Here is a 57,671-nt window from a genome sequence, read left to right on the forward strand (position 1 = left end):
ATGAAGAATATGGAATGAGGATAGATTTATAATTAATCTTTAAATTGAATAATAGTTGTACTGGTTGGTACATTGTTAAATGAAAATATAATTAAATGTGAATTGTGAGAAGGGTGCGGATTGTGAACTTGATGACGTTCCCGACAGAATTATCAAAGCCCATCACATAGACCATCTTTCCCCGTGCACGGAGCCTTCTGATCAGGGGGATAAAATCAGTATCGCCAGATCCAATAATAAAAAGGCCGATATGTGGAAGCAGGATCATATCCTCCAGGACATCAAGCGCCATATCCATATCAGCCCCGTTCTTTCCACGGGCACTCGTCTGGGGGAGATGCCGCATCTCAAACCCGTACTTGACGAGCTTCTTCACATCTGCCGCACACTCACCCACCGACCAGTCCGCATAGGCTTTTCGGATGCAGATATCCCCAAGTGATGCTGCATAATCGATGATCGGGCCGAGGGAGAGTGGGGAGTCCAGTGCAGGGTATGACTGGCCGGCTGAGAGTGCGAGGTTCTCGTAGTCGAGGTATATGGCGCAGAAGAGATCCCCCTGTTCGGCGATATGTTCCTTTTCCATAGTATCAAACCCAATTATTGCAAATTCGCTTCAGGACACTCTCACGGGAGAGGAGAAAAAGGAGTATGATGGGACTCCCGGAGTCGCCAGGAGAGGGCGGGAGGCAAAGCCTTTCTCTCTCATCATGGCTCCTCATCCATCTGGATCATCCGGACAAAAGAGACCGATTCACGCATCTCATTATTGGAGAAGAGAGGGAAATCCGATTCGATTGTGAGATCCCCAATCTCCTGTACCATCACAACCTGCCAGGTGAGGTTCCGTGGCAGGAGGATCTCCCGCTCGCCTTCATTGATATAGAGGAGATGATCTCCCGGAGATCGGCTCAGCAGGAGAACATTACTATACCCGTCATCCCCTCTGCTCCCGTAGGTGACAAGCGGGATGGTGACATCATAGGAAGTAGATGCAAATGCCGCCTCTTCATACACCCCGGTTGCGAGTATGGCCTCTGCAAAGCCGGGGGAGATGCCACGATAAAGGATGATCTCTTCATCGGAAATGGATTCTGAAATTGCCAGGTCAAGATGCTCTGTGATAAACACAAAGAATATCTGCTGCTCCTCAGGATATGCCGACTGTTCAGCTTCTGTTGACCGGAGATATCTCCGGAAGAGATTCGTATTATCATAGAAGTCAGGCGAGAGCCACCAGGCAATCGATGCGGTGGTGGCGGTTGTGAAGTTCCGATCAGTATATGGTAGGCTTGCAAGATTGGCAGGCCGGACCAGGGTGATCGTCGCCTCGGAGATATATTCAGGGGGAACCGGATAGCTGCTCGCGGGAACGGAGGGGGAATCGGCAACCGGCGCAGATGCAACACATCCGGCAGCAGAAGCAATAAGGAGAAGAACGAGGACAAGAGAGAGTACCTTCATAGCTGAAGATACATTGCGGATACTATAAAAGGGATAGTGAAGGGAGCTTACCTGATCTCATTTCCCTTCAGCCAGATACCGCGTTCCCGTACAACCATCCCGACGACGGCGGAACCGGGAACCATCTCCAGGATTGTTTCAACGCTCTCTTCAGGGACAATTACAGCATAGCCCATCCCCATATTGAAAGTCCGGTATAGTTCTTCCTGAGTAACATTGCCCTTCTCTGCAAGCCAGGAGAAGATTTCAGGAACCGGCATCGGCTCCTCGATGACAAACCCATATGGTCCGACCCTGAGGAAGTTCAGGAGACCGCCACCTGTCACATGGCACATTCCATGCACCTCGCAGGCAGAACAGATGGAGAGCACTTCTGCATAGATCCGGGTCGGTGTGAGGAATGCTTCACCGACAGTCCTGCCATCAGAGAGGACAGCATTATAGCCGCCATTCTCAAGTGCGATCTTCCGTGCAAGTGAGAAACCATTCGAATGGACGCCGCTTGACGGCAGACCGATGATCAGATCACCGGGAGCAACCGCTGATCCGGTGATCACCTTCTCCCTTTTCTGGACGCCAAGGCAGGTACCTGCAAGGTCAAGGCCATTTACAAGACCTTTGAGGGTTGCAGTCTCGCCCCCGACAATATTCATATTGGCCTGCCGGGCACCCTCATTCAGGCCCGAACCGATCTCTTTCATCTTCGAAGGATCAAGGGAATCGGTTGCGATATAATCGACAAATGCCACGGGTTCGAGGTTCATTACATAGAGATCGTTCACATTCATCGCGATACAGTCAATCCCGACCGTCGACCAGTCGGAGAGGGCGTCGGCAACCAGCATCTTGGTGCCGACCCCATCGGTTGCGAGGGCAAGGAGATAGGGGCCAAAATCTATGAGGCCTGCGAAATGGCCGAGATCCCCGGCCATACCGAACTCCCCCTTCCTCCGGAACGTGAGCGCCCCGATCAACGCCTTTACTGATTCTGCTTCGAGATCGATATCGACCCCTGCGTCACGGTATGTTGCATTACTCATTGCACGCCTCCGATAAGCGGTATTCGTCATGGAGCACCTGTACGGCACGCTGGCCCTCCCCCTCCTTGACTACAAACGATACATTCACTTCAGACGAACCCTGGGTGATCATCATCACATTGACCCCGGCTTTACCAAGGGCAGAGAAGATCCTCCCGCTCGTGCCAGGTGTGCCCGCCATCCCTGCACCGACGACAGCGATGACGACGATATCCTTGTCAAAGGTGATCTCACGTACATATCCCCGTTTCTGGATCTCAGTGAGTCCTTCAATCGCATTCATCAGATGATCCTCATCGATCACAAGGGTGATATTCGCCTCAGACGAACCCTGGGAGATGAGCATCACATTCACCTCGCGCTCTGCAAGCGCTGAGAAGATCGCTTTGGCAACACCAGGGCGCCCTGCCATCTGAGCACCACCAATGGTAAGGAGCGCCACCTTCCTGATAATTGAGATTGCCTTGACAACGCGTTTCTCACGATGCGCCGTCTGGACAACGGCTGTTCCGGCGGCAGACTCATTGAAGGTATTTTTCACCCGGACCATTATATCGCTCATCATCGCCGGTTCGATAGATTTCGGGTGGAGCACCTTCGCACCAAAGTATGATAGCTCCATCATCTCAAGGAATGAGATTGAGGGGATCACGCGTGCTTCCGGAATCATCCTCGGATCGGTCGTCATCACGCCGTCAACATCGGTCCAGATCCATATCTCATCCGCATTGACTCCTGCCCCGATGATTGATCCGGTATAGTCTGACCCGCTCCTCCCGAGTGTGGTCACATACCCCTGATCGCTACATCCCATGTATCCCATGATCACCGGAACCGAATCAGCAAGAAGAGGGGCAACCCGGCTCTTGATCCGGGTATAGCTCTCTGGAAGTGCAACCGCGCCCCCGTGGCAGGAGTTTGTAATGATACCCGCCTCGCACCCGTCCAGTACCGTTGATGAGATACCCGCCTGGTTCAAAGCTGCTGAAACAACAGGAGCTGAGAGCCGCTCACCAAACGAGACGATATAATCCCGAGATCTCGGCGTCAGTTCCCGAAGTGTGTGGAGGGCAGTTAAGATATGCTTCAGTTTCTCAAGCCGATCATCGATATACACCCCGACCTCCTCAAGCGAATCCGGGGCAACCGCCTCGAGTGCTTTTATATGCCTTGATCTGAGCGCATGGATCAACTGCTCGATCGGAGGGTTTTCAGATGAGGTGACGACCTCCTCTGCAGTGGCGATGAGCTGATCTGTTACACCGGTCATCGCCGATACAACGACAGCAAGTTCATCTCCCCTCTCCCGGTGGGCTTTCAGGATATCGACCACGCGGGCGATAGCCTTCTCATCACCGACCGATGTGCCGCCAAATTTCATAACAAGCCTCATTTCTGGCTCACCAAACCCCACGATGTATTTTAAGTTATTACACGGCAGATCATTATAATACGATGGGTGTGATTACGACGGAAGATTGCCACGTTCTTGTGATCGGAAGCGGCGGTGCCGGGATCAGGGCGGCACTTGAGGCAGCGCAGTATGGAGAGACGATCCTGATCGGAAAGACGATTGCCGGCAAGGGCGGATGCACCGTGATGGCGGAAGGCGGCTATAACGCGGTGCTGAGGGAAGCTGACACAATTGTAGGCCATCTCGAAGACACGCTCAAAGGAGGCGCCTACTTAAATGACAGAGCCCTTGCAGATGTGCTCGTGAATGAAGCACCGGACAGGATGGCCGATCTCGTCAGGATGGGTGCCGTCTTCGATGCAGAAGAGAGCTGCATGATTGCCCAGCGTCCCTTTGGCGGCCAGCGGTTTCCCCGCACCTGTTATGCAGGGGACAGAACAGGCCATGAGATCGTGATGACGCTCCTTGAGCGGCTCCGCGCATCTGAGGTGATCATCAGAAACGAGATCACCGCACTTGAACTTGCAACAGACGGAAACCGTGTCTGCGGTGCGATCACCTCGACACGGGAGGGTGAGATCGGGGCAATCACCGCCGATGCAGTTGTGCTCGCAACCGGCGGTGCCGGGCAGATCTATGATATCACCACGAACTCTACTGCCGGAACCGGAGACGGGTATGCCCTTGGGTACCGGGCGGGTGCTGAACTTATTGATATGGAGATGGTGCAGTTCCACCCGACTGGCGCAGTACATCCTTATGATGCACGGGGGAGGCTGATCACCGAGGCTGTCCGGGGTGAAGGGGGCATCCTGAAGAATCTGCATGGCGAGCGGTTCATGTCCAGATACGATCCAGAGAGGATGGAGCTCTCAACAAGGGATGTGGTGGCACGCTCGATTGCAACCGAGGTGCTCGAAGGGAGAGGAACAGAAAGAGGAGGCGTCTGGCTTGATGTCACCCATCTTGCGCCGGAAGAGATCGAGACACGCCTCCCCTCGATGCTTGAACAGTACCTTGCCTTCGGCGTTGATATCCGGAAGGAGCCGATGGAAGTCGCCCCCACAGCACACCATATGATGGGCGGCCTCAGGATCACACCCAACTGCGAGACAAGCGTTTTGGGACTCTTTGCCTGCGGAGAGGTGGCCGGCGGCGTCCATGGCGCAAACCGGCTCGGCGGCAATGCCCTTGCCGAGACGCAGGTCTTTGGGCGGCGGGCAGGAGAGACAGCAGGCAGATCAAAAGAACAGAAGAATCGGATCGATCCGGAACAGTTTGACTCTGTTGAAGAAAAGATCGCCGCATTCGGAGCAGGTGAGATGAAGCCATCTGATTGTGTTGCAAGGATGAAACGGGCGATGTGGGATGGTGCCGGGATCTACCGGACTGCCGCTGCCCTCACCGCCACTCGCGAGGCGATCCTGGAACTGGCAGCCTCGCCACTCGCTGCATCATCGGGGCGTGAGATCCTCGATGCCTGGACAGCACAGAATATGCTCCTTGTTGCCGGAATGATCCTGGATGGCGCACTGATGCGGCAGGAGTCGCGGGGTGCGCATGTCAGGACTGATTGCGCTGTCCGGTGGGGAGTTGAAGACTCACCCTATGGCCATACCCGGATCTCGCCATCATACCGCGGAATAGAACTGGCTGGGAGGATAGCATGAAAGAGATGACATTCACCATCCAGCGGTTTGATCCCTCAAAGGATGAAAAACCGCACCAGGAAACCTATACCGTCTCTGTAAACGAGGGGGCACGGGTGCTTGATGCACTCGATGAAGTCAGGCGGAGGCATGACCCCTCACTCATGTACCGCTCATGCTGCCGTGCCGGGCAGTGCGGCTCCTGTGCAGTGCGGGTGAACGGAAGCCCTGCTCTGGCCTGTATGCAGGAGGCGACAGACGGAATGGTCGTGCTCCCACTTGAACTCCCGGTGATCCGGGATCTTGCAACCGATATCGCACCGGTTCTGGAGCGGCTGGCAACGATCCTCCCCTCAGACTCACCGGGAGGGCTCTCAAAAGAGGAGGTGGAGCTGATCAAGCCACTCCGTGAATGTATCGAGTGCCTCAGCTGTGTCTCGGTATGCCCTGCTCTGAAGGTGGTTGATTTCGCAGGCCCGACTGCGATGCGGCAGGAGATGCGGTGCGCACTTGACCCCCGTGATTCAAAAGATCGGATTACTGAGGCAATCGAACGGGGTCTTTTTGCCTGCACCACCTGCCACCGGTGTGTCGAAGTCTGCCCGAAGAAAATAAAAATTCCCGGAAAAGCGATCGAGAAGCTCCGTGAACGGGCAAACCGTGCCGGACTCACCCTGCCCCGCCACCAGGCGGTTGCAGAGCTCGTTGAACGGACAGGCAGGAGCGTCGAGCGGACAGAGGCCACCTTCCTTGAACAGGTGCCTGAGGTGATCGAGCCGGACGGACCGGTGAAGATGACGATCGGATTCTTTGTCGGCTGCATGTTCAACGGCCGTGTGCCGCAGCCTGCACTTGATGCAATGGAGGTCATGAAGAGAAACGGCATCCGGGTGATCATCCCGCATGAACAGGTCTGTTGCGGATCTCCATTGATCAGGACCGGGCAGACAACAATTCTGCCGGACCTGAAGAGGAAGAATATTGAGGCATTCACATCACGCGGGATCGATATTGTCATGACAATGTGTGCCGGATGCGGGGCGACCCTGAAGAACGATTATGAGACGCCCTTTACCGTGATGGATATCACCGAGGTGATGATGAAAGCCGGAATCGAGCCCCCGGCAAAACTACCAATCTCGGCGACCTATCACGATCCCTGCCACCTGCTCCGGGGACAGGGGATCTCTGATCCACCACGCCACTTCCTCTCGATGGTGGTTGAGAAGTATATCCCGATGCCTACCCAGTGCTGTGGGGCAGGGGGAGGAGTGCGATCCGGCCAGCCCGAAGAGGCAGCAGCCCTCGGAAAACTCCGGGGAGAGGCGATTGCTGCGACTGGTGCGGATATTGTCGTTACCATCTGTCCCTTCTGCGAATTCCATATCCAGGAGCAGACCAACAAGCCGGTAAAGAATCTTGCGACGCTTCTGCTGGAAGGGTACCGGAAGAAGGATCTGGAGAGATCCGGGGATTGATTCCCTGGCTTTCATCACTCCATTTTCGAGGAATCAGGATATCTGAAGAGGAAAATTAATTATCCAGAAGCCGGAAAGCCAGACATTCAAGATCCAGAAGATCATAGCAGATAATCTGCTCATCTGCTTCTGGCCTGCGTGAAAATGTTCGTGCAACTATGCAATAATACTCCCGTCGCCTCTCATTCTGCCAGGATACCCTGCCTGCCTTTTTAATAAGCTCTGCATAGAGCTTCTTTCCATCAACATTGTCCTGCCATTTGCATTCACAGAAGAGGATTGAAGGAGGATCATCGCTGAGAGAGACGATATCTATCTCTTCTCCCCTGTACCACCAGCTGCCAATCCGGGTATAGACAAAAGGAAGGAGATGATGTTCATTGAAGAAGTCAAAGAGATCCATCACCATCGCCTCAAAATGCCTGCCTACATACCTTGAGAAACGTGGTCTGACGAACTGATCCACGATCAGGCGTGTGTTACCACGCTCAAGTGATTCAATATTGGGATGAACAAATGAGAACCAGAAGTCGAAGAGATTATCTGAGAGGAAATAGAGTCCACGCCTGCTCTTATTCCCCTCTGTAACCGGAATACGGCGATATACCAGGTGGAGATCTATCAATATCGAGAGATACTTATTGACAATACTCTTTGATAAGCCACAATCATTGCATATCAGCCCGATTGTGTGATTTCCCTGTGCTATTGAGAAGAGTATGGAGAAATAATAGCGGGGTTCGACCAGTTCTGATCTGAGAACAAAGTCAACATCCCGAAAGAGGAATGCATCCTCCCGCAGTACTTTCTCCTCGATATTGTGAAAGATATCCAGATTCGTATCAGCACTCATAATATACGCAGGAGTTCCGCCAAATACCGAATAGAGCTCAACTGCTTTCTGCATATCCTTCAGGTACTCAAGGATATGGATGAAGCGGAGGGGCTGAAGGAGGATCTGACCGGTCCTCCTCCCAAAGAGAGGACTTGCATGATCCATCGTTGACTCTTCCATCATCGAAATACTGGAGCCGGAGAGTATGAGAAATATCTGACTATCCTTCAGGTGCGTATCCCAGTAATCCTGAAGAATGGAGGGGAGGGATGGATCCTCCTTGACAAGATAAGGGAACTCATCGATGGAAAGAACAAAACGCTCGTCGGTACGCTTGAGAAGGTATTCAAAAAAACTATCCCAATCGGCAAAGGAGGTTTTTTTCAGGAAATTATCATTATAATAATCCCCAAGTTTTAATGAAAAATGCCGGAGCTGGAGGGTCCTGGACTCCTCACGTGCAAGGAGCCGTATGCCTTTCTCTCTGGCAATGAACCTATCGATAAGTTCACTCTTTCCAACCCTCCGGCGTCCATATATAACCAGCAGTTCGGCTTTCCTCCCCAGGTAACGGCTCTCAAGCATTGAGGTTTCCCGGTGCCGATCTAGGAATACACTCATAAGTAATATACTATAGAGTGTACTATTTACTATTTATGGTGGGATCACAAACACCGAAACCTCTCCATTCTAACACCCCAAACATCCGGTTTCAGAAAAGAGGGAGCAAGATTAAGCAGAATTAGAAGAACATAGAGATTTATATAGCTTCAGTCCCAATCGCCATATCAGAGTGAAAGAACCACATTAGAGAGGATTGTGAAGTGTATGGTGTCATCAAAAGAGCAGATCGAGGATTTAAAGGCTGAGCTGAAGGAGAGGAACAAAGAGCTTGCATTCATGTACAGCATCTCAGATTCCGTTGACAGCCATGGGGAGAACCTTGAGACTCTTCTTCAGGAGATCATCAAGCCCCTGCCAAAGGCAGTCAGATTTCCAGAGATTGCCGCTGCCGAACTGAATGTTGCCGGAGATACATACAAGACGTCAGATATACCCGTTACCGAATGGAGTATCTCAGGCAATATCGTCATCAACAAAAAAGTTGCCGGAAAACTGACAGTATTCTATATGGAGAATAGAGACGTGTTTGTGCGTCAGATCTTCACTCATGAAGAGGAGGGGATGATCAGGGCTTTCTCTGAGCGGCTTGGCAAGATCATCGAGAGGATATGGTCAGAACAGGCATTACTTGAGAAGACCCGCGAGATAACAAAGCTCTCAACACCCATCACCAAAATATGGGATGAGATACTCATCCTCCCGCTGATCGGCACCCTCGATTCCGAGAGGACATTATTCATGATGGAGGAGCTCCTCAATAAGATCAGGGACACAGGCTCTCGGTATATCATTATGGATGCCACCGGAGTCGGTACAATCGATTCGGCGGTTGCCGCAAATATACTGAAGACTTCACGGGCTGTGAAGATGCTCGGCTCCCGGATGATCTTCACCGGGATAAAACCTGAGGTTGCAATGACGATGGTCCATCTCGGCATTGATCTTGGAGAGATCATCACAAGGGCAACCCTCCAGGAGGGTGTTGAGTTTGCACTCAATGAAAAGGGCCTTGAGATTGTCAGAATAGAGCAGACTTCCACATAGAGGGAGAGCTAATCCAATGGACAGAATACCGATCCTCAAACTGAAGAGCTGCCTTCTCATCTCGATACAGACAGATCTTCATGATCTGATAATAACCGCACTTCAGGAGGATATTTTAACCGAGATCTCAAGGACCGGTGCACGGGGAGTTCTGATTGACATATCGGCTCTGGATATTGTCGATTCATTTATGGCAAGGACATTACGCGATTGCAGCGTTATGGCAACGCTCCTTGGGGCAAAAGTGGTCATCACCGGTATCCGGCCCGCTGTTGCGATCACGCTTGTCGATCTCGGACTTGACCTCTCCGGGATTATAACCGCCTGTGATATTGATAGCGGGTTTGATCTTCTCGAGAGCACGCCCGGAGTCTTCAACTCCGGTCGGATTCTGAAAAGGTACTGATCATGCTGGCTCAATCGGTAAAGATACAGGACGAAAGCGACATTCTCACATCGAGACGGCTGGTGAGAGAGATCGCTACCAAAATCGGGTTTGGGATAGTGGATCAGACGAAACTGGCAACTGCCACATCCGAACTTTCACGAAACATCTACAGGTATGCAGATAATGGCATAGTGTATATTGAGCAGATTACACAGCCGCCCGGCATCAAAGTACTTTTTGAGGACAATGGTCCTGGAATAGCCGATCCAGAGGAGGCGATGAAGGAGGGGTTTTCCACAACACCAGGCAGCCTCGGACTTGGCCTCTCAGGGGCAAAACGACTTGTAGATGATATGACGATCGAATCTGAAGTCGGAAAAGGAACAAAAATTGAGATATTCAAATATCTGCCATGAATCCCGAATATAAAACCAGGGCTGTTCTTCTTGACCCGCACAAATCCATGGCTGTCAGTGAGATCCATGAGCTTGCAGCCATGAGCGGTTTTCCCAAAAAGGCGCTTGGTGAGATCGACCTCATCGTCTCAGAGCTTGCATCAAACCACATCAAGCATAACACCGTGCAGGGAAGAATACGCTACAGGGTGGACGATGGTGGGGACGGGAGATATATAGAGATCATCTCTGAAGATAATGGGCCCGGCATCCCGGATTGTGATATCGCCTTTGAAGACGGGTTCACAACAGCCGCAAAGAGTATGGGGGTTGGGCTTGGCTCCATCAGGAGAGTTTCTGATGAGTTTGATATCAGTTCAAGCCTCTCAGGCACTCGCATACGCGTAAAGAAATATGCTGAGAAGAGGATACCAATTCATGGAAACGGTCTCCGGATTAGTGTCCTCACCCGACCTCACCCGTTTGAGAGCGTCTGCGGTGATGGATACTATGTCGAGAGATTCAGGGATGGTGCACTCATTGCAGTCATAGACGGCCTTGGCCATGGAGTTCACGCCCGCGAGGCAGCATCATGTGCTGAGCGGTACCTGAGGAACAATGCCCGCCATGCCAGGATAAATGATCTGCTTGCCGGTCTTGGCAGTGTCCTCAGGAAGACACGGGGTGCAGTGGCAGGGATTATCAGGATCGATGAGGAACAGGGGAAGATATACTATAGCGGTATTGGCGATACTTCGGTCCGCCTCTACCAGGGAGAGTCCTACAACAGTTTTCATTCCATACCCGGCATCCTTGGAGTAAATTACACACAGGTTCAGATTCAGTCAGGAGACTGGATACGGGGGAGGAGCATGGCCATTCTTCATTCAGATGGGATCAGCTCCAGGTTCAGTCTTGATTATGCCATGGCAGGTGAGACGCCACAGCTGATTGCACACTATATAATGGACAAATACTGGCGGGAGATTGATGATGGAACCGTGATAGTTGTTAAATAGAGAGGGGAACAAGACATCGAAAACAGAGAATGATCAATTAGGCAGTGAAGGTGAAGGAGTTGAGTGATACACCGGCTATCGAGAGCATCCAGGAAAAGCTGGATAAGAAGACAAAGGAAGTTCAGGAACTTTCAATTGAACTTGAAAAGACAAATGAAGGGCTTATTGCACTCTATACCGAGCTTGATGATGCCAACAGAAAGCTCGAGGAGAGTAACAGGAAGCTCCAGGAAGAGGAGAAGAAACTGCTCGCCTACCTGTTTGAAACTGTCAATAAGACCAAAAATCCGGTCCTGAATATCTACCGGAACCTTGCTCTCCTTGAAGAGATGGCAGTGATGGAGGACTGCAGTCCGGAGGATGTGAAGGCGATTATTGACGTGATCAAAGCCAATGCCAGAATGATCAGTGATAATATCACCGAGCTGAATAAAGTCGCACTCGATGGATCAGACAAGGTTCTTGGTCACTACAGGGATTTTCTGACCGAATAGCACTTTTTGAGGAGGAGAAAGTGTTTCCAATAGATACCGGGTTCTGCCATGCCGCCTATCAATGAGATACTATCTGATGCTGACATTGTGATTGCACTTGCAACATCCTCTGCGATGCGAAAGGATGTCATACACCGGATAGGAGAACTGCACTCTGCCGGATATAGCGGGATCATCATTTCAATCAATGAACCAAGCTCCATTATGAAGAAAAGCCTGGAAAAACAATCAATTAATAGTCAGAACCTCTTCTTTATCGACTGTATCACCGGAATGGCGACAGGGCAGAAGAAGGATGAGAGCGCTACCATCTATGTAGCCAGCCCGGGACAGCTGACAAACATCGGAATCGCGCTCACAAAAGCGATGACCTCGATGAAAGATCGTGAGCGACTCTACCTTCTGGTGGACTCAGTCAATACCATGTTCGTCTATAATGAGCCGGATCAGATCATCCGTTTCCTGCATATGCTCATCAACAAAGTACGGCTGAATTCAGCAAAAGGATTATTATTCTCTGTTAAAAATGCAATCGACCCCATAATTTCAACCCAGATTGAGACATTTGCTGATATGGTCATTCATCAGGGAGAGGAGGGAGCATAAAGGGATGATGATACACCGGCATGTTGTATATCACAACCAAACCATCCTCCCGGGTAATGAGATTTAAAGTACTGAAAATATACAGGTAGAGTAGTCCACACTGCAACCGGGAAATCCGAATGGGAGAAGCCGGTGGGAGCATTAAATGAGGAAAGAAAGCACCATCTCCAATGAGTTTTATGCGTTCTCCGATGCGATGCCGGGCGGCATCTGTGTCATTGACCATGAGAAAAGGATTCTTGTCTGGAACAGGACGCTTGCCGGGTGGAGCGGTTCTTCTGCAGAAGAGATGATCAATAGAAACCTTCTGGAGGCTTTTCCTCACCTCGCCTCGCCAGCATACCGGATCCGGATCGAACAGGTACTCGAGGGCGGACCACCCGCCATCTTTTCATCCCAGCTCCATAGATTCTTTCTTCCCTTTACAACAAATGACGGTACACCCCGCATCCAGCAGACCTCTGTTATCGGACATCCGGGAAGGGAAGGAGAACCACTTCATGCGATGATCATCATCGAGGATGTCACCGAACTGGATCGTGAGATCCATTCAGCCCGCAAATTGAGAGATCTGGCTCTCAGAGAGGTGCAGGAACGAAAAAAAGTGGAGAAGGAGCTCAGGAAGAGCGAAAAGAGCTATCATGCCATATATGATCAGTCTCCGATTGGAATTGAGATCTATACAGCAGAGGGAAGACTGGCTCATGTGAACTTCGCCTGCCTGAAACTCTTTGGGATCGAGACGGCTGAGGAGGTTCTGAATTTTTCTCTCTTTGATGACCCGAATGTCGGAGATGAAGAGAAAAAAAGGCTGCGTGCGGGAGAATCCGTCCGGTACCAGGTTCTTTTTGATTTTGAGAGAGTCAAAGCCCACAACCTCTATAGAACCAGTCGGAGTGGGACAATCTGGCTTGATGTGCTGATCACTCCGTTGCAGGATCCTGAAGAGGGAACGATGGGTTACCTTGTCCAGATCATGGATATCAGCGAGCGAAAGGATGCTGAAGAAGCACTTGAACGGAGCAGAAACCGGTACCGCTCTCTGGTTGCAAATGTTCCCAGTGTTCTTTTCCGATGCCTGCCTGATGAAGGCTGGACGATGATCTACATGAATACCCGGATCGAGGAGATCAGCGGGTATCCATACACCGACTTCATCAGAAATTCCATCCGGACATATGAAAGTATCATCCATCCCGATGACAGGAGATATGTCCACGATTCAATTACCAGATCGCTATCTGCCGGAGAACAATGGGATATCCAGTATCGAATTATCCACAGGGATGGGGGCATACGATGGGTGCAGGAGCGGGGGCGCTTATTTTCTCCAGATAGCATGACCAGGTATCTTGATGGATTTATTTTTGACATAACCAGCCGCAAAAAGGCAGAGGAGGCACTTGTAATTGTGAATAAAAAGCTCCAGCTCCTTTCAGGGATCACCCGCCACGACATCCTCAACCAGATTATGATCTTAAATGGGTTCCTCTCCTTTGCTGAAAAAGAGGCAGAAGGCAATCAAGAGCTGCTTCTCAGGCTGGAGAAGATCCACAGGGCTTCAGATATGATCCAGCGCCAGATCGAGTTTACCAGGATGTATGATAATCTGGGCACTAAAAAACCGGCCTGGATGAATGTCAGGGAGATGATCGAGGGAGTTCTGGCAGATCAGATCCCGATCCGTCAGAATTGTGGCAGATACCAGGTGCTTGCCGATCCGATGATCGAGAAGGTCTTTTCAAACCTGATGGAGAATACCATCCGCTATGCAAAGGGGGCAACCGGGATAACAATGCAGTGTGAGGAGCATGATGATATGCTGGTGATCACCTGGGAAGATGACGGACCAGGCATACCAGATGAACAGAAGGAGAAGATCTTTCAACGGGGTTTTGGCAGAAATACTGGATTAGGGCTCTTCTTCTCACGCGAGATCCTCTCAATAACCGGCATCTCCATCACTGAGACCGGAATCTATGGCGAGGGGGCGAGGTTTGAGATCAGGGTGCCGGGGGGAGTATGGCGGAGATTTGTAGAGGAAACAAAATGACGAACCTGCCACTGAACATCCTTTATGTTGATGGTGATTTTGGATTCTGTGAGTCCGGACGATCCTTCTTTGAGGGGAGAGAAGAGATCAACCTCACCACAGTTCAAAATGCAGAAGTGGCGCTTCAGATCCTTGCCAAACAGCGATTTGAAGGAATTATCTCGGAATACCGGCTGCCGGGAATGGATGGGATCTCTTTTTTACAACAGCTCAGAGAGGGAGGAGAGAGAACTCCTTTCATCTTCTTCACCGCAGAAGGCGGGGAGGAGCTTCTGATCGATGCACTGAATGGTGGAGCGGCTCTCTTCATCCGGAAAGGAAAGAATCCGGAATCCGGGTTTGCTGCACTCTCGATTGCGATCTTGTCTGTTCTCACCCGGAGAGAGGAACAGGAAGAGCAGAAAGGGAAGAGAACAGTTCAATCCTCTGCCCCCGGCTCCACGATCCCCGCTGCATTCTTCCAGTGCCTTCCTGATGAAAGCCGCAGCTTATGTGCCATAACACCGGGCATTTATTCATTATCCGGCTATCAGGCAGGCGATCTGATCAGCGAACTGCATCCGGGATACAACGGCCTTATTCATCATGAAGACCGGGCAGCGGTTTTTGATACTGTTCAGAACGCTGTGTCTTCCGGTGAGCCCTGGATCTGCAGCTATCGGATTCTCCACAGGGACGGGAGCATTCGGTGGGTGCAGGAGAGGGGTGGAGCCGCCATTGGGGATGATGGCATAATCAGCTGTCTTGAAGGATGCATCATCGATCGAACAGAGGAGAAGAGGGCAGAAGAGGCGGTTCATTCGGCAAAGAGGAAACTCCAGAGCCTCTTAAGTACCACCCGCCATGACATCCTGAACGAGATCATGGCACTCGAAGGATACCTCGATTTCGCTGAAAAGTTGAGTGTCGATCCAAAACAGTCAGGATACTTACATGAAGTGAAGAGGAGGGCAGCTGCCATTGAGAGGCAGATCGAGCTGACGCGGGCATTTGACAGGCTTGGAATTGAACCACCCACCTGGCAGGAACTATCTGCAATCATTAACGGGATCAATAGTCACCGCCTCCCCATCGTCCAGAAATGCGACAGGTACCGGGTGCTTGCCGATCCACTGATCAGAAACGTCTTCTCTCACCTGATGGAGAATACCATCCGGTATGCAGGAGAAGGGAGCATCATCACTATCACATGCAAGGAAGAGGATGATCATCTCGTGATCACATGGGAGGATGATGGGCCGGGCATCCCTGATGATCAAAAGGAGAAGATTTTCAGGAGGAAGATCGGGAAGGAGAACTCCTTTGGTCTGCACATCTGCCGGGAGATCCTGGCAATCAACGGGAGTACCATCACAGAAACCGGGACATTCCAGAAGGGGGCACGTTTTGAAATTCATCTGCCCCACGGGACATACCAGAAGAGCACGGGGAGAAAAGAGCCGGATTAATCAGAGAGCTGATCATGCCGGCTCATGAACTTACGAACCGGCTCGGATTCAAGAACCCCCTGATCAAGGAGGGTGATAATCCGATCAATTGCCTTCACCTGCATGATGATCTTCTCCGCAGACTCCCCTCCTTCGAGGTCTGCGAGTGCCATAATAATTGCAAGCGGGTTTCTGATCTGGTCATTCAGAATCGAGAATTTCACCATATTATCCTCGATCTGGGTATAAGCCTTCTTCCATGCCTCCTCAGCCTCTTTTCTCTGCGTAATATCCTGGAACGCTCCATGCACCCCGATGATCCTGCCGTATTCGTTCGTTGTTGCTTCCCCGGTGGCACGCACCCATCTCCGCTCTCCACCTGCGGTGATGATCTCCATCTCCTCATCATAGGGAGTCCCGTCACGGGCACAATCACCAAAGACACGGGTGATCTTCTCCCTCCATTCAGGGGCATAGAAGCTGATCCCCTCATCTACAGAAGGAGAATAACCCGGCTCCATCCCGTGAATCCGCGCCACCTCGTCAGACCAGATCACCCGGTTTTCATCGAGATTGACACTCCACCCACCAAAATGTGTCATACGACCCGCCGTACTGAGTAATGCCTCGCTCTTCCTGAGCTCCTCCTCGGCCAGTTTTCGGGCGGTGATATCAATCGATGTTGCAAGGATACGTTCCACACCGCTGATGACCACTGAGATCAACCGGACATACTCCCAGAAGAGATCACCGGTTACTGTACGATTGAGCCATTCAAATTCCTGCGGGCCCTCAGATACCGTCTTCCGGATAGAGTTCAGCGCCTCTTTGAATGAATATGGTGATTCCAACCAGAAATCATGAGCTTTCAGCTCTTCAACCGAAGAGAATCCATAACTGGAACAAGCTTTTCTATTCGCATCGATGATCTCGCCGGTATCCCTGTCATGGATAATGATAGAAACGGGGGACTCCATAAAGAGGGTTCTGAATCGCTTTTCACTCTCCCGCAGGGCCATTTCCGCCTCTTTGAGTACGGTGATATTGACAACGAGCCCGACCACCTTCAGGGGAGCACCTCCCTCACCCCGCTCTGTCACGGAGCCGATATCGCGGAACCAGAGATAGGCACCTGCACTGTGTTTGATCCGATACTCAACCTCATACCTCTGTTTTCGTCCCTCCATGTGATCCCTCATCGCCTGCATCGCCTTCTCGTGATCGTCAGGGTGGAGGAGTGCTGTGAAGTCGGTATAATGAGAGAACTGATCAGGAGAATAGCCGAGCATCTCTGCCTTCTGTGGGCTGATGGCGATATTTCCGGTCATACAGTCCATCTCCCACCAGGCGATCCCGCCTGTTTCCATAGCAAGCTCGAGCCGCTCCTGGTTCAGTTCAAGCTCAAGCCGGGCAGTCTTCTCCTCTGTGATGTCACGGCAGCCTCCATAGACACGGCTCCTGCCGGTTTCATCACGGATACACCGGGTTTCAGCAGACAGCCACCGGATTTTACCATCCTTTCTGATGATCCTGAGATCACATTCCGAAGACTCGCCCACCGGGAGGAGAAGGACATTCTCTTCAAAGATCTGCCAGTCATCAGGATGGATCATGAAGCCCCAGCACCCCTCTGCAATCACCTCGTCAATTCCATACCCGGTGATCTGCCATGTCGCACCTGCCATCCAGTCTATCTGGTACATGCCGCCATCTTCCTTTTGGCATGAATAGGCGAAATCCGTGATGATGGTGGAGATGAAGCGATAGCGCTCCTCACTCTCCTTAAGAGAAGCTTCTGTACGTTGACGGAAGATCAGCTCCCCCATCAGATTCCCAAGTGTCGCCAGTGCAGAAACGTCATCGTCCTGGTACTCATCCTCTTTATTGGCAACCGCAAGTACAGCAACGATCCGGGAGCCGTGCTGAATAGGAACACCCAGGTACCGGGTGATCGGGACATGCCCTTCCGGCAATCCATGTTTTGCAGGATGAGGGGTAGCATAGTCATTGATGATAGTAGGAGTCCGTGTCCTGACACACTCACCAAAGACACCCGAAGATTCGATCGGGAACCGGATCGTTTTGTCTCCAACAGTGCACTCCTTCATCGCATCATCTGACCATGCATGGACAGTCATCACCGACTCATCATCATTCATGAGTCCGATGAAGGCATACTGGCTTTTGGTCATCAGAAGACTGGCATCAAGGGCATAGTCCATCAGTTCCTGCTCTGTAGAACCGGCTATCCTGTGGAGGTCAAGGAGCGCCTCGGTCCGCCTGATATGGAGCAGAATCCTATCTTCTGCCTGCTTCTGTTCAAATGCAGTTCCGAACAGTTCGGAGGTGATACTCAGAAGATGAAAATCTTCATCAGTCCAGTCTCTCGTTTCTCCAACATTGTCAAACCCGATAAAACCGGCTAAACCGGATCGAATGAGAAGAGGCAGGACGATCAATGACGTTACTCCCTGCGGCTCCAAAATCTGCCTTTCAGCTGCCGCTTCAGGAGGGAGATCATCAAGTGACTGGATTCTGATGCTCTCACCATTTCTCAGGCGCTCCATCCACCAGGGGAAGAGATTGGTCGGATTCTTCTGGAGCGTCTCAATCGTCGGGGGAACACCATCAGCACACCATTCATGCGTATTGCTCATCTCTTCTCCAGAAGGAGCAATCAGAAAAACATATGAGCGGGATGCTCCACAGTATTCACCGATATCACCGAGTGCTTTGTTGATTGCGATATCGATATCAGACTCAGTCACAAAACGCGAGGAAATACCGGAGATCACACTCTCAAATGCCAGACGGTGTTGAATCTCCCTTTCCGCCTCCACCCTGCCCGTCACATCCCAGACTGTTGAGATCCACAGATCTTTCCCCGGAACCGGAATATTTCTCGCACTAATATAGGTCGTCTTCTCCCCTTCCCGGGTAATCGGGATATCCTCCCAGTGCATCCGTTCCGGGTCACCACTTAAAACATCTGCAAGAACCCGCTCTCTCAGCTCACTCCTAAATACCGGATCTTCATAGACGACATCCCAGAAGGCATCCGGGCTTTTAAGGGACTCTGCCGTTGTCCGGTAGATCCGAAAGAAGTTCTCATTGAAGTACTCAAAGTTTACTTCGGGATCAACCGAATTCACAGCAACTCCAATCGGGAGATTGTCAAGTACCGTTCTGATGTACTCTTCGCTCTCCCTGAGCTGCTGCTGGGTTGCAACCAGCTCATCAAGCTGGGATCGGAGCTCCTCTTCGGCGGTTGCGAGTTCTTCATTCCTCTGGCGGAGCTCTTCCTCTGCAATTTTCCGGTCTGTGATGTCAAGATGAATGCCAAACATCATCAGCGGACGGCCATCATCAGCCCGGGAGATAACACGCCCCCGATCCTGGATCCAGATCCATCCGCCATCCTTATGCCTCATCCGCATCTCGCATTCATAGTAGGGGAGATCGCCTGCAAAGTGCTTCTGGAGGAGTGTTCCTGCAGACTCCAGATCACCGGGTTCTGCCAGATCCTGCCAGGTTGCGATACTGACTGGAGAGAGCTCATCAAGCGTATACCCAAGCATTCTCGCCCATTCTTCATTGAAGACTGTCTCACCGGTCTCGACATTCCATTCCCAGGTACCGGCCTGTGTTCCCTCAATGATATTCAGCAGACGGCTCCGTTCTTCTGCAAGCTCCAGATTATTCTTTTCAAGGAGTGCGTTGTTCCTGATCCGCTCGATATAACGGCCGATCTGCTCTGCAATGATCCTGAGCATGGCCGATTCTTCTGTAAGGGGAGAATATTCATCATCAAAGCAGACGGTGATTGTACCACCAGCCTGCTGGTGAATTGGGATCTCACGGACAAGAGAGCAGTTTGTCAATACAAAGCCGGGGTCCTTATAGATGGAATCATTGATTGTGATCCGGACATGAGTCTTCTCAGGGAGCTGGAAACCCTCCGGGATTATCTCAAGGATTTTTCGGAGTACCTCTGTTTCCGAGAGGTTGAAGTGCTCCATTGCAGCTGATATCCGATACAGGCAGGAGAGCTCCTTGATCCGCTCACGGAGCGCGTCCTCTGCCTCCTTCCGATCCGTGATATCCCTGATGAGTGCGATTACCTCATCTGTTGCATATGGAGAGATACGTGCCTCAAAATACCGGTATCCTGCCGGAACAGAGAGAGCGTATTCGATCGTCTGCAAATCCCCCGTTTCAAGGGTAAGAGCGATTGCTGAAACAATCCTCCCACCGATCTCTTCAGACGTCACCTCGGCGACCGTCTTTCCAATCACTTCATCTCTTGGGAGCACAAGCCGGTCATCGTCAGGTGTCAGGATGTCAAGATACCGGCCCTCGGCAGTGCACCGGATCAGTATATCAGGCACAGCGGCAAGGATTAGCTTCTGGAGGTGTTCGCTTCTTTCCAGTGCCTCTTCGCGGTTTTTGCGTCCAGTAATATCCCGGATCGTCTCGATCGCACCAGTATACTCACCTTTTCGGTTATACAGTGGAGAGACCCGTGTCCAGAGTGTACGCCCCTCTCCTCTCGGACGTGCATACCGTGTCTCCGCTTCGATTGCACCCGGCATCTCCTTCAGGAGATCATACCGGGATCTCAACTCAAGGTCGTCTTTGAAGGCGAGATCGATCAGCATCGACCGCCGCTCACCATAGAACGGGATCGCATATGCATACTCGCCCTGCCCGATCATCTCCTCTGCAGAGACACCGGTCATCTCCTCGATCGCATGGTTCCAGGCGATCACCACCCCATTTTCATCTATCGCAAAGGTGGCATCCGGCAGGAAGTTGATGATATCAGAGAGACGGTGCTCGCTCTCAAGGAGATCATCATGCTCTTTCGCCTTTTCAGCCTCAGCGTTCCGGAGTTCGGTCACATCCTCGCCTGAACTGAGGCTTCCGGCAACGTTGCCATCTTCATTTCTGAGAAGGACATTATGCCAGGCGATGATCCGCTCAACACCCGAGCTTGTGATCACCGGATTATCAAAATACTCAAGATCAGGGGCCTCTCCCCTGATAATCATGGAGTGGACATTCCGCACCTCATCACGCATCCGATCAGGAATGGCAGTTGCAAACCAGTTCCTGCCGATCAGGTCTTCTTCAGGGATACCAAGAACCTCCGCCGTCTTCTGGTTTGCCAGCAGTATCGTTCCCTGTGGATCGAGGGCGACCATCATTACCCCGGCAATATCAAGGTACGTCTCGGCGACCTGCCTCTCGTGCTCAAGAGAAGTAAGGAGACGGCGGTTTATCTGGAGATTGTGAATCCATTGATCAAGAAAGTGGGATTTGCGATCGATATCTCCAAATCTATGCGGTTCGATCGAATACGCATTATGGAATACCTCTCCTCCGATGATCATAAAGGGGTGTGTCAGGATGACGTCAACAAGAGCATCGGGGGGGAATCTACGGCGATCGTACTGGCATATCCCGATGCAGCTGTTCTCAGGTAAGAAGGTATTAAGAAGGTTCTCGTACTCAATCAACCGATCTGTACCGGGGAGATCTCGGAGTGCCCAGGTCATCTCCCCGGTTACCCTGAGTGCAGAGTATCCTTCTGCTAATGCGGCATCGGTTAACGCGGATAATAACCGGATCATCGCTTCGGGATCGAAGGTTCCCCCTTTCAGGTAGCTCTCCTGAGCGTCCAGGATCTCAAGCTGTCCGCTTTCAAGATAGGGTTTGGGATCAAGCCCGTCATCCCTGAGGTATCTAAGGATCTGCTCATTTGTCCTCTCATCCACAATATAGATGACCTTTTGGTTTGTTGTGAGACCGTGCCTTAGATATGCAGTGATGACCTTTCGGTGCTCCTCATCAGAAGTATAGATCAAACAAAGATGATCTCCGGGCTTGATATCGGTCACCCGCCGGATTGCCGGGATCAATGAAACATGATGATCGATCGATGGAGATCCATCCCGATCACCCTTTCTTGCCTTTGCATGAATCCGTGGCTCCCAGCTTCTCTCATCCACCGGTATCAGTCCAGATGAATGATACACTCTCCGGGTTACATAAAGATATGGGTGAATACTCCTGAGAGTTAGGTTTCAGAGTATTCAGACGATTGGAGATCAGGTTCAGAGAGCTGATCGTGTTTTCTCATGAATGCCCGGATCGACTCTGACTCAAGCACCCCAAGATCAAGGAGGGTGATGATCCGGTTGATCTCTTTGACCTGTTCAAGAATCTTTTCCGCATTCTCTCCAGGCTCCAGATCGACAAGACCTGTTATCACCGACAGTGGATTTCGAACCTGATCATTTAAGATCGATAAGCGGTACATATTCTCCTCAATCTGCCCATATGCCTCTTTTTGGAGCTCTTCTGTTAGTTTCCGCTCGGTTATATCCGTCATGACAATGAGGATGGAGCAGGAATCCCCATACTGCATCGCTGATCCCTGGACAAGCACCGTCATCAACCTGCCCTTCTTATTCCGAATCCTCATTTCATAAGGATGAACTTTCCTTCCCTCACTCCGTTCAGTAAGCATTTGCTGTGCGAGACTGCGACACTCCTCCGGAACAAATGAGATGATAGACATGCCAATCATCTCATCCAGAGAGTATCCAAGGGCATCTGTAATTGAAGGATTACAGTACTGTATCCGGCCATCCCGATCATAGAGGATGACATAGTCCGGAAGATGCTCTATCAGCGTCCGGTTAAAAATCTCGCTTGCTCTCAGTGCATCCTCTGCATCCTTCTGTTCAGTGATATCCCGGCCAACTGACTGCCACTCAATGATCGTACCGTCAGAATCGAAGATTGCCCGGTCACTCCACCGCTGCCAGCGGATCGAACCATCAGGCATGATGATCCGCTGGTTAATCATGATCGCGGGATTCTCCTGCGTAAGAGAGGCAAAAGCCAAACCCACCATCTCACGGTCATCGGGATGTATCAGTGGTTTAAACCGTTTTCCGAGGATCTGATCACGAACAAGGCCGAAGTACCGGCAGTATGCCTCATTCACAAAGACGGTTGTTCCATCCGGGAGGAAACGGCAGATGAACTCGGTCTGATCTTCAACTACGTTCCTGTACCGATCTTCGCTCTCGCGCAGTTGTTGCCCGGTTTTTTCCCTGAATTGAGAGAGCGCAGTTATGACTCCCGCAACAATCGAGAAGAAGATCACCCGGATCATCGCTTCCTGGAGGAGGAGCGGATCGGGAGTAAATGAAGCAATGAGGGCTAGATAGGATATTGCAAGGAATATAGAGAAAAACAATCCCCGCCAGCCATAGTAGATACAGGCGATGATGATCGGAATATAATAGAGATTCTGGACGATGATGAAGACGCCGGATGCAAAAGCGAGGTAGCTGATGAGCGCGCAGAGAGATGAACTCACCAGAAGGGAGGGAAGCACCCATCCCGGAGTATCAGTCACACGAACCTCCTCTGGACAAAACGACCAGTTGGCTGAGCGATCTCCACGATGGCAGCTTCCATGCAGAAGAAGAACGTACCAGAGCCATCATACAACCCACCGGAAAGTATGAGGTATTAACAATACACCAATATATATCAACCGGGTATACATCACAGACTATTCAGCATCCTTCCCCTGGCTTTTACGGATATGCTTCCTGAGATGCTCTTCTGTCTCCCGATCTGCCGTTCGATCAATTGCATAGACAACCACTTCATCAGTACCCGATGCAGCAGCATATGCCTCAAAATAACGTTCATTACCATCGATGGTGAGGACATAGGTGAATGTGGCCACCTCGCCGCGACAGGCACCGGCAATTGCCACCATCGTCGCTTCAGCAATCTGTGGAGAGAAGAGATCCCGGACATTCTTCCCAACCGCAACCTCAGGAGGAAAGAGCAGCTCCCCGGTTTCGGGTGCATGAAGCTCTTTGAATCTCCCATCCAAATCAAGAATAAAGACATACCCCGGAACCGCCCTGATTAAGGCCCGGTACCTTTGTCCTTCAAACTCAGGTGCTGCCTTCCCTTGTGCCTCAAAGAGGAGGATAGTACCTTCGACCCCGCCAGCCACCTGCCGGAAGAGCCACCTGACTGTATGGACGATACCATCAGGACGTATCAACGTACAGCTGATATCCTTTGGCGTTCCGAGAAATGCAGACTCGATGGCACTCCTGCATCGATTTAGATCCGTGTCTGCAATGTATTCCATCAGGAGAATGCCTTTGAGATCTTCCCCGCTCTCTGCCACCATGCGGGAAAAGAGTGTCCCGGCCCGGAGTATCACGCCATTGCCATCGAGGTACACCGTATCGGCTTTGACCTCGCCAGACACCCGGTTGTCTTCACCTGATCCCATACTATGGATACCAACGCATCATACTAAATAATCATCGGTGATCAAAACCCATCAGCTCTGTTTCATCAGATAATCATGGGCTTCAAGCGCTGCTTTTGCACCCTCTCCTGCCGCAATAATAATCTGTTTTCCTTTGATTGAGGTGACATCGCCGGCTGCATAGACCCCCTCCATGCTGGTATGGCAGTCAGAATCGACGATGATTTCACCGAGCTCATTCATCTCAAGGAATCCATTCAGGAACCCGGTATTTGGGATGAGCCCAATCTCAATGAAGATACCCTCAACCATGATACGCTCCTCTTCACCAGTTGATCTGTTCCCAATTGTGATCGAGCGGACAAATTTATCTCCCCCGATCCGGGTAACCTCATAGCCCGTGTGAATCGTCAGGTTCGACAGCCCATCCAGCTGAGCTGTAAACACTTCATCCGCTCTGATACTGCTCCGGACGATAAGATGAACCTCTGATGCAATCTTTGCGATCTCAAGAGCAGTCTGGACAGCCGAATTCCCGCCACCAACGATCGCAACCGCTTTTCCCCTATAAAGCGGACCATCACAGGTGGAGCAGATTGAGAGCCCCTTACCCAGATATTTACTCTCCCCTTCAACACCAAGCATCCGGGAATGTTTCCCTGAAGCGATAATGATGCTTTGTGCATTGTATTCGATTCCTGATTCGGTGGAAAGGACAAATATTCCATCTTCACGTTTGTGAAGGGCGGAGATCCTGTCAAGTTCCAGGTCAATACTCTGGGATCTGACCTGCTCCTCGAACTTCGCCATCAGATCGCTGCCGGTGATCATCAGGTACCCCATATAGTTCTCTATCGCCCAGCTCTCATTCGACTGCCCCCCGATATTCTCCGAGACAACGAGGGCCTTCAACATCTTACGTGCCGCATAGACAGCAGCTGTCAGACCGGCAGGTCCGGCACCGATGATGATCAGGTCATAGAGACCGCCGCCTTCCTCTGCTCCGAAGATCTCATTGAAGGCAGCGGTATCAAAGCCAACGATCACCTCGCCATCGATGACCGTGACTGGAACCCCACGCTGGCCTGAGATCCGGATCATCTCCTTTGCCTCTTCGATATTCTCCGGGTTCCCAACATCGATGGAGGTAAACCCAATCCCTTTTTTGCCCAGGTATGCCTTTACCATGGCACAGTACGGACAGCGTTCCGTCGAATAGACGATGATCTCGCTCATGGATTCCGATAGACGCGGATACCACATTATTCTTTGCTATGAATCAGCCTCACTGAGAGGTGCAGGCACCCCTCCAAGTTCCAGAACAGCAATCTGGTATCCGCCGATTATAAGAGAGAGGAGGAGCGGACCAAGTATGAACCCGACGATTCCCATCACCGCCATTCCGCCGAAGAACCCGATGAAGATGACAACAGGGTGGATCTCCACCCTTTTTCCCATCATCACCGGCCTGAGATAGAGATCTGTGAGGGCTCCAAGAAGAGGATACCCGATGATGATTATCAGAAGCACCGCCCGGAAATCCCCAATCGAAAGGGCATAGAGAGCAAGGAATGCCAGGACGACCACCGGCCCGAGGAACGGTATCAGGGCAAACAGTGCACAGAGAACCGAATAGAAGAGAACATGATCATACCCGAGTATCCAGAAGAATGGTATTGCAAGGAAGAATGTAAGAATGGCAATTGAAAAGTGGACGATATAGATTGAATAGAGAGTATCATACACCCGCTTCCAGATCACCATCACATTCTTTCGTGATCTATCAGGGATCATGGCATGGAAATCTGATTTTAAAAATGGACCAGAATAGATGAAGATTGAGAGAGAGAGGATAAAGAGCATGAGCTGGACTGCCAGCGTCGGAATTGTGGAGATATACATAAAGAGAGCATTTTTTACCGATAGGAGGAGGTTATCAATCATCTCCTCAAGGCCAAGAGCCGATAATGGGGCGGGAAGATCGGATATCGCCTCTGGCTTCAGCCCATCCAGGATGCTTGATACAATGGAGATCAGGTAATCCATGTTCTGGTACAGCACATTGAAAGTGATAACCACGGCAAGGAAACCAACCGTTACAACTGCAAGCGTTATGAGAAAGGCCGAAAGAGCCGGTGATATCCGCAGAGAGAGCTGTTCCTGAAACGGAATCAGGACAACAGCCAGGGAGAGTGCAAGGACGATCACCTTCATGAGCGGGAAAAATGCAATAAATGTAATGAGTGCGATCAGGGCAACAATCCCAAGAGCGACGCGATCAGCCGACTTCCACCTCAATGTCATAACACATGAAGATGATCAGAAATTATAAGAAACTTGCCAAAAAAAGGGGAATTTCACTCCACTACCTGGAAACTGCCTGCCGGAACACCGCAGATCGGGCATTTCTCAGGGGGCGTGGTGATGAAAACATTGCCACAAACCGGACAGATCTTGACATCATCCGCCTTGAGATCTGAACCATTTGTGACTGCTTCAAGTGCATCCTTATATAAGCCTGCATGCACCTCTTCTGCCTTCATCGCATGTGTGAAGGTGATCTCTGCATCTTTCCTCCCCTCAGCCTGTGCCCGCTCGACAAAATCAGGGTACATCGTTGTAAATTCATGGGTTTCACCCTCAATGCCACCTTTCAGGTTCTCGGCGGTCGACTGGATCATGCCTGCTATCCTGAGGAGCCTGCGTGCATGTATCTCTTCTGCCTTTGATGCTGCCCGGAAGAGCTTTGCCACATTTGAAAACCCTTCTTCCTGCGCTTTTTCAGCAAAAATTGCGTACTTCCGGTTCGCCTGCGACTCACCTGCGAATGCTTCCATAATATCCTGTTCGGTTGCCATACCAGTTCAATGGCAGTTAAACAGGAAAAATGTTTTGGATCAAGCGAACGACATCCTTAACAGAAAACATCCCAAAAATGAATAGCATGAAAGTACAGCCGGAGGTACGCCTGATACGTGAAACCCCGGAGATCGATCGCCCACGGGAACGGATCAGAGCCAGGGGGGCATCTTCCCTCTCCGATCCCGAGCTTGTTGCTGCCATTATCGGGAGGGGTATCAAGGACCATGACGTCACAGCCATTTCCAAAGATATCTGCCGGTGCATCGGAGAGAAAGGGCTCTCGGTTTCATGTGAGGATCTGGTGCAGATACAGGGTATAGGCGAGGCGAAAGCCTGCCAGATACTGGCAGCATTCGAACTGGCACGGCGTGTGCAGAATAAATCATGCCGCCCGAAGATCACAAGCCCGGAAGACGCACTCCCCTATGCCGAGGAGATACGGGTGGAGCGGCAGGAGCATGTGATCTGCATCACATTGAACGGGGCGCACGAGCTAATTAAAAGAAGAACAATTACAAAAGGGATCTTAAACCAGAGCCAGATACATCCCCGTGAGGTATACGCAGATGCAATCAGCGACCGTGCCGCTTCAATCATCATCATGCATAACCACCCCTCAGGGAACGTCACACCCAGCTCTGATGATATCGCTGTGACAAAGAAGCTTGCAGAAGCAGGTGAAGTCCTTGGAATCAGGCTGATCGATCATATCATCGTCGCCGAGAACGGCTTCTGCTCACTCCATGGAGAGGGGTACTTCTGAGGCAGATCAGCCGCACTTTGCCATTCTGATTGCATCCCCAAGTGCATATCCTTTGGCATATGCCTCTTTTAAAAGCTCCGGCCGCGTTTTAAGATCCTTTATCGTATCCATATCATCCCGAAGCAGGCTGTCCGAGAGCGGACAATCGATGATCTCCCCGAATGCATGCATCGTCTGGACAAGACCGGAGAAGAGATTTTTGATATTCATACCTGCAATCGAGAGGAGGAGCATCTTCCGCACCTTCCTCTGTTCAGAGGATATCAGGGATTCGCCACGCTCATATTTTGCCATATAAAAGACCTGGAACCTGTCAATGAAAGACTTCAGTGCACCGGGCACCCCCATCGTCATAACAGGTGTTGCAACGATCAGTCCATCAGCATCCCGGATCTTATCATAGTACTGCTGCATCTCATCTTTGATCGCACACCGTGGTTGTGCTTTACAGGCGAAGATCTCCATACAGGGTTTGATCGAAAGGCCGGGTACCCAGACAACCTCGACGGTGCATCCGGCTTCTTCTACACCACGGATCGCTTCTCTCATGAGTATCGCGGTATTTCCTTCCTGTCTCGGGCTTCCCAGCAATGCAATGATATGGCACTCCATATCTCCATTCTTACCGGCAGAACAGATAATTGTTCTTCTCCTACCAAAAAAAACACAGACATCTTCACAATGATTAAATACAGGCAAGACCCATTCACGTTTTGGTGAAAGACCAATGGCCAATGTAGAAGAACGTTGTGAAATTGTAAAGGCAGGAGGAAAAGCAAAACCTGGCAAATATGTCTGCATCGACTGTGGCAGGGAAATGACCCTGACAGAAGCCGAACAGGATCTCAGGAAATGCCCGACCTGCGAATGTGCAGAGTACCAGTGCTTCCCGATGACCCATATAAGGCCTGATATCAAGACAGCTGAAGATGTACAAAACCCTCCAAAACGCGGTGATTCAAAGATTTAAGTGTTGCATAGAAGGTATGCAGCCGGAATCGCCCTTGGAGGCCGAAATGAGGTGAGGAACGATGGTAAATGTATCCAGTGAAGGACAGATCTTCGTCTGTGAGATCTGCGGAAATGTCGTCGAGGTCAAGGAGGCCGGCGGTGGCGAACTGATCTGCTGCGGCCAGCCAATGGAATTGCAGGAGTGATGACGCTATGGCAAAAAAGAAAGACGATCTTAAAACTCTAGAGGAGAAAATCGGTAAAGTGCCGGTCTTCTTCCGCGGGCTTATGGAGAAGGAGCCTGAGATGTTTGAGATGGTCATGAAGTTCGACCAGCATATCTGGGCAGACGGTGCTCTTGATCGGAAGACAAAGAAAGTCCTGGCGATTGCCATTGCAGCGGCTCTCAGGGATGAGCATGCGATCCGTGCCCAGCTTGCCGGTGCAAAACAGCTTGGCGTAACAAAAGAACAGATCGAAGAGGGACTCCGGGTAACCTTCATGCTCTCCGGAATGCCCGCATATGTCTATGGCAAGACTGCCATGGAAGAGATAATGAAGGGATGATTGAAATGTGTGACGATATGGATATGTACTGTGACTGCGGACCGAGTATGCCGACTATAGGCCAGGAAGCCCCGGATTTTGAAGCGATAACAACACATGGGCCAATGAAGCTCTCTGACTTCAAGGACAAGAAATGGGTCGTACTTTTCTCGCATCCGGCAGATTTTACACCGGTCTGCACCACCGAGTTTATCGCACTTTCCCAGGCAAACCCAGAGTTTGAGGCATTAAATGCCCAGCTTGTCGGCCTTTCCATCGACAGCATCCACTCCCATCTCGCATGGGTTCGGAATGTAAAAGAGAAGATGGGAGTAAAAATTCCATTCCCGGTTATTGCGGATCTGGATATGAAGGTGGCATCACTCTTCGGCATGGTTCATCCAGGCCAGAGTACCACCGCTGCGGTTCGTGCAGTCTTCTACATCGATCCCCAGATGATCATCAGGGGCATCCTCTATTACCCGCTCTCAAACGGGCGGTACATTCCTGAACTCGTCCGTCTCCTAAAGGCGTTCCAGACAAGCGATGAGCATGGGGTTGCAACACCCGCAAACTGGCAGCCTGGAGACAAGGTGGTGGTACCCGCACCAAAGACCGTCGAACAGGCTGAGATCCGTGAGACTGAGGGGTACGAATGCAAAGACTGGTACCTCTGTTTCAAACAGATCTGACTCCTTTTTTTATAAAATCCATTGCAACCACACAGAGATCTGATCTGCTATTGCTTCAATACGATGGGGTTTGCCAGATATGTGTTCCCGCTATACCATAATCGGCACCCGCATACTCAGCGAGCGGTTCGCCATTCCACCAATTCCTCCACGTTACAATGCCGCTCCGGGACAGCGCCTTTTGATAATAACAACAGAGGATAAGCTGACAGAGGCTGTCTTTGGAATCATGAGGGATGACGGCCGGCGCCGGATTAATGCACGAGTCGAGGGAATGGAACGAAAAACCAGAGGCAGAGAGGAGCGCTGCACTATCCCGGCAAGCGGCTTTTATGAATGGAAGACCGGGGGGATGCGAAAACAACCCTACTATATCTTTTTTCCAGAGAGGGAACTTGTCGCATTCGCAGGGATCTATGACAGGGGAAGAGAGGCATTCTGTATCGTTACAAGAGCAGCAGTCGAACCGGTTAGCAGGATTCATCCCAGGATGCCTTTTGTACTCACTGAAAAAGGCGAGGCGGAGTGGCTTGCAGGAGCAATAAACGCTCCCTCGGAAGAGGTAATGGATATGTATGCTGTATCAAAAGAGATTAATAACTCTGCTGTTCCCGATAAACCATCCCTGATCTTACGTCCGGATCGCCATCACTGGTGGTAAGCAGCATCCATCCAATTTTGGAGTATAAAAAATAATTATTTGATATGGATAAATTCTTCAACGATTGCCCTAATTTCCTTCTCTTTCGCATAGATCCTCTCACTCAGCCCTTTATCCTGGAAATTCCTGAGCTGTGTGACAGTTGAATCGATGAGCGCTGCAGGGAATATGCCATCTGATTCGAAGATCGAACGCTTTTCTTCGAGAGCATCAGCTGACTCGACACATGAGGCGGGAAGCTGCTTTAGTGAATTCAGTTTCTCTGCATTCTTCGGATCGAAGATATTGCCGTCGACATAAAGATCGCGTGCCCTGTCCAGCGCATCCGGCATCCTGATACCGTGGAGCGATGCAACAACAAGCCCGGCTGCAATCTTGTAGACATCTGCGGAGCCGTCAGGTGTCCTGAGTTCAATAGTCTGTTTCCCCATACGCTGCTGTTTTGCAGGTGGAGCTGCCGGGTTCGCATCACGGATCATGTCGCCGTCACCGATCCATCCAAGCGGAACCCTGACAACAACGGAGCGGTTCCGATCTCCCCAGCAGACATTGGTCGGGGCTTCCTGGTGTGGCACCAGCCGCAGGTACGATGTCGGGATCGTATTTCCAAAAGCAGTCAGGGCATCCGAACATTCGAGGAGACCCGCGATCATCTTCTTTGCAAAATCGGAGAGCCCATTCTCCCCGACCATAAGGTTCATCCCATCTTTTACCGCCATCATATGGAAATGGAGACCTGAGCCGGCTTTGCCGACTGTGATCTTTGGCGCATAACTCACCTGCACACCATATGCCTCACCGAGCATCCTGACGATCCATTTTGCGATTACCAGCTGATCGACCGCATCCTCTATAGGGGTAGGGAGAAACTCTATCTCGTGCTGTTCGTAGAGTTTTCCATCCTGGGTGAAACATCCCACCTCTGCATGGCCGTATTTGACCTTCCCGCCAGCCTGTGCAACCAGGCGGAGAGCTTCAATACGGAACTCCTCAAACTGGGTAAATGGCCGTGATTCATGGTATCCACGCTGATCGCATACGGGATAGAGGGGATCAGGCTCTGCGATCACATAGTATTCAAGTTCTGCAAGGGCAAGGAACGCGGCACCGGTCTCTCTCCTGAATAGCTCATGTGCCTTTCTCAGGACATATGAAGGATCGTTTGGGAGCGGTTTCCCCTCATTTGTGTAGAATGAGCAGAGGAGCTCAAGTGTCGGCACCTCGGAGAAGGGGTTTAAGAACGCCGTTCTATACCGGGGAACCACATATAGATCGCTTGAACCAGCTTCGATACAAGAGAAGAGCTGCGAACCGTCGATCCGCTCGCCATCACTTAAGATTGTATCCAGGTGCTCTTTCCCGGTTATCACAAAATTGAGTGTCTTCAGCTTTCCATCTTCTCCCACGTAGCGGAAGTTGATCATCTCGATGCCATAATGGACAACAAACCGGATGAGATCATCCTTACTAAACAGTGTAGCAGGTTTCCCGATAAACCGTTCAAGTTCATTGGGGTTCTGAGGGGAATCGTCTATCTCCATGTACAGGTACGGTGTGACAAGTTCCATTAAAATGGTTCTTCAGGGCAGGGGAGCCTTATTTTTGCACCCCTACATGGAAGATAAATTCCTTCCATCCCTCCCGCCGACCGGCAAGGGTTATTACCTCGAAGAACAACCCTCATCTGATGCTCGAACAGTATAAAGGATGCCTCCTCGGTGCTGCGCTCGGTGATGCGCTCGGCATGCCGAATGAAACAGCACCTCCCCGCCTGCACGCTCCCCTGCGGGGGTTTCGGAAAGCTTATAAAGGCCATCCGAATGATTCGCTCAAGCAAGGACAGTACACAGACGACACCCAGATCATGCTTATTGTTGGAAGGCAGGTTGCTGACCGGGAATACTCTGAAGATGCATATGCCGCCGCTCTCAAGGAGACCTACGATGCAGGACGGCTCCGGTTTCCGGACAGTGCAGTCCATGCCACATGCGAGCGCCTCAAAACAATACGCTGGAAAGAAGCATCAGTCAATTCCAGTACTGCCGGAGCAGTCCCGCTCGCCATCCCCTTTGCACTCGCCTTCACAGACCTGATCGAATGTTCGGAACGGCTCGTCGTTGCATGCAGCGTAACCCATATTCACCCAGGAGCTCTCGCAGGGGCGGTGACGGTAGCCACCCTTATCCGGACAACTCTTGCCGGGGATCGGGATCCGCTTGCACTGGCAGCGGCGGCAGCCATGCGGGAGGATGAACTGCTTGGAGTCCGTGTCCGTGAAGCACTCCGGCTCGCAGACGAAAGTGGCATTTCCATCCAGGGAGCGTATGAGCGGATCGGAAGCGACAGTTCGGTGTACCAGACTGTGCCTCTCGCATGCTTCCTGTCGCGTCGTTTAGACGATCCCGATAAACTGCTTACGATTGCATCACAGACAGGAGGAAATGCAGATACCATTGCATTCATCTGTGGGGCATATGCAGGTGCAAAATATGGGAAAAGCGGGCTGCCATCAGATCTTCTTGAACAGCTGGAATCGCGCGATCTGATCGAACAGCTCGGAATTGACCTTCTCAGGCGGACGGGGCAGCCGATTCCCGGTGGAGCAGAGTAGCCATCTGCCCATCAGGGTAAAACCCTTTATCCAACCTCTGCAAGATAGCATGTATGGATATTGCAATCATCGGAGCATCCGGATATGCGGGTGGAGACCTGATGCGGCTCATTGCCCTTCACCCCGATACGGAGCTCACCTGTGCCACTTCCCGCAAACTTGACGGGACATTGGTCAGCAAGGATCAACCCCATCTGAAAGGATTTGTTGATATCAACTATACTAACCCTGATGTGGATAAAGTCGATGCTGACGTCGTCTTTCTGGCAGTTCCCCATACCGTGGCGATGCAGTATGCGGGATCACTCCACTCCCGTGGGATCAAAACGGTCGATCTCTCGGCAGACTACCGGCTTCCACAGCCGATATATGAAGAAATCTATGGCGTTTCTCATACCGCATATTTTGAAGCTCCGTATGGTATCCCTGAGCTCCACCGTGACGAAGTGAAAGGCTCAATTTTCGTTGCTAACCCCGGATGTTTTCCAACCGGAGCAATACTCGCAGCGGCACCGGTTGCGGATCTTGCAAGGACAATCATCTATGATTCAAAGACCGGTGTTTCCGGAGCAGGAGATACCGTATCTGAGACGACACACTACCCCAATGTCGCTGACAATATCAATCCATACAAATGGACACAACACCGCCATCTACCGGAGATGCAGCTTGAGATCTCACGCCTCGGATCGCAGGCCAGCGTCCATTTCACTCCGCACCTCGTCCCGGTGACACGCGGCATCCTTACAACTGCACATATCATTACCGAACGCCCTGTCACAACCGACGAAGTCAGGCGGCGATTTGAGCACATGTACCGGAACGAGCCCTTCATCCGGCTCCAGACCCCGAAACTCGGGCATGTCCGGGGAACGAACTTCTGCGATATCGCCTTTGAGGTGGAAGAAGGGGGGAGGCGTATTGTTGCCGTTTCAGCAATAGACAACCTGATGAAAGGCGCCGCCGGACAGGCAGTACAGAATATGAATATCATCTGTGGGCTTGAGGAAACAACAGGGCTTCTCTTCCCGGCAGCCACACCCTGAGGTATGTAGTATGAACGTAGAAACAGTCATGACACCGGATCCCGTGACCATCCAGGCAGAAGATACAATCCGTGAAGCATCGAGGATAATCCGAGAGAAGAAGATCGGCGGACTCCCGGTGATGGATGGAGAGAACTTAATCGGGATAATCACTGAATCGGATATCCTGGCACTTCTCTCGGTGAAAGGCCCAAGCGATGACCTCTGGCTACCATCCCCGCTTGAGGTGATCGAGATCCCAATCCGTGAATTTTTCAACTGGGAAAAGACTAAAGATGCCCTCTCAGACATCGGATCACGGCATGTCCGGTCAGTGATGAGCTATCCGATCATCACCGTCGATGCTGAGGACACGATTGAAGAAGCTGCCAGAATCATGCTCCACGAAGGTATCGCCCGGCTCCCGGTTCTCAGGGAGGGGGCACTTGCCGGGATCGTCACACGAGCTGACATTATCGAGGGGATCGGACGGAAGAAGGAGGAGGATGCCGAGTGAAAAGTATCTGTGGTGTTGCCGGTGTCACTGCCGCGGGTATAAAAGAAGGGAAGTACGGGCTTGCGCTGATACAAGCATCAGGAAATTCAGCAGCAGTCTTCACCCAGAATAAGGCACGGGCACCTGTCATCGACCTGATGGCAGAGCGGATGAAGAAGAACCGGCTTGAGGGAATCATCGCCAATTCCGGATGTGCAAACGCCTATACCGGCAGGCGCGGGATGGAGGATGCAATCAGGATGGCGGAGATCGGTGGGGAGGCGCTCGGTATCGATCCGATGAATATCGGGGTTGCAAGTACCGGCGTCATAGGAAGGTACCTGAACCTCGATCTTATTGAAAAGCAGGCGGGATCGCTCTCGCTCTCATCCTCTGAAGAGGCGGAGATACAGGCAGCCAGAGCGATCATGACGACCGATCTTGTGGAGAAACACGCCTTTCTACAAGGTGAAAGTTTCGCTGTTGGCGGAATCGCAAAGGGAAGCGGGATGATAGCTCCGAATATGGCAACGATGCTCGGGTTCATCTATACGGATGCGGAGATCGCCCAGCCGGATCTCCAGCCGATCCTGAAGAGGGCTGTCTCCCGTAGTTTCAACCGGACCATTGTAGATGGCGATGTCTCGACAAATGACTGCGTATTCCTGACCGCAACCGGTGAAGCAGGAGCGGTTCCTCTGAAGGAGTTCGAGGAGGGCCTGACTGCCGCATGTATTCACCTCGCAAAAGCTATTGCACGGGATGGTGAGGGAGCCACAAAACTAATCGAGGTGATCGTTTCCGGTGCACGGAACGAAAGCGATGCAGAGAAAGTGGCAAAAGCCGTTGTGACAAGTCCGCTTGTCAAGACCGCAGTCTATGGCCAGGATCCAAACTGGGGACGTGTTGTAGCTGCCGCCGGGTATGCAGGGGTAGACTTTGAGATACCGGATCTCTCCCTCTGGATCGGAGGCGGCGGGGAGAAGACACCGCTTGTACAAAAGGGTGAGATAACCGCCGATCTTGCCGCTGCAAAAGCCGCAATGAGAGGTGATACGGTTATCTTTTCGATTGATCTTGATTCCGGTGATGCCGGGGCAACTGCATGGGGCTGCGATTTAACCGAGAAGTACGTTGAGATAAACGGGAAGTATACAACATGAAACGCGAAGATGTCCTGATGGAGGCACTGCCCTATATCAGGCAGTTCCACGGGAAGACGATCGTAATCAAGCTCGGCGGCCATGCGATGGTCGACCCGGCAATTATGAATACCGTCATTGAGGATGCCGTCCTCCTCCACTACATTGGTATGCGTGTCGTCCTGGTGCATGGCGGGGGACCCGAGATCACTGAAAAGATGAAGGCGATGGGCAAAGAACCGAAATTTGTCGCCGGACTCCGGGTTACGGACCATGATACCCTCGAGATCGCGATGATGGTGCTGGCAGGGAAGATCAGCAACACCATCGTCTCCCTGATCGCACAGAACGGCGCACGGGGGGTTGGCATATCCGGAAACGATGGAAACCTCGTCATCGCCAGGAAGATGGATGCCCAGAAGGTGATGATCGAGGATCGTGAAGAGGAGGTTGATCTCGGTTTTGTCGGTGAGATCCAGCGGGTGAATCCCGGGCTTCTCAGGACGCTGCTTGATTCAGGCTATATCCCGGTCATCTCACCTCTTGCGATTGATGAGGCAGCAAATAACTTAAATATCAATGCAGACACGATGGCAGGGGAACTTGCAGTGGCACTTGATGCAGGCAAGCTTGTATCGCTCACCGATGTGGATGGTGTGATGGATGCATCCAGGACAAAGATCTACCACCGGCTCACCCTGGCGGAAGTGGAGTCAATGATCGCAGACGGCACCATCCAGGGAGGCATGATCCCAAAACTGTCAGCATGCATCTATGCATCCAGAAATGGAGTTGAACGATGTCATATCATAAACGGGAATGCCCCGCATAATCTCATCCTCGAACTCTTCACCGACCTTGGCGTCGGTACGATGATCCGGGGATAGATCACTTTTTTATCCTGAACAATCCATCATTCTTTTGCTATGGTCGCCACCTGGGAACTGATCTTTACTGTCGTTCCAGGAGTTATCCTCTTCCTCTTCGGCATTGAAAACTTCAGCAAGGAGATCCTGGCGGTGGCACGGGGGCGATTTGCCGCTATCCTTGGAGAGCTGACAACCAACCGCTACAAAGGGCTCCTCCTTGGTGCAGGGATCACTGCGCTTGTCCAGTCAAGTGCGGCGACGACGGTGATCGCCATCAACCTGGTCAATGCCGGAACAATCTCATTTGTCCAGAGCCTTGGCATCATTATCGGCTCAAATATCGGAACCACGATCACCGCCCAGCTGGTTGCTTTCAAGCTCACCTCATTTGGCCCGGCCTTCATCATTGCAGGATTTCTTATCGGGCTTATCGGCGGGAGATACAAATTCCTTGGAAAACCGCTCTTCTACTTCGGCCTCGTCTTCTTCGGGCTGACGCTCGTCAATAATGGGATCGACCCTTACAAAAACGATCCACTTGTCCTTGAACTCCTCGGCGGCATTGCTTTTCTCCCCCTTGCCATCTTCGTCGGGTTCCTGGTAACAACCGCATTCCAGTCGAGTTCTGTGACAACCGGACTTGTCGTCATCCTCGCCCAGCAGGGCATGATCACGATGCCCGAGGCGATCCCTTTCCTCCTCGGCGCAAACATCGGCTCGACAACAACCGCTCTCTTCGCATCACGGGGCCTCGATCTCTTTGCACGCCGGGCAGCAGCTGCCCATACCATCTTTAATGTTGGGGGAGTGCTGCTGATCCTCCCCTTTTTGGTACCATTTGTGGATCTGATCACATGGATTGGCGGGACAGAGGCACAGCAGGTTGCAAATGCCCATCTTATCTTCAATGTGGTTGCTTCGGGGATCTTCATTCTTGCACTGCACCCCTTTTCACGCCTTGTCATCCGTGCTGTTCCCGGCGAGGAGGAGGAGATCCTCTTTCGGACTGTCGCAATTCGAAAGGATATGCCAAAGTCACCTGATGAAGCGCTGCCCCTCATTGAAGAGGAGGTGATTCACCTTTATGATATTACACATCGGGCATTTGATGCTGCAATCGGGGTATTTGATGCAGCAAAGCCACCCCGTGTCTACCAGAAGGCGGGGAAGCTGGAGCTAGTCAACGACTATATTGATGAGGAGATAGAAAAAGCGGTCTTCGTCCTCTCCAGGGAGGCACTGCCCGAGCCTGAGGGTATGAAGACGATGCTCCTTGTCAGGATCTCAAATGAGCTTGAACGGCTCGGGGATCTCTCCCGTGATCTTGCCAAAGTCGGCCGTAATGCACACCGGAAGGGCAGTCCATTCCCAAAAGGACAGGTGGAGGCGATCAGGGGGATCTATCGCATTTTTGATGGCAATATCCAGGAACTCGCAAAAAACTTCCCCCATTCAAATAAGGAGACGATCAATTCTCTCCGTGCACGCGACATCGAGCTCCAGCGTGCATTAAACCTTGAATACTCACTCTACCTGAAGCGTATTGCACAGCTGAATGAGAGCGGCGATTCCCGGTACCTCGAGGTTCTTTCAATCCTTGAAGCTGCAAACGGAAAGATCAGGGATATCAGGAAGCTAACTGAGGATTACTCTGCTCTTTGGGAAGAGAACTCTCAGCCAGACTAATAAATTGAGCTGTCCTTGTGAAGGATTGATTAGATCCCCTTCAGAGAGCAGGAGAGTCGGAGGGAGCTGTGCACCATATTCTCAAGATCCTCCTGTGTGTAGGGGTTTTCCTCAATCTTCTCCCAGTCACGGGTAGTATCCTCGTCATTTTCCCCAACCCAGGAAGTGATAGCAACATCAGGAATCGCAAAGCCAAGCCACGAAAAGAAGTTCAGGAGATTGCCAGCAACATGCTGGACACCATCAACATGACCGATGATGATGAGTCCTGCAACCTTGTTATGAATCATCCGGTTTCCAAACCAGGAGTACTGGTTCTCGATGCAGTTCATACGTTCGACGAATTTCTGGACTAAAGCCGAGTGATTATTCCACCTGATTGGAGAGGCGAGGATGAGAATATCGCACCCGAGTACCGCATCATATACTCTCTGCATCTGATCATCTGTGTATTTCAGTGTCGACATGCAGGGGTAGATACATTGGGAGGGATCTTCTGAATAATTGCCTTCACAATGATAAATCTTCAGATCCTTCAGCCTGATGAACTCGGTTTTGGAGCCGAATGTCTCATATTTCAGAAGAGCTCTCTTCAGAAGCCGCTCTGATTTGCTCATGTCGCCATCCTGACGGCTGGATCCGGATATTCCAAGCACTTTGATACCCTGGCACCGCCTGGGATCAGGGGGGTCAATGACATTCACACCAAATTTTCGTCCTACAAGGGGAGAAGGCATAGGAGAATCTATTCTCTCGTGCTATTTCTAGCTGACGCTCCAAACGATCCGGGGTAAAACCGGAGACTGATGCAAGGGTTTTTATTCTGAGAGATGCGAACAAAATACCATGAAGGAACGCTGTGTCAATAATCTTGGCGGTAAAGTCATCATGATGGATGCAAAGCCTGATGAAGTGAATGATTACGTCAGGAAAAACACCGCGGAACAGTATGAGATGGTGCCGGATTTTGAGTTCCGGGGACTCCATATACTCCTGCCAAAGCCGATGCTTGTCGGGCTGAAGATAAAAAAGAAGAAAATTATTCTCCCATTTACTAAGCTCTGCCCCAAGTATGGAACCGTCCTCTATGAGATCGATGCAGAGGACGGGGATTTTGAGGCGATCCGGTCAGGGCTTAAAAAGGTGGAGTGAGAGTATCAATTAGCCAGTACCTTCAGCCCGAAGAGCTGTCCTGGAAAGGAGATGAGATGCGTGATCATTAATCCTGTACCGGACCGATCTCCCCTCTTTTCTCACCGACAACAGGCCTTTCTCTTCAAGCCTGTGCATATGCCAGGTTATCGAAGGACCGCTCTTGCCGATGGCGTCGGCGATCTCCTGACGGGAGATTTCGGGCTGTATCAGGATAATCCTGAGGATCTCCGAGGCTGTCTGTGAACGAAGGCAGGAGATGATATCCAGTTCATCACGGGAATAGGTTCCCCCATTCTGGAAGAATCTCTTAAAGCCTTTCTCTTCAACAACCCGGATCATGTGCGAACGCTCAAGGATAGCACAATGATACCGGATCGTGCTCAGGGTTGCCTTCGACTTCCTGGTAAGCTCATGAAGGTGAATGCCGGGCTCTCTACAGATCCTCCCAAATACCTCTTGTCTCAGGGAATTATCAAGGACATTCGAGCCAAAAACACGCCTGTACCCGCCAATAGCCCAGAATTTCATGGCAGTCAGCACCTCTATTGGAAAACAGGAGGCCTGGAGAAGGAATATCCAGAGAGGAAGCTCAAATAAGCCGATCGGGATCGGCGTCACAGGAACTGCTCCTGTCGGGGGGTTCTCATACCCTGAGCTAATCGTATAGGGAACCGCCGCCGCAGAACAGGCAAGCGCTGTCAGGCAGACGAGTATGATCAGAAGCTTTGCATATAGATTCATCAGTACCAGATCGTGAATGTATACCGGCTCTCTTCATCACCGGTGTTCTCAATTCGGAAGTACCATTCTCCTTCTGGCATAATAGTATCTCCGGCAATCTCCAGATATACTCTGTTATCGAAAATACCGTCATCTGCATCCTCAAACGGACCGAGAACAGCATCGGGCGAATATACCGTCAGGACAAGCGGCCCCTCTTCGTAGAGAAGATCGACCCATATACGCTCTTTTTCTTCCGGGATGGAGAGGGAAGAGTACTCTGTCTGATCCCCGTTCACAAATCTCCATTCCGGTTCTTCCACTACATCGTGCTGTGTCGGAATGGTATTGACCTGATAAATGCTCAGTGGCGGATAGAGGGAGGGATTAAGGCGTACCTTCAACCGAAATATCGAAATACTGATCGGAAGAAAGGGATCGCGAGGTTGTGCATGAAATATCCGGATAGTCCGCTCACCAGTCTCATTAAGGATGGGGGGTCTGGTTGAAAGCCCAAACGGCGCTACATTCGTTGAAGGCATTGGTCGATTCGGGAAGGGTGAGAACCGGGGGTCACGGAGCTTAATGCGGGGAAATGTTTCGTTCATCTCCATAGAATTGAAAATAACGATCTGCTCCTGTGGCTGGAATTCCCGCTTGAAAACAATCTGTCGCTCTTCAGTATCATCGTCCCAAAATGCGGATACCGGGACAAAGATCAGTATGATACTGATATATATTGTGAGCCAGACAGAGAGCCGGTTATTCATTCGTCTAATTTCTTTTTTACAATAGTATAAAGGATATGGTACAATCATCTACATGTCGATGCAACTGATGAAGAGGGAAATGGATCAGAGGCGATATGTTGAGGATTGTGCGAGAATGCTCTATTAAACAGCCTGCATTCATTCTTCTGAACATGATTGAACTGACAGATCTAACCAAGCGGTACAATGGAGTGCCAGCAGTTGACAATCTCTCCCTTCGCGTAAGCGAAGGGGAGATCGTCGGACTCCTTGGCCCAAATGGTGCGGGGAAGAGTACCACGATACTGATGACGACAGGCCTTATCGAGCCGGACGCAGGGCAAATTAAGATTGAAAGGCATATCATGCAGAAGAACCCGCTTCTGGCAAAAGCAAAGATTGGGTATATGCCCGAAGATGTCGGGTTCTATCCCGGACTGACCGCTGCCGATAACCTTGATTTCTTCGGGAGGCTGTATGAGATGGAGGCAGGGAGGAGAAAGAAGAGGATAGATGAACTCCTCGTATCTGTCGGGCTTGACGGAGTATCAACCCTTGTCGGAGGATACTCAAAAGGGATGCGACAGCGGCTTGGGCTTGCCAAGGCACTGCTGAATGAGCCACCGGTTATTATCCTTGATGAGCCAACCGCAAACCTTGATCCGGTCGGGGTTTCAGATTACCGGAAGATAGTCAGGCAGGCAGCAGCCGATGGAGCAGCCATACTTGTCTCCTCACATATCCTCTCTGAAGTGAGTGTTATCTGCTCACGGATAGCGCTTCTCTCACGGGGAAAGCTTGTTGCAGATGGCACATGGCAGGAGATATCCGACCAGGGGAGCGATCTAATCGTCCGTGTTGAAGGGCGCCTGCCTCTCCCTGAATTCTCTATCGGGGGGATCAGATCGGTCTCCTATACTCCTGATCGGACGAGTGCTGTGATCGTTGCATCACAGGATATCCGTTGCGAGATTGCCGATGCAGTTACATCTGCCGGAGTTCCTCTTCGAAATCTTCAGATTGATTCTGAATCTGCCGAGGAAGCGCTTCTCCAGCGCTTCAGGAAGGAGGCAGACGCATGAGTAACGGGCTCTTTGTGGTTGCCGGAAAGGAGTTTGCTGACTCATTCCGCAACAGGACAGTTCTTGCGATCTTTGCCATATTTTTTGCGATCACAATCATCGGGATGATCGGCGGGATTGCCGAATACCAGGACACACTCGACTCCTATAATGAACGGCTTTCAACAGCAGGAACAGTGGAACGAGGATTGATGGATACGCGGCCATCCCCCATGATCGTCTTTGAATCGGTTGGCGCACTCCTCGTCACGATGGGAGCACTCCTTGGGATCACCGCAGGCTTTGACCTGATCACCCGTGAGCGGGAGACGAAATCGCTGAAGGTGCTTCTTTCCCACCCGGTATTCCGGGATGAGGTGATTAATGGGAAGGCAATCGGCGCAGGCGGAGCACTTGCGTTCATCTTTGCCGCGACAATAGCCGTTTCCATTGCCCTCCTCCTCATCACCGGCATTGTGCCAGGGGCAGAAGAATGGTCATCGATAATGATATTTGCATTCTCTGCATTCCTGATGATCGTCGCGTATTTTGCCATTGGACTCTGCATGTCTGCGATCTCCGAAACAAGTGGAGCAGCGCTGATCTATACTCTCATTATTTTCATCCTTCTCTCCGGGCTGCTGCCGGTGCTTGTGGAGAACGGGGCTGCTGATGCAATCGCAGGTGATCCCCCGTCAATGCCACGGACGATACAATCAACTCCTGCTGAGGGGGATATGGGTGCCTTCCAGGCATTGACCGATACCGAAGAGTTCCAGCAGTTTAGATTCGAAATGCAGGACTGGTGGTCAAGACGGCAGGCGGTGATTGATATTGCAGCGCTTTTCTCCCCGACGATGAGCTTTAATGCGATCTCAGATACCCTTATCACCTCACAAACGGTGCAGGTCAGAACAGGGCCCGGCGGTGGGATGTATGCACAGGCAACAGCAAATACTTCCGGATCAATACTATCGCATCTTCTTGCTCTCCTTGTATTCCCGGCAGTATTCTTTGGAATTGCGTACATGCGGTTTATGAGAATGGATCTGAGGTGAGTGAAATGATCAGAAGACTGATAATCATCGGACTGATCTTTTGTATCCTCATTCCTGGGATAGCATCAGCCAATACAGATACGAATAAGCAGTATTCAATATCAACACCGTTTCCAGGAAGGGTTGTCGAAGCAGGAACAGTTTCGTCATTCCCAATCACCATTGAAAGCGTCGGAATGGGAGAAACAGGCAGGCTCTGGGTACATACGTTCTCGGGAACAACAGCTAACTGGGAGTTTTATTTTGTAAAAGATGGATCTGAAGTGACCCAGGTCACTCTTCCAGCAGGAACAAAAGAGACTGTTACCCTTGAGGTTGAGACAGATTCTCAAACACCGATTGGAGAATACCGTGTCAAGGTATATGTCGGAGATGCTACACTCTGGCTCACCATTCATATCGATTCAACACATCGGGGAGAAGACGGGTATCTTACGCTCAGGACTGTCGATGAAATCGGGCAGCCGGTTGGTGGTGTTCTGGTCGAAGTGAAACCTTCAACCGGGGGCAACGATCCGATCCTGCTCACGAGTGCAAACGATGGAACGCTCAAAACCGTCATCTCACCACGAGAGTATCTGGTCAGTATCGAAAAGGAAGGGTATATCCCGCCACCGGCAGTTACCACACGGGTGCGTGCAGGAATGACCGAGGATCTCTCTGACCTTTATCTCCAGACACGGGATACCGCACTTGATGCCACCTGGGAGACCTATGCAGTAGCGGTGACACCCGGCAGTTCGACGACAATAGACATATCACTGGAAAACATCGGCCGGGCCGGTGCGACATTTGTTCCCGGAACTGAGGATGTACCAGAGGGGTGGTCTGTCCGGTACCGCATAACAACCGGAACCGGAACAACAACCCAGGATATATCTGCACTATACCTTGCACCAGGAGATAAGCGGGATATACAGATGGTAGTCACACCAAAATACCGTGAAGAGATCGGATCGTTCACCTTCAGATCGGTCATCACCGCCCCTACAGGAGACCGTTATACGGGAGAGATCGAAGCATCGGTCCGTGGATCTCATGGGATGGAGGTTTCGCTCGACAGGTATCTTCTTGAGACAACAGGATCCAACCCACTTGAGTTCCAGGTCACGGTGAGAAACTCAGGAACAGCAGGCGACCTCACAGCGGTAATACCGGAGATCTCAGCCCCGACAGGGTGGAATGCCGAGATAATCCCTGAAACTGTGGCAGGTATTGCTCCAGGGGAGCGGGCAGTCTTTGATATCTCTCTCATTCCGCCATCAAACGTGGTGGCAAGCGAATACAAGTTCACCATGAAAATAGGCTCAGATCAGGCGGTTGTTGAAGATGACTTCCGTGTGAATGTGAAAGAAGGATCATTTGCGGCGATTCTCGGAGTGCTACTCCTCATACTCGTTGCAGGAGGTATCTACCTTGGATTCAGGAGGCACCAGAGGCGGTGATTCAGAATGGATCCATCCCTTCCTAAAAACCCTTATCGTTTTGGATAGCATAGAATAGAGAGATGAATGGAAGGAATCGATCCGATCTCCGGATCGGATCACAGGTGAGCGTTATCCAGAAGAAAGACCAGCAGAGCGGAAAGACAACAGAGGGGATTGTCGCCGCAATTTTAACCAACTCTTCTTTTCATCCCCACGGAATCAAGGTCAGGCTGGCAGACGGCACCGTCGGCAGGGTAACCTCGATTCAAGGCTAAAAGTTAAGAACGGGAGAGGGCACCAGTCCCTTCCCGCCAGCATTTCCGGGCAGCACGTGATTATATCCGAGGTTAAGATAGGTTGATAGATCAGACAAGCCAGGGTGTGGTGCATGGATTATGTCTGTTATTGTCCCACGTGTGCGCCATTTATGAATGGGTTTCTATACAAATTACGATTTGCGTTAATTTAATTTAATTAATCTCAATGTGAGCAGAGCTACCAGTTGCCATCCTTTACCGTCCCCTTCACATTCGCACTCCGCGGGATAACCGTATTTACCATGAGAACTGAAGAAGAATAGATAATGATCGTCATCGGGATAGATCCAGGCATTGCCCGCGTGGGATACGGGGTGATCGAGAAGCAGGAGCGTTTGATACGCCCACTCTGTTACGGCTGTATCGAGACATCTTCCCATGAACGAACAACAAGCCACCGCCTCCACGAGATTTACACCCGTATACAGGTGCTTTTTGCAGAGCATTCACCGGATGAGATCGCCGTTGAGGAGCTCTTCTTCACAAAGAATGTCACCTCAGCCATCAGGGTCGCCGAAGTGCGGGGCGTTATTCTGCTTGCGGCAGAAGAGCGGGGGGTCGAAGTCGTCGAATATACCCCAAACCAGATCAAACTGGCAGTATCCGGGTCAGGACGGGCAAAGAAAGAGCAGGTACAGGATATGGTTCGCCGGCTCCTGAAGCTTGAGGAGATACCACGTCCCGATGATGCAGCCGATGGTCTTGCGATTGCACTCTGCCATATCAATACCCTGAGGTAAGAAAAGCATGTTTGCACACATGACCGGAACGCTCTCTTCTGTTGGTGAAAAGTCAGTTGTCCTTGACATCGGCGGGATCGGCTACCTGCTCCAGGTGAGCCAGCCAACCCTCCGGGAGATACAGGATACAGAAGGCCCTGTAAAGCTTTTCACCCAGCTTGTTGTCAGGGAGGATGCTGTCATGCTGTATGGATTTTACCGGCAGAGCGAGCAGGAACTCTTCCAGATCCTGATCAATGTCTCAGGAATAGGACCCCAGATTGCACTCAACATTCTCTCGCAGATCTCGCTTGAGCAGTTTGCCATGGCAATCATCAATGATGATGAGCGTGTGCTCACCAGTATCTCGGGGATCGGACCAAAGAGTGCAAAGCGGCTGATCCTGGAACTGAAAGAGACGATGAAGAAACGGAGGGGATCATTCATCGAAAAAGAAGACCATATGCCAGCATCTGATGCGAAGTCAGCCCTTGTATCTCTTGGATTCTCCGAGCGGGAGGCTGAGGATTCCGTGAAAGCTGTGATGGAGCGGCTGCCCGAAGGAAGCGTGCAGGCGATCATTAAAGCCGCACTCCAGCATATGAAGGAGAGAGCAGCATGACCGATCGGATCATCACCCCTATTAAGTTCGAGGATGAGATCGACGATCCCGCGATCAGGCCCGCCCGGCTTGATGAGTTCGTCGGCCAGCCGCAGATCAAAGAGGCGCTTCAGATTGCAATCGAAGCAGCAAAGATCCGGGGCGAGACCCTTGATCATATTCTCTTTTCAGGACCGCCGGGTCTTGGAAAGACAACACTTGCCCAGATCATCGCCCGTGAGATGGGATCGGCAATACGGAGCACAACCGGTCCTGTTCTTGACAAGCCCGGGGATCTCGCTGCCCAGCTGACGGCATTATCTTCCGGGGATCTCCTCTTCATCGACGAGATCCACCGGCTGAACCCGGTCGTTGAGGAGATCCTCTACCCGGCAATGGAGGACTACAGCATCGATGTGATGATCGGTGAGGGGCCGGGTGCACGGGCAATACAGCTCCCGCTCGACCAGTTCACCCTTGTTGGCGCAACGACACGGGTCGGACTCCTCGGCTCCCCGCTCCGTGACCGGTTCGGACTCATCTTCCGGCTGAACCTCTACGAGGTGGATGATCTCCTCTCGATTGTGAAACGCTCAGCGGCAATCCTGAAGATCCCGATCTCCGAAGAGGGAGCGCTTGAGATCGCAAAGCGGAGCCGGGGAACACCGAGGATCGCAAACCGGCTTCTCAGGCGTGTCCGCGATTATGCAACAGTCCGGGGGGACGGCTCTATCTCCCGTGAATCGGCGGATAACGCCCTCAACATCCTCGGGATCGATCCCCTCGGGCTTGACGATCTGGATCGCAGGATCATCACCGTGGTCGCCCGTGACTTTGGCGGGGGCCCTGTCGGGGTGAAGACGATCGCAATCTCAATCGGAGAAGAAGTCAGGACGATCGAAGAGGTATATGAGCCGTACCTGATCAGGATCGGTTTTTTGAAACGGACGCCAAAAGGACGGGAGACGACCGGGGCGGCGGTTGAACATCTTCAATGGGAATGCTGATTTTATAGAAGAATATCATAAACGCAGATAATCAACATATAATGGATTATCCCCGAAATACGATAACATCACCTTATAAAAGAAACGCTTTTCCAATCTACCCATATCCTATTTATTTATTAAGTTAAATTGCGTAAATGTAAAAAATATGGATATCATACTTGAGATGATCTCAGCAGGGATCATCGGAGGTGTACTCATTCTTGCAGTGAAGAGCGGCGTAGGGTGCGGTCTGTCGAATCTGTCCGGAAAGGAGCTTATGATGTTTGCATCCATGTATGCGGTGATCGCACTCATCATGGGTGCCGGAATCGGATACATCCCTTTTGACCTGACAGAACAGGTAGTCGGGCTTGGGCTCCTGATGCATACCGCTATCGGGGTTGGACTCATCTATTTCGGCATTCAGACAGGGCGGCGATGGCATTGTGAAAAATGCGACATATCCCGTCACACCTTCCTCTGGCTCTCCCTCCCGTGTCCTGCATGCCTTGCAGCCACCTTCTTCTCCTGCATGATCCTTATTGAGACCACCGGATATCCCGGATTCACCATTGGTGGGATCGTAGGATCATTCTTTGCAGGCGGTGTGATCATTGGGGCGGTTGTAGTGAAGAGTATCACCAATCGATATCAACTCGACAGAACGACAATACTTGGATCAGTGATGCTCTTTCTCGGCCTCTTCTATCTGGTAACGCCGTTGATTGTCTTTGCATATATGAAGATGGAGTCGGTGCCGAACATAGACAGTACAGTCAATATCATCGGCACCATCACTGCAATGGCTATGATGGCGGGGATTGTCCTCCTGGGGATACTGATTGAACGGACACGACAGATGAGAAAGGCAGGTGGACAATAATGGATATACCATCAATGATCATGGGTGCAATGTTCGTCATATCGGAGTCACTCCTCTATCCTGCGATCATTCTCCTTCTCCTCCTTGTCATCTGGACACTCCTCACTTTCGGGAGATTCATCTCGGAATATTCCGGCAGGGTGCGGGACATTGAGGGGTTAAGGAATGGATGTATGGAAACACGGGAACATCTTCGGAACGGCCATTCTGAAAAAGCCGCATCAGCCCTTACACAGATGAAGACCAATTATCTCCTCACTAAATTCCTCCAGGAAATCTCAAAGACTCTCGACCATGAGACATGCAGAGTGGAACTTGAGAAGATCCTTGACGATTATGAGATCACAATATCAAAAGAACTTGAAGGCTTGAAGATCCTGACACGAACTGCCCCAATGCTTGGGCTGATGGGAACACTCATCCCGCTTGGACCAGCACTCCTTGGCCTCTCAAGTGGCGACATTCAGATGCTGGCAACGAGCCTCGTCATCGCATTCAGTACAACCGTTCTGGGGCTCTTCGTTGGGGGTATCGCGTATGCCCTTCTCCTCATAAGAAGAAGATGGTACATCCAGGATCTAAGTGATATGGAATTTATCACACGGATGATACCATGAGACGGAGACGGATCATTCTCGACGACGATGATGAAGACCCGCTCTCCGGTGTGGCAAACCTCTTCGATATTGCAATGGTCTTTGCAGTTGCGCTCCTTATAGCCCTCGTCGTTTCATATAATATTCCTGAGCTCCTTGACCCTGACGCCGATCTGACCGTTGTTAAGAATCCAGGGCAACCTGATATGCAGGTCATCGTGAAGGAGGGGACATCGATTAAGGTGATGAACATGACCGCAGAACTTGCCGGTGGACAAGGGAGCAGGATGGGTATTGCCTACCGTCTGCAGACAGGTGAAGTGATCTATGTCCCTGAAGATTCCGATCCATGAGCGAGATCAGAAGGTTTATTCTTTATCAATAGATATTGTTTTAAAACAAAATTATTGAGATTGCCCCTGCCACGATTAGACTCTCCGGCAGGGGCAGACACATCTGTGGTGACAGACATGCAACATGAAAATCGTAGCTTAAGCTATAAAAGGGTGATAGTTCTCATCCTTTGTCTCTGTGCAGCCCTCCTTCTCTTGAGCGGGCATACCATTGCATATGAAACAGGGGAAGACCTGAATGTCACAAATGAAACGGAAAAGAGCAACAATTTCACAATTGAGACTTCAGTATCACCGGCCATAACAGACAATCCGGAGATACTATCGGATGACCCTCCTGATCAAGGCGATACACCTCCTGAAGAAGAGATGGTAGTCGATGAAGAGAGAGAGGTCATTCCCATTATTCCATCGACAGAGAACGCCCGCAAGCATCTGCTCATCCTTACCGGAGATTCAGAGAAGCAAACTGCTCTTTTTGAGATCCTCTCATCCTCTGATGAAAACCTTTCAATAGATGTTACTCTCATTTCAGAGGAAGAGATCGATACCACCAGTCTCTCGTTCAATAAAACCTGGTTTATCGCCTCGGTCGGTGAAGAGACCGCTTTTCTGATGCAGTCACTTCTACCCGAAGATGGAACTATCATCTCATGTGACATTCCAGACGGCATCGTGCTCGGCACCCCTGCAGATGAAGAGATCTCAGGGTACTGGGAGTCAGCAGATGATGACGACCTCCACAATCTCCTGAGTATTCTTCAGGAACAGATCCTCCTTCAGGATACGAATAAGACCGAGATCGCATTCGTCTTCTCCCGACAAGCAGAGATAACTGCAATTGAAGCAGCACAATTCGATCCGGAGATCAACGCTTCGATCAATATCTCAGTTTACTATGGAAGATCTGATCTCGACCTCTCCTTTGACCTAAGCGGATTTGATCTGATCCTCCTCTCAAACCTTGATGCAGGAGTAATTGAAGGGATCAGGGATACCGTCCTTGCCGCACAGGCAAACGGGTCAGTTGTGATCTCCATTGGCCCACTCCTCCAGAGTTATAACCTTCATACCGAGGATCCATCGGATCCCGAGGTCCAGACCGTTGAGACCTATCTCCTCTATCATTCCGAGAAGAACTTCAATAATCTGGCACGATTCCTTGGTATTACATGGTGCGGGCTTCAGATGAATCTCGAACCTCCAGAGAGCCGCCCGATTTATGGGATCTATCACCCTGATGCCCCGGACATCTATCCGACTCTTTCAGATTACCTGGAGTGGTACACCGGAGCTGGCATTTACGACCCGTCACGGGGAACCGTTGGTGTCATCACCGGCGACTACACCTATATGGCACGTGATGGCCCGATGCTCGATACCCTCGTGCGTTCATATGAAAATGCAGGGGTAAATGTAATCGTCGCCACCTATCACTACAAAGATCCCGTCAGGATCAACTACTTCATGCAGGACGGGATGGTGATGATCGATGCAGGCGTCCTCATCTCAAAAGGCTCCCGCCTTGACTATAGCGATCCTGAGCGCGGGGTTCTGAACCTCAAGACCCTGAATGTCCCGATCTTAAATGCGGTCCGGCTCTTCTATGATGTCGATGAAGAGACATGGCGAAACAGTCCTCATGGTGTTGGACCGGAACAGCAATGGCAGCTACTGATCGCAGAACTTGATGGCATCATCGAGCCGATCGTCTTTGCCACAAAGGCGATCGATCCGGTCACCGGAGCGGACTACTACAAGCCGATGAACGACCAGGTCGCCTGGCTGACAGAGCGGACGCTTGCATGGGTGGACCTAGGAAGGACTGACAATCAGAATAAAAAGGTCATCATCCCCTACTACAGTGCGGAAGGTGGAAAGTCGACTGTCGGCGCAGATATCGACTATTATCTCGACGCACAGGCCAGCCTTGCCAATCTCCTCCTTGCCATGCGGGATCGCGGCTATGATTTGGGATCAGGTCCCCTTCCTGATGCAGAAGAGCTCGCTGACCTGATGGCATCTAAGGGATATAATATCGGCACATGGGTTCCCGATGAGCTGAAGAAGCGTGTTGAGATGGGTGATGTGATCCTGATCCCAGAAGACCAGTATCTAACCTGGTTTGGTGAATTATCAGCCGACAAACAGCAGCATATGATCGATATCTGGGGAGCACCTCCCGGTGAGATCATGGTCTATGACGAAAATGGCGGTCGCTCGCTTGTCATTCCGATCATCAGGTTCGGAAACGTCATCCTCGCCCCCGACCCGATGCCCGGCTGGAATCAGAATACTGACGTCACTTACCATGACGGTGCAATCCCACCGACACACCAGTGTTTTGCTTTCTATACCTATATGGATCGGGTCTTTGAAGCCGATGCGATCTTTTCTATCTTCTCGATCATCCCGATGATGCCCGGAAAAGAAGCAGGACTTGCAGCAGACGACTGGGGTGCGATCCTCTCCGGATCGATGCCGCATGTGCATGTCCTTCCGATGGATGCAGAAGGGATCTTTGATCGGAGACGTGCGAATATGGTGATCGTTGACTTCATGACACCGGTCCTTGTGCCATCCGGACTCTATGGGGAGCTTGCAGACCTGAAGGAGACGATCACAAACTACAGAACTGTCGTTGATTTGGCGGTGAAGGAGGGCTATAAGAATGAGATTCTTGCGACGGTAAAGGCACTTGGGCTTCATTACGACATCGGCTGGAATATTGACGCAATATCAACAGACGATACGCAATTTAATGCATTCCTCCTCGATATGGATTCATATTTAAAAGAACTTGCAACCGTCAACATGCCATACGGCTCACACATACTCGGCGAGGTGCCGGATGGTGAGAGCCTGGTAGCATTGATCAACGGGATGCTTGGAACATCATATAAGAGCCATGTTGAGGCAGCAGGTGGAGACGAAGATGCGGCCATTGCACTCTTAAACGAGGTCATACTAAACGGAAATAACCCAAATGATGCCCAGCAGAGAATTCTTCAACAGACATCCGCTGATATCACCGCCGATCTGGTGCTTGCAGAGGATTATCACCAGAGGATCCTCGACTGCACCATTGAGATACCCCGTATCCTGGATGCGCTTGAGGCACACTATATTCCTCCGGGTCCAAACGGGGATCCGATCAGAAACCCGGATGCACTTCCAACCGGCAGAAACCTCTGTACCTTCGATGACCGGATCATCCCGACAAAGGTCGCATGGAATGTAGGCGTCGCCCTCGGTGACGAACTGATCGCAACCCATCGTGCACAACATGGAGACTATCCGGACAAGGTCGCATTCCTCCTCTGGTCGATTGAGACCTCCCGCCACCAGGGGACGATGGAGTCAGAGATCTTCTGGATGCTCGGGGTACGCCCGATCTGGACAAGCAACAATCGGGTGAGTGATGTGGAGTTGATCCCGTCATCCGAACTCTGCAGGCCACGGATCGATGTTGTCGTCGTCACATCGGGATCGTACCGTGACATGTATGCAAGCAAGATAGAGCTGATTGATAAAGCGGTCAGGCTTGCGGCAGCAGCAGATGATGGCGCAATGCCAAACTACGTGAAGATAAACACCGATCGGATCTATCAGTCACTCATTGCTGAGGGATATGATCCCGCACGTGCAATGGAACTGGCTGCATCACGGGTCTTCTCTCCACCACCCGGATCCTATACCCCTGGAATTGAACATGCGATCGGCGGGACAGACTCATGGGATGACCCGAATCAGATTGCAGATCTCTATATCAGCAGGATGAGCTACATCTACGGCCAGTCGATCTGGGGTGAACAGTATGCCGATATCTTCAGGGCAAACCTTGCCGATGTGGATATCGGAGTCTTCTCACGGACATCAAATCTCTATGGGACACTCGAACACCCGATGGTCGCTGCATACTTCGGCGGACTGAGTCTTGCCATCCAGAGCATCTCCGGCAATACCCCTGACATGTACATCAATAACCAAAGAAACCCACAGGACCAGAAGCTGGAGACATTAAGCCAGTTCGTCTCCCGTGACCTGAGATCCCGATACTTAAACCCTGCCTGGATCGAGGGGATGATGGGCAATGGGTTTGATGGCGCACGATATATGGAGTCATTTGTCGAGAATATGTGGCTCTGGGATGTCACAATTCCAGATCTGATCACAAGCGAGATGTGGGAGAGTGTCTATGCGACCTATGTGCTTGACCAGTATGACCTTGGGTTATCTGAGTACTTTACATCAGCTAATCCCTATGCCTATCAGGCGATGACCGCCAGGATGCTCGATGTTGTCAGGATGGGATACTGGGATCCTGATTTCTCTGTTCTTTATGCGTTAACAACCGAATTCCAGCAGTCTGTCCAGATGAACGGGGTCACCTGCTGCCACCACACCTGCGGTAATCTCGCTCTTGAAGCCTACATGAACGGTATTATGTCAGGGAGAATCCAGCCGGACTCATTCCGCGACTCCGGATCAGATCCATCACCCGCATCCCTCCCTCCACCTGCAACCACTGATGCCCCGGCGGTGACCGGAGCCACCGATGCGGCAAACACCACTATAGAGTCATCAGGGGTTGGGAGTGACATCACGACATATCCGGGAGATGCGATCTCAACTGACCGTCAGGTAGTAGGCCAGGTGATGACAGAGGATACCAGAGACAGATCTTCACCGACACCGATGATCTCAACACCAGTTCTTGCGATCCTCCTCTCAGTGCTTGTGCTTGGAGCAGTCGGCACAGGTTTCTTCTATAAGAGAAGATAAGCCACCATTCCACATATATTTTTATATAATGACTTAAAAGATGCATTTTATCTAAAAAATATACATTAAGATCAATTATACACAAATATATGGAAAACCATTATCATCCCTCGCCTGAGAAGAAGTACCATGCATACGATCAGCATTCTCCCCGGCCATGATCGGAATGGCAACCCTGAAACCTTTGAGGCACTCCATCTCCACCCAGGCGACACTCTCGCGATCGTCGGTCCGACAGGTTCCGGCAAGAGTGCCTTCATAAACGATATCGAGGTCTTTGCCCAGGGAGATACCGCAACTGGCAGGCGTATCCTCCTTGATGGCGAAACACCGCCCGAAGAGTTCGTCAGGGATCCTGCCTGTAAGCCGATCGCCCTCATCACCCAGACCACAAAATGCCTTGCGGATCTCACCGTCTCTGAGTTCCTGAGCATGCATCTCCGTGCACGGAAGATCACAGAATGCGACCTCATCGAGAAGACGATCCGGCTTGCAAACGAGTTTACAGGTGAGCCGATCCGTCCTGAATGCCGGATATCCTCACTTTCAGGCGGCCAGACGAGATCCCTCCTTGTTGCTGATGCGGTGATCATCTCAAACGCACCGATCATCCTCCTCGATGAGGTGGAGAATGCAGGAATATTCCGTGACCGTGTCATCACCTGCCTCAAAAAATCCGGCACCTCCGTCATCTTCGTCACCCATGACCCCCTCGTCTCTCTGATGTCTGATCGGCGGATCGTGATGGGGAACGGGGCAGTGAAGGCGGTGCTTGAGCCGGATGGATCTGAGGAGTCGGTACTGAAGCATGTCACCGAGATCGATCTCTACCTCTCCTCACTCCGTGAGCGTCTCAGATCAGGAGAAGTCCTCAGGGAGACGGTTGCTTTCGCATGAAGCTGATCATCGTCGCCGGGCCTCCGTCTGCGGGGAAGACAGCAGTGATCCGGCAGATCATGAGCCATCTCCCGGAAAAGAGCGCTGCGTACCTGAAGATCGATGTCATCTATGCAAACGAGGATGAGGAGATCGCCCGTGAGTATGGCATTCCAGCACGGAAGGTTATCTCCGGGGATCTCTGCCCGGATCATGCCGGGATCACGGTTCTTTCCGATGCCCTGCTCTGGGCAGAAGCAGAGGATGCCGAATTCCTGATCGTGGAATCTGCCGGACTCTGCCTCAGGTGCACACCCTACACGACAGAGTCGCTTGGCATAGCAGTCCTCTCAGCAATCTCGGGAACCCATTCTCCCTATAAGATGAGCCCGATGATCGCACTGGCAGATGCTGCTGTTGTCACCAGGATCGATCTCGTCTCACAGGCAGAAAAAGAGGTTTTCCGGGAAGCGATCCGGGATGTTGCACCGGCAGTCGAGATTATTGAGACGAATGCGGTCATCGGGACCGGAATGCGGTACCTGATGAAGATCATCGATGATCTCCAGCCGATTACTGATCCTGCCGCGATTACCCTCCGGGGAAACCCTCCGCTTGGTGTCTGTACGGTCTGTGTCGGGAAGAAGCAGATCGGGTGGGAGAACCATTTCGGGGTTGTCAGAAAGCTGGAAAGCGCAGATACCCTCTTCCGGGGTGAATAGATGGCATGGATACCACCAGGCAAGAACTGCGGACTCTGCGGAGCGCAATCATGCACCGCCTTCACCGCACTTGTTGCCGCAGGCGCAAAATCTTACCGGGACTGCCCCTTCTACATGGAAAGAGAGAGGAAAACAGACTCATCCTATTCAGGAGTTGATCTCCTCGGCCTTATCTACGATTTTGTGATCCACCCGTTCCCTGGTGAGCCATCCACCAGGAAGGATATCGTCCCATTCAGGCCCGATCTTGTTGAGAGATGGGAGATCAAGGCGGGGGACCTCGTCATCGGGAGGCCTGCCGGGGCGGGATGCCCGATCACCCATGCACTCAGGGTGACTGGTGCCGATCCGGTGAGCGGCATTATCTCCTGCCATGTCACAAGCCCTCTGGAAGCACGGAATGAGGATTGCCTGGATCTGAAGGCGTATCATGTCCATGCATTTGAGGGAATAGCGGAGGTGGTCAACCGTGAACCGACATTTGGCCTGCGGCAACGGTTCCAACCCGGATACTGCCTCATGGGGCTGTCACATTCAGGTGTGGTGAATATGGTTATTACCACCCGCGATGGAATCAGAGTCAGGGTTGAAGGGGTGACGCTATGAAGACTGCACAGGAGATCAACGACAGAATCAGAAGCGGGGAGGCGATCGTCATCCCTGCACATGAATTCAAAAAAAGGGTGCGGAATGGTGAGAGATTCACGGTTGAGGATGTCGATGTCATCACCTGCGGGACATTCGGAGTGATGTCCGGAACCTATGCAGTTCTGACGGTTCCTGTTGCACCCCCCGGCACTTTTCGGAAAGCCGAATCACTCTTCTTAAATGGTGTTCCTGCCTATCCCGGCCCCTGCCCGAACGAACGGCTCGGCCTTGTCGACTGCATCGTCTATGGTACCGCACAACGGGACGAGAGCTATGGCGGCGGCCATCTCTTTGCCGATCTCGCCGCCGGGAAGACCATCGAGGTCGAAGCCGGGGCAGACGGGCGGCGGTATACAGATGAGATCACCCTCTCCGACTGTGGTTTTGCACGGCTCCATACGACACGATCGGCATTTAAGAATTACACCGCATTTCTCAGAAGAGAAGAGGGGATGCTTGAGACCATCTTCTCGGTCACCGGTCTCCATGGGCCATGCAGGGAGATCTCTGTTTCCGGATGTGGGGAGGTGAACCCGGTACAAAACGATCCCTCACTCAGGTCACTTGCACCCGGCACACCCGTTCTTCTGAATGGCACAAACGGAATTATCACCGGTACCGGTACGCGATCGACCCCGGAACGGCCGAATCTCGCCTGTTCAGCCGGTATGGACGGGATGGATCCCCTGATGATGGGGGGATTTATCACCTCAGACGGACCCGAATGCCTCACCTCGGTTGCAGCTGCCATCCCGGTGCTCGACTCCCAGACTCTTGAAGGGCTGATGGTACTTGATGAGGAGATTCTACTCCCGGTTGCCGATATCAGCGACAGGCAACCTATCGGAGAATCGGATTATGGCAGAATCTGGCGTGGTACAGACAGGGGTGTCCGCATCTACCCTGAACAGTGCCTGGACTGTACACCCTGCACAGCTCGTTCAATCTGCCCTGCCGGGGCAATCGGAGAGAGCTTTGCCATCGATCGCTCCCTCTGCCTCGCCTGCGGCGCCTGTGCCTCAGTCTGCAAGGGGAGGGTCTTTTCGATCAATCTCGGAACACTCGATATCTCCGGGAATGAGATCCCGGTGACACTCCGCCAGTCCGATCGCACCAGGGCTGAGCGGCTCTGCCGGAATCTGGCAGCTCGTATCCGCGAGGGTACATTCTTCCTCAGGGAGGGGGCATGAACCACCTGCTCAGGTGTCCGGTATGCGGTGAGACATTCCCCGATCATGGTGAGCTTGCCTGTCCTGATGGGCACCACGGTCTCCTCCGTGCAATCTACCCGGAGAAGCAGCTGACTATAAGGGATGAGCCAGGCATCTTCCGGTATGCAGACTGGCTCCCGGTACAGCAGGTGCCGCGGACACAATCAGGACCTGTGACATTCCGCTCTCTGGAATTTGCAAAAGAAGTGGGACTTTCCAACCTATGGATCGGCTTCACCGGCTATGCACC

General features: G+C 51.4%; 55 protein-coding genes (1 of these 55 running past the window's edge). 39 read left to right on the forward strand and 16 right to left on the reverse strand.

Going from position 1 to position 57,671, the window contains the following annotated elements; translation table 11 throughout:
- Positions 1–91: 91 nt before the first annotated feature.
- From FTO68_RS07320 to FTO68_RS07335, 4 genes are all read right to left on the reverse strand, one after another.
- Complete coding sequence (locus FTO68_RS07320; protein ID WP_255332734.1) at positions 92–586, reverse strand: NYN domain-containing protein; 495 nt, start codon at positions 584–586, stop codon at positions 92–94.
- A 122-nt stretch (positions 587–708) separates the two neighbouring features.
- Positions 709–1,464, reverse strand: a complete 756-nt coding sequence (locus FTO68_RS07325; RefSeq protein ID WP_255332735.1) for an ADP-ribosyltransferase family protein — start codon at positions 1,462–1,464, stop codon at positions 709–711.
- A gap of 47 nt (positions 1,465–1,511) precedes the next feature.
- Entirely contained in the window at positions 1,512–2,504 is a 993-nt protein-coding gene (gene purM, locus FTO68_RS07330) for a phosphoribosylformylglycinamidine cyclo-ligase (protein ID WP_255332736.1), read from the reverse strand.
- On the reverse strand, positions 2,497–3,897 hold the full coding sequence (locus FTO68_RS07335) for an aspartate kinase (protein ID WP_255332737.1): 1,401 nt from the start codon (positions 3,895–3,897) through the stop codon (positions 2,497–2,499). Before FTO68_RS07335 ends, purM begins: the two co-directional genes overlap by 8 nt.
- Positions 3,898–3,959: 62 nt before the next feature.
- Here FTO68_RS07335 and tfrA point away from each other — a divergent pair, with 62 nt between their 5' ends.
- Together tfrA and tfrB are read left to right on the forward strand one after the other, a co-directional pair.
- A complete protein-coding gene (tfrA, locus tag FTO68_RS07340) occupies positions 3,960–5,588 on the forward strand; it encodes a fumarate reductase (CoM/CoB) subunit TfrA (RefSeq protein WP_255332738.1) in 1,629 nt (542 codons plus the stop codon).
- Entirely contained in the window at positions 5,585–7,045 is a 1,461-nt protein-coding gene (gene tfrB / locus FTO68_RS07345) for a fumarate reductase (CoM/CoB) subunit TfrB (RefSeq protein WP_255332739.1), read from the forward strand. The genes tfrA and tfrB overlap by 4 nt, the downstream gene beginning before the upstream one ends.
- Before the next feature lie 55 nt (positions 7,046–7,100).
- On the opposite strand, the gene FTO68_RS07350 is transcribed toward tfrB, so the two are convergent.
- Positions 7,101–8,501, reverse strand: coding sequence for an ATP-binding protein (locus FTO68_RS07350; protein WP_255332740.1), 1,401 nt, complete (start codon positions 8,499–8,501; stop codon positions 7,101–7,103).
- Between the two features lie 207 nt (positions 8,502–8,708).
- Here FTO68_RS07350 and FTO68_RS07355 point away from each other — a divergent pair, with 207 nt between their 5' ends.
- The 8 genes from FTO68_RS07355 (at position 8,709) to FTO68_RS07390 (ending at position 15,951) form a co-directional block, all read left to right on the forward strand.
- The gene (locus FTO68_RS07355; protein ID WP_255332741.1) at positions 8,709–9,548 is read left to right on the forward strand and encodes an STAS domain-containing protein; all 840 of its coding nucleotides are present in this window, start codon (positions 8,709–8,711) and stop codon (positions 9,546–9,548) included.
- A gap of 16 nt (positions 9,549–9,564) precedes the next feature.
- A complete protein-coding gene (locus FTO68_RS07360) occupies positions 9,565–9,954 on the forward strand; it encodes an STAS domain-containing protein (RefSeq protein ID WP_255332742.1) in 390 nt (129 codons plus the stop codon).
- A gap of 2 nt (positions 9,955–9,956) precedes the next feature.
- The gene (locus FTO68_RS07365) at positions 9,957–10,352 is read left to right on the forward strand and encodes an anti-sigma regulatory factor (protein ID WP_255332743.1); all 396 of its coding nucleotides are present in this window, start codon (positions 9,957–9,959) and stop codon (positions 10,350–10,352) included.
- Positions 10,349–11,350: an ATP-binding protein gene (locus tag FTO68_RS07370; RefSeq protein ID WP_255332744.1), complete on the forward strand. Its 1,002-nt coding sequence runs from the start codon at positions 10,349–10,351 to the stop codon at positions 11,348–11,350. The genes FTO68_RS07365 and FTO68_RS07370 overlap by 4 nt, the downstream gene beginning before the upstream one ends.
- A 59-nt stretch (positions 11,351–11,409) precedes the next feature.
- A complete protein-coding gene (locus tag FTO68_RS07375) occupies positions 11,410–11,844 on the forward strand; it encodes a hypothetical protein (RefSeq protein ID WP_255332745.1) in 435 nt (144 codons plus the stop codon).
- A gap of 48 nt (positions 11,845–11,892) precedes the next feature.
- Complete coding sequence (locus tag FTO68_RS07380) at positions 11,893–12,450, forward strand: DUF7504 family protein (RefSeq protein ID WP_255332746.1); 558 nt, start codon at positions 11,893–11,895, stop codon at positions 12,448–12,450.
- A gap of 145 nt (positions 12,451–12,595) precedes the next feature.
- Positions 12,596–14,503 (forward strand): PAS domain S-box protein, encoded by a 1,908-nt coding sequence (locus FTO68_RS07385; RefSeq protein ID WP_255332747.1) that lies wholly within the window; start codon positions 12,596–12,598, stop codon positions 14,501–14,503.
- A complete protein-coding gene (locus FTO68_RS07390; protein ID WP_255332748.1) occupies positions 14,500–15,951 on the forward strand; it encodes an ATP-binding response regulator in 1,452 nt (483 codons plus the stop codon). Before FTO68_RS07385 ends, FTO68_RS07390 begins: the two co-directional genes overlap by 4 nt.
- Here FTO68_RS07390 and FTO68_RS07395 read toward each other — a convergent pair.
- From FTO68_RS07395 to FTO68_RS07420, 6 genes are all read right to left on the reverse strand, one after another.
- A complete protein-coding gene (locus FTO68_RS07395) occupies positions 15,948–21,968 on the reverse strand; it encodes a PAS domain S-box protein (protein ID WP_255332749.1) in 6,021 nt (2,006 codons plus the stop codon). The genes FTO68_RS07390 and FTO68_RS07395 overlap by 4 nt on opposite strands.
- A gap of 41 nt (positions 21,969–22,009) precedes the next feature.
- Positions 22,010–23,362, reverse strand: coding sequence for a PAS domain S-box protein (locus FTO68_RS07400; protein ID WP_255332750.1), 1,353 nt, complete (start codon positions 23,360–23,362; stop codon positions 22,010–22,012).
- A 159-nt stretch (positions 23,363–23,521) separates the two neighbouring features.
- Positions 23,522–24,268 (reverse strand): PAS domain-containing protein, encoded by a 747-nt coding sequence (locus FTO68_RS07405; RefSeq protein ID WP_255332751.1) that lies wholly within the window; start codon positions 24,266–24,268, stop codon positions 23,522–23,524.
- Positions 24,269–24,319: 51 nt separating this feature from the next.
- Positions 24,320–25,483, reverse strand: coding sequence for an FAD-dependent oxidoreductase (locus tag FTO68_RS07410; protein WP_255332752.1), 1,164 nt, complete (start codon positions 25,481–25,483; stop codon positions 24,320–24,322).
- 36 nt (positions 25,484–25,519) lie between these two features.
- On the reverse strand, positions 25,520–26,551 hold the full coding sequence (locus FTO68_RS07415) for an AI-2E family transporter (protein ID WP_255332753.1): 1,032 nt from the start codon (positions 26,549–26,551) through the stop codon (positions 25,520–25,522).
- Between the two features lie 53 nt (positions 26,552–26,604).
- Complete coding sequence (locus FTO68_RS07420; RefSeq protein WP_255332754.1) at positions 26,605–27,105, reverse strand: rubrerythrin family protein; 501 nt, start codon at positions 27,103–27,105, stop codon at positions 26,605–26,607.
- An 86-nt stretch (positions 27,106–27,191) separates the two neighbouring features.
- On the opposite strand from FTO68_RS07420, the gene radC reads away from it, so the two are divergent.
- Positions 27,192–27,872: a RadC family protein gene (gene radC / locus FTO68_RS07425; protein WP_255332755.1), complete on the forward strand. Its 681-nt coding sequence runs from the start codon at positions 27,192–27,194 to the stop codon at positions 27,870–27,872.
- Between the two features lie 6 nt (positions 27,873–27,878).
- Here radC and FTO68_RS07430 read toward each other — a convergent pair whose 3' ends face one another.
- Positions 27,879–28,484 (reverse strand): flavodoxin family protein, encoded by a 606-nt coding sequence (locus FTO68_RS07430; protein ID WP_255332756.1) that lies wholly within the window; start codon positions 28,482–28,484, stop codon positions 27,879–27,881.
- A 115-nt stretch (positions 28,485–28,599) separates the two neighbouring features.
- Here FTO68_RS07430 and FTO68_RS07435 point away from each other — a divergent pair, with 115 nt between their 5' ends.
- The 5 genes from FTO68_RS07435 to FTO68_RS07455 all read left to right on the forward strand — a co-directional run bounded on the left by FTO68_RS07435 (position 28,600) and on the right by FTO68_RS07455 (position 30,722).
- On the forward strand, positions 28,600–28,842 hold the full coding sequence (locus FTO68_RS07435; RefSeq protein WP_255332757.1) for a zinc ribbon-containing protein: 243 nt from the start codon (positions 28,600–28,602) through the stop codon (positions 28,840–28,842).
- 61 nt (positions 28,843–28,903) lie between these two features.
- A complete protein-coding gene (locus FTO68_RS07440; protein WP_255332758.1) occupies positions 28,904–29,029 on the forward strand; it encodes a desulfoferrodoxin FeS4 iron-binding domain-containing protein in 126 nt (41 codons plus the stop codon).
- A 7-nt stretch (positions 29,030–29,036) separates the two neighbouring features.
- Entirely contained in the window at positions 29,037–29,390 is a 354-nt protein-coding gene (locus FTO68_RS07445) for a carboxymuconolactone decarboxylase family protein (protein WP_255332759.1), read from the forward strand.
- 5 nt (positions 29,391–29,395) lie between these two features.
- Positions 29,396–30,061 carry a peroxiredoxin gene (locus tag FTO68_RS07450; RefSeq protein WP_255332788.1) on the forward strand — a complete coding sequence of 222 codons (666 nt, stop codon included), beginning with the start codon at positions 29,396–29,398 and terminating at the stop codon, positions 30,059–30,061.
- A 79-nt stretch (positions 30,062–30,140) separates the two neighbouring features.
- Positions 30,141–30,722 (forward strand): SOS response-associated peptidase, encoded by a 582-nt coding sequence (locus FTO68_RS07455; protein ID WP_255332789.1) that lies wholly within the window; start codon positions 30,141–30,143, stop codon positions 30,720–30,722.
- Between the two features lie 35 nt (positions 30,723–30,757).
- Here FTO68_RS07455 and FTO68_RS07460 read toward each other — a convergent pair whose 3' ends face one another.
- Complete coding sequence (locus tag FTO68_RS07460; RefSeq protein WP_255332760.1) at positions 30,758–32,290, reverse strand: glutamine synthetase family protein; 1,533 nt, start codon at positions 32,288–32,290, stop codon at positions 30,758–30,760.
- Between the two features lie 119 nt (positions 32,291–32,409).
- On the opposite strand from FTO68_RS07460, the gene FTO68_RS07465 reads away from it, so the two are divergent.
- Genes FTO68_RS07465 through FTO68_RS07490 form a run of 6 tightly spaced genes read left to right on the forward strand, consistent with a single transcriptional unit; the run spans position 32,410 to position 38,551 of the window.
- A complete protein-coding gene (locus FTO68_RS07465) occupies positions 32,410–33,333 on the forward strand; it encodes an ADP-ribosylglycohydrolase family protein (protein WP_255332761.1) in 924 nt (307 codons plus the stop codon).
- 53 nt (positions 33,334–33,386) lie between these two features.
- A complete protein-coding gene (gene argC, locus FTO68_RS07470) occupies positions 33,387–34,379 on the forward strand; it encodes an N-acetyl-gamma-glutamyl-phosphate reductase (RefSeq protein ID WP_255332762.1) in 993 nt (330 codons plus the stop codon).
- Between the two features lie 10 nt (positions 34,380–34,389).
- Positions 34,390–34,875, forward strand: coding sequence for a CBS domain-containing protein (locus FTO68_RS07475; protein ID WP_255332763.1), 486 nt, complete (start codon positions 34,390–34,392; stop codon positions 34,873–34,875).
- Positions 34,872–36,017, forward strand: coding sequence for a bifunctional ornithine acetyltransferase/N-acetylglutamate synthase (gene argJ, locus FTO68_RS07480; RefSeq protein ID WP_255332764.1), 1,146 nt, complete (start codon positions 34,872–34,874; stop codon positions 36,015–36,017). The genes FTO68_RS07475 and argJ overlap by 4 nt, the downstream gene beginning before the upstream one ends.
- The gene (argB, locus tag FTO68_RS07485; RefSeq protein WP_255332765.1) at positions 36,014–36,883 is read left to right on the forward strand and encodes an acetylglutamate kinase; all 870 of its coding nucleotides are present in this window, start codon (positions 36,014–36,016) and stop codon (positions 36,881–36,883) included. The genes argJ and argB overlap by 4 nt, the downstream gene beginning before the upstream one ends.
- A 39-nt stretch (positions 36,884–36,922) precedes the next feature.
- A complete protein-coding gene (locus tag FTO68_RS07490) occupies positions 36,923–38,551 on the forward strand; it encodes a Na/Pi cotransporter family protein (RefSeq protein ID WP_255332766.1) in 1,629 nt (542 codons plus the stop codon).
- Positions 38,552–38,580: 29 nt separating this feature from the next.
- On the opposite strand, the gene FTO68_RS07495 is transcribed toward FTO68_RS07490, so the two are convergent.
- Entirely contained in the window at positions 38,581–39,288 is a 708-nt protein-coding gene (locus FTO68_RS07495) for a flavodoxin family protein (RefSeq protein ID WP_255332767.1), read from the reverse strand.
- Between the two features lie 109 nt (positions 39,289–39,397).
- Here FTO68_RS07495 and FTO68_RS07500 point away from each other — a divergent pair, with 109 nt between their 5' ends.
- Positions 39,398–39,703: a DUF1894 domain-containing protein gene (locus tag FTO68_RS07500; protein ID WP_255332768.1), complete on the forward strand. Its 306-nt coding sequence runs from the start codon at positions 39,398–39,400 to the stop codon at positions 39,701–39,703.
- A 9-nt stretch (positions 39,704–39,712) separates the two neighbouring features.
- Here FTO68_RS07500 and FTO68_RS07505 read toward each other — a convergent pair whose 3' ends face one another.
- Entirely contained in the window at positions 39,713–40,447 is a 735-nt protein-coding gene (locus tag FTO68_RS07505) for a winged helix-turn-helix transcriptional regulator (RefSeq protein ID WP_255332769.1), read from the reverse strand.
- The gene (locus FTO68_RS07510) at positions 40,447–41,196 is read right to left on the reverse strand and encodes a hypothetical protein (protein WP_255332770.1); all 750 of its coding nucleotides are present in this window, start codon (positions 41,194–41,196) and stop codon (positions 40,447–40,449) included. Before FTO68_RS07510 ends, FTO68_RS07505 begins: the two co-directional genes overlap by 1 nt.
- Positions 41,197–41,348: 152 nt before the next feature.
- On the opposite strand from FTO68_RS07510, the gene FTO68_RS07515 reads away from it, so the two are divergent.
- The 16 genes from FTO68_RS07515 to FTO68_RS07590 all read left to right on the forward strand — a co-directional run.
- Positions 41,349–42,257 (forward strand): ABC transporter ATP-binding protein, encoded by a 909-nt coding sequence (locus tag FTO68_RS07515; RefSeq protein WP_255332771.1) that lies wholly within the window; start codon positions 41,349–41,351, stop codon positions 42,255–42,257.
- Positions 42,254–43,294, forward strand: coding sequence for an ABC transporter permease (locus FTO68_RS07520; protein WP_255332772.1), 1,041 nt, complete (start codon positions 42,254–42,256; stop codon positions 43,292–43,294). Before FTO68_RS07515 ends, FTO68_RS07520 begins: the two co-directional genes overlap by 4 nt.
- A gap of 5 nt (positions 43,295–43,299) precedes the next feature.
- The gene (locus FTO68_RS07525; RefSeq protein ID WP_255332773.1) at positions 43,300–44,739 is read left to right on the forward strand and encodes a COG1470 family protein; all 1,440 of its coding nucleotides are present in this window, start codon (positions 43,300–43,302) and stop codon (positions 44,737–44,739) included.
- A gap of 62 nt (positions 44,740–44,801) precedes the next feature.
- Positions 44,802–44,996: a YwbE family protein gene (locus FTO68_RS07530; protein ID WP_255332774.1), complete on the forward strand. Its 195-nt coding sequence runs from the start codon at positions 44,802–44,804 to the stop codon at positions 44,994–44,996.
- Between the two features lie 308 nt (positions 44,997–45,304).
- The gene (gene ruvC, locus FTO68_RS07535) at positions 45,305–45,778 is read left to right on the forward strand and encodes a crossover junction endodeoxyribonuclease RuvC (protein WP_255332775.1); all 474 of its coding nucleotides are present in this window, start codon (positions 45,305–45,307) and stop codon (positions 45,776–45,778) included.
- Between the two features lie 7 nt (positions 45,779–45,785).
- Complete coding sequence (gene ruvA, locus FTO68_RS07540) at positions 45,786–46,379, forward strand: Holliday junction branch migration protein RuvA (protein ID WP_255332776.1); 594 nt, start codon at positions 45,786–45,788, stop codon at positions 46,377–46,379.
- Positions 46,376–47,365: a Holliday junction branch migration DNA helicase RuvB gene (gene ruvB, locus FTO68_RS07545; RefSeq protein WP_255332777.1), complete on the forward strand. Its 990-nt coding sequence runs from the start codon at positions 46,376–46,378 to the stop codon at positions 47,363–47,365. The genes ruvA and ruvB overlap by 4 nt, the downstream gene beginning before the upstream one ends.
- A 148-nt stretch (positions 47,366–47,513) precedes the next feature.
- A complete protein-coding gene (locus tag FTO68_RS07550) occupies positions 47,514–48,230 on the forward strand; it encodes a DUF2162 domain-containing protein (RefSeq protein WP_255332778.1) in 717 nt (238 codons plus the stop codon).
- On the forward strand, positions 48,230–48,847 hold the full coding sequence (locus FTO68_RS07555) for a MotA/TolQ/ExbB proton channel family protein (protein WP_255332779.1): 618 nt from the start codon (positions 48,230–48,232) through the stop codon (positions 48,845–48,847). Before FTO68_RS07550 ends, FTO68_RS07555 begins: the two co-directional genes overlap by 1 nt.
- Positions 48,844–49,179, forward strand: coding sequence for a DUF2149 domain-containing protein (locus FTO68_RS07560; RefSeq protein WP_255332780.1), 336 nt, complete (start codon positions 48,844–48,846; stop codon positions 49,177–49,179). Before FTO68_RS07555 ends, FTO68_RS07560 begins: the two co-directional genes overlap by 4 nt.
- Before the next feature lie 153 nt (positions 49,180–49,332).
- Entirely contained in the window at positions 49,333–53,964 is a 4,632-nt protein-coding gene (locus FTO68_RS07565) for a cobaltochelatase subunit CobN (RefSeq protein WP_255332781.1), read from the forward strand.
- 129 nt (positions 53,965–54,093) lie between these two features.
- Positions 54,094–54,861, forward strand: a complete 768-nt coding sequence (locus FTO68_RS07570) for an ATP-binding cassette domain-containing protein (protein WP_255332782.1) — start codon at positions 54,094–54,096, stop codon at positions 54,859–54,861.
- Positions 54,858–55,562 carry a GTP-binding protein gene (locus FTO68_RS07575; RefSeq protein ID WP_255332783.1) on the forward strand — a complete coding sequence of 235 codons (705 nt, stop codon included), beginning with the start codon at positions 54,858–54,860 and terminating at the stop codon, positions 55,560–55,562. The genes FTO68_RS07570 and FTO68_RS07575 overlap by 4 nt, the downstream gene beginning before the upstream one ends.
- Entirely contained in the window at positions 55,563–56,168 is a 606-nt protein-coding gene (locus FTO68_RS07580) for a (Fe-S)-binding protein (protein WP_255332784.1), read from the forward strand.
- A complete protein-coding gene (locus FTO68_RS07585; protein ID WP_255332785.1) occupies positions 56,165–57,400 on the forward strand; it encodes a methanogenesis marker 16 metalloprotein in 1,236 nt (411 codons plus the stop codon). Before FTO68_RS07580 ends, FTO68_RS07585 begins: the two co-directional genes overlap by 4 nt.
- A protein-coding gene (locus FTO68_RS07590; protein WP_255332786.1) for a cysteate synthase crosses the window boundary here: on the forward strand, positions 57,397–57,671 show its beginning. The gene runs 967 nt beyond the window's last position; only the first 275 of its 1,242 coding nucleotides appear in the window; the start codon lies at positions 57,397–57,399; its stop codon lies off the right edge, out of view. The genes FTO68_RS07585 and FTO68_RS07590 overlap by 4 nt, the downstream gene beginning before the upstream one ends.

It is taken from the genome of Methanocalculus taiwanensis (genome assembly GCF_024372745.1).
GTDB lineage: Archaea > Halobacteriota > Methanomicrobia > Methanomicrobiales > Methanocorpusculaceae > Methanocalculus > Methanocalculus taiwanensis.

Coding starts and splice junctions, on each gene's coding strand:
- FTO68_RS07475 (WP_255332763.1), top strand. CDS start 34,390: ATGAACGTAGAAACAGTCATGACACCGGATCCCGTGACCATCCAGGCA.
- FTO68_RS07360 (WP_255332742.1), top strand. CDS start 9,565: ATGGACAGAATACCGATCCTCAAACTGAAGAGCTGCCTTCTCATCTCG.
- FTO68_RS07450 (WP_255332788.1), top strand. CDS start 29,396: ATGTGTGACGATATGGATATGTACTGTGACTGCGGACCGAGTATGCCG.
- FTO68_RS07530 (WP_255332774.1), top strand. CDS start 44,802: ATGAATGGAAGGAATCGATCCGATCTCCGGATCGGATCACAGGTGAGC.
- FTO68_RS07350 (WP_255332740.1), bottom strand. CDS start 8,501: ATGAGTGTATTCCTAGATCGGCACCGGGAAACCTCAATGCTTGAGAGC.
- FTO68_RS07415 (WP_255332753.1), bottom strand. CDS start 26,551: ATGACATTGAGGTGGAAGTCGGCTGATCGCGTCGCTCTTGGGATTGTT.
- FTO68_RS07455 (WP_255332789.1), top strand. CDS start 30,141: ATGTGTTCCCGCTATACCATAATCGGCACCCGCATACTCAGCGAGCGG.
- ruvC (WP_255332775.1), top strand. CDS start 45,305: ATGATCGTCATCGGGATAGATCCAGGCATTGCCCGCGTGGGATACGGG.
- FTO68_RS07500 (WP_255332768.1), top strand. CDS start 39,398: ATGAAGGAACGCTGTGTCAATAATCTTGGCGGTAAAGTCATCATGATG.
- FTO68_RS07410 (WP_255332752.1), bottom strand. CDS start 25,483: ATGAGCGAGATCATCGTCTATTCGACGGAACGCTGTCCGTACTGTGCC.
- purM (WP_255332736.1), bottom strand. CDS start 2,504: ATGAGTAATGCAACATACCGTGACGCAGGGGTCGATATCGATCTCGAA.
- FTO68_RS07575 (WP_255332783.1), top strand. CDS start 54,858: ATGAAGCTGATCATCGTCGCCGGGCCTCCGTCTGCGGGGAAGACAGCA.
- tfrB (WP_255332739.1), top strand. CDS start 5,585: ATGAAAGAGATGACATTCACCATCCAGCGGTTTGATCCCTCAAAGGAT.
- FTO68_RS07465 (WP_255332761.1), top strand. CDS start 32,410: ATGCTCGAACAGTATAAAGGATGCCTCCTCGGTGCTGCGCTCGGTGAT.
- FTO68_RS07335 (WP_255332737.1), bottom strand. CDS start 3,897: ATGAGGCTTGTTATGAAATTTGGCGGCACATCGGTCGGTGATGAGAAG.
- FTO68_RS07515 (WP_255332771.1), top strand. CDS start 41,349: ATGATTGAACTGACAGATCTAACCAAGCGGTACAATGGAGTGCCAGCA.
- FTO68_RS07320 (WP_255332734.1), bottom strand. CDS start 586: ATGGAAAAGGAACATATCGCCGAACAGGGGGATCTCTTCTGCGCCATA.
- FTO68_RS07555 (WP_255332779.1), top strand. CDS start 48,230: ATGGATATACCATCAATGATCATGGGTGCAATGTTCGTCATATCGGAG.
- FTO68_RS07365 (WP_255332743.1), top strand. CDS start 9,957: ATGCTGGCTCAATCGGTAAAGATACAGGACGAAAGCGACATTCTCACA.
- FTO68_RS07525 (WP_255332773.1), top strand. CDS start 43,300: ATGATCAGAAGACTGATAATCATCGGACTGATCTTTTGTATCCTCATT.
- FTO68_RS07440 (WP_255332758.1), top strand. CDS start 28,904: ATGGTAAATGTATCCAGTGAAGGACAGATCTTCGTCTGTGAGATCTGC.
- FTO68_RS07560 (WP_255332780.1), top strand. CDS start 48,844: ATGAGACGGAGACGGATCATTCTCGACGACGATGATGAAGACCCGCTC.
- FTO68_RS07580 (WP_255332784.1), top strand. CDS start 55,563: ATGGCATGGATACCACCAGGCAAGAACTGCGGACTCTGCGGAGCGCAA.
- FTO68_RS07420 (WP_255332754.1), bottom strand. CDS start 27,105: ATGGCAACCGAACAGGATATTATGGAAGCATTCGCAGGTGAGTCGCAG.
- FTO68_RS07550 (WP_255332778.1), top strand. CDS start 47,514: ATGGATATCATACTTGAGATGATCTCAGCAGGGATCATCGGAGGTGTA.
- radC (WP_255332755.1), top strand. CDS start 27,192: ATGAAAGTACAGCCGGAGGTACGCCTGATACGTGAAACCCCGGAGATC.
- FTO68_RS07460 (WP_255332760.1), bottom strand. CDS start 32,290: ATGGAACTTGTCACACCGTACCTGTACATGGAGATAGACGATTCCCCT.
- FTO68_RS07490 (WP_255332766.1), top strand. CDS start 36,923: ATGGTCGCCACCTGGGAACTGATCTTTACTGTCGTTCCAGGAGTTATC.
- ruvA (WP_255332776.1), top strand. CDS start 45,786: ATGTTTGCACACATGACCGGAACGCTCTCTTCTGTTGGTGAAAAGTCA.
- FTO68_RS07355 (WP_255332741.1), top strand. CDS start 8,709: ATGGTGTCATCAAAAGAGCAGATCGAGGATTTAAAGGCTGAGCTGAAG.
- FTO68_RS07370 (WP_255332744.1), top strand. CDS start 10,349: ATGAATCCCGAATATAAAACCAGGGCTGTTCTTCTTGACCCGCACAAA.
- FTO68_RS07495 (WP_255332767.1), bottom strand. CDS start 39,288: ATGCCTTCTCCCCTTGTAGGACGAAAATTTGGTGTGAATGTCATTGAC.
- tfrA (WP_255332738.1), top strand. CDS start 3,960: ATGGGTGTGATTACGACGGAAGATTGCCACGTTCTTGTGATCGGAAGC.
- FTO68_RS07325 (WP_255332735.1), bottom strand. CDS start 1,464: ATGAAGGTACTCTCTCTTGTCCTCGTTCTTCTCCTTATTGCTTCTGCT.
- FTO68_RS07510 (WP_255332770.1), bottom strand. CDS start 41,196: ATGAATAACCGGCTCTCTGTCTGGCTCACAATATATATCAGTATCATA.
- FTO68_RS07385 (WP_255332747.1), top strand. CDS start 12,596: ATGAGGAAAGAAAGCACCATCTCCAATGAGTTTTATGCGTTCTCCGAT.
- FTO68_RS07570 (WP_255332782.1), top strand. CDS start 54,094: ATGCATACGATCAGCATTCTCCCCGGCCATGATCGGAATGGCAACCCT.
- FTO68_RS07520 (WP_255332772.1), top strand. CDS start 42,254: ATGAGTAACGGGCTCTTTGTGGTTGCCGGAAAGGAGTTTGCTGACTCA.
- FTO68_RS07390 (WP_255332748.1), top strand. CDS start 14,500: ATGACGAACCTGCCACTGAACATCCTTTATGTTGATGGTGATTTTGGA.
- FTO68_RS07445 (WP_255332759.1), top strand. CDS start 29,037: ATGGCAAAAAAGAAAGACGATCTTAAAACTCTAGAGGAGAAAATCGGT.
- argC (WP_255332762.1), top strand. CDS start 33,387: ATGGATATTGCAATCATCGGAGCATCCGGATATGCGGGTGGAGACCTG.
- FTO68_RS07585 (WP_255332785.1), top strand. CDS start 56,165: ATGAAGACTGCACAGGAGATCAACGACAGAATCAGAAGCGGGGAGGCG.
- FTO68_RS07430 (WP_255332756.1), bottom strand. CDS start 28,484: ATGGAGTGCCATATCATTGCATTGCTGGGAAGCCCGAGACAGGAAGGA.
- ruvB (WP_255332777.1), top strand. CDS start 46,376: ATGACCGATCGGATCATCACCCCTATTAAGTTCGAGGATGAGATCGAC.
- FTO68_RS07380 (WP_255332746.1), top strand. CDS start 11,893: ATGCCGCCTATCAATGAGATACTATCTGATGCTGACATTGTGATTGCA.
- argB (WP_255332765.1), top strand. CDS start 36,014: ATGAAACGCGAAGATGTCCTGATGGAGGCACTGCCCTATATCAGGCAG.
- FTO68_RS07435 (WP_255332757.1), top strand. CDS start 28,600: ATGGCCAATGTAGAAGAACGTTGTGAAATTGTAAAGGCAGGAGGAAAA.
- FTO68_RS07405 (WP_255332751.1), bottom strand. CDS start 24,268: ATGGGATCAGGTGAAGACAACCGGGTGTCTGGCGAGGTCAAAGCCGAT.
- FTO68_RS07505 (WP_255332769.1), bottom strand. CDS start 40,447: ATGAATCTATATGCAAAGCTTCTGATCATACTCGTCTGCCTGACAGCG.